Annotated in this window: 47 protein-coding genes, 6 tRNA genes and 1 pseudogene (2 of these 54 cut by a window edge); 30 read left to right on the forward strand and 24 right to left on the reverse strand. The window is 72.8% G+C overall.

Features of this window, described 5'->3' with window-relative positions; translation table 11 throughout:
• A protein-coding gene (locus tag OG900_22900; GenBank protein ID WUH92676.1) for a penicillin-binding protein crosses the window boundary here: on the reverse strand, window positions 1-661 show its beginning. The gene continues 1649 nt to the left of window position 1, outside the view; the window shows 661 of its 2310 coding nt (coding positions 1-661); it begins with the start codon at window positions 659-661; its stop codon lies beyond the left edge, outside the window.
• A gap of 384 nt (window positions 662-1045) precedes the next feature.
• Between OG900_22900 and OG900_22905 the strand changes: the two genes are divergently transcribed.
• Entirely contained in the window at window positions 1046-1378 is a 333-nt protein-coding gene (locus tag OG900_22905) for a WhiB family transcriptional regulator (GenBank protein WUH92677.1), read from the forward strand.
• Here OG900_22905 and OG900_22910 read toward each other — a convergent pair.
• Complete coding sequence (locus tag OG900_22910; GenBank protein WUH92678.1) at window positions 1360-2691, reverse strand: ArsA family ATPase; 1332 nt, start codon at window positions 2689-2691, stop codon at window positions 1360-1362. The genes OG900_22905 and OG900_22910 overlap by 19 nt on opposite strands.
• A 1-nt stretch (window position 2692) precedes the next feature.
• Window positions 2693-3826: an AAA family ATPase gene (locus tag OG900_22915; GenBank protein ID WUH92679.1), complete on the reverse strand. Its 1134-nt coding sequence runs from the start codon at window positions 3824-3826 to the stop codon at window positions 2693-2695.
• Between the two features lie 67 nt (window positions 3827-3893).
• On the opposite strand from OG900_22915, the gene OG900_22920 reads away from it, so the two are divergent.
• The 5 genes from OG900_22920 (at window position 3894) to OG900_22940 (ending at window position 8177) form a co-directional block, all read left to right on the forward strand.
• The gene (locus tag OG900_22920; protein WUH92680.1) at window positions 3894-4055 is read left to right on the forward strand and encodes a DUF4177 domain-containing protein; all 162 of its coding nucleotides are present in this window, start codon (window positions 3894-3896) and stop codon (window positions 4053-4055) included.
• Window positions 4052-4519: a RidA family protein gene (locus OG900_22925; GenBank protein WUH92681.1), complete on the forward strand. Its 468-nt coding sequence runs from the start codon at window positions 4052-4054 to the stop codon at window positions 4517-4519. The genes OG900_22920 and OG900_22925 overlap by 4 nt, the downstream gene beginning before the upstream one ends.
• Window positions 4520-5251: 732 nt before the next feature.
• Window positions 5252-6130, forward strand: a complete 879-nt coding sequence (locus tag OG900_22930) for an NUDIX domain-containing protein (protein ID WUH92682.1) — start codon at window positions 5252-5254, stop codon at window positions 6128-6130.
• On the forward strand, window positions 6127-6960 hold the full coding sequence (locus OG900_22935) for an MBL fold metallo-hydrolase (protein ID WUH92683.1): 834 nt from the start codon (window positions 6127-6129) through the stop codon (window positions 6958-6960). Before OG900_22930 ends, OG900_22935 begins: the two co-directional genes overlap by 4 nt.
• Window positions 6957-8177 carry a cytochrome P450 gene (locus OG900_22940; GenBank protein ID WUH92684.1) on the forward strand — a complete coding sequence of 407 codons (1221 nt, stop codon included), beginning with the start codon at window positions 6957-6959 and terminating at the stop codon, window positions 8175-8177. The genes OG900_22935 and OG900_22940 overlap by 4 nt, the downstream gene beginning before the upstream one ends.
• A gap of 115 nt (window positions 8178-8292) precedes the next feature.
• Here the strand turns inward: OG900_22940 and OG900_22945 are convergent, their stop codons facing one another.
• On the reverse strand, window positions 8293-9087 hold the full coding sequence (locus tag OG900_22945) for a diacylglycerol kinase family protein (protein WUH95881.1): 795 nt from the start codon (window positions 9085-9087) through the stop codon (window positions 8293-8295).
• 194 nt (window positions 9088-9281) lie between these two features.
• Between OG900_22945 and OG900_22950 the strand changes: the two genes are divergently transcribed.
• Entirely contained in the window at window positions 9282-10565 is a 1284-nt protein-coding gene (locus OG900_22950) for an adenylosuccinate synthase (protein WUH92685.1), read from the forward strand.
• 105 nt (window positions 10566-10670) lie between these two features.
• Here OG900_22950 and OG900_22955 read toward each other — a convergent pair whose 3' ends face one another.
• Complete coding sequence (locus OG900_22955) at window positions 10671-12464, reverse strand: serine/threonine protein kinase (protein ID WUH92686.1); 1794 nt, start codon at window positions 12462-12464, stop codon at window positions 10671-10673.
• A 285-nt stretch (window positions 12465-12749) separates the two neighbouring features.
• Between OG900_22955 and OG900_22960 the strand changes: the two genes are divergently transcribed.
• Both OG900_22960 and OG900_22965 read left to right on the forward strand, forming a co-directional pair.
• Entirely contained in the window at window positions 12750-13442 is a 693-nt protein-coding gene (locus OG900_22960) for a GntR family transcriptional regulator (GenBank protein WUH92687.1), read from the forward strand.
• 53 nt (window positions 13443-13495) lie between these two features.
• On the forward strand, window positions 13496-14149 hold the full coding sequence (locus tag OG900_22965) for a hypothetical protein (protein WUH92688.1): 654 nt from the start codon (window positions 13496-13498) through the stop codon (window positions 14147-14149).
• Between the two features lie 36 nt (window positions 14150-14185).
• On the opposite strand, the gene OG900_22970 is transcribed toward OG900_22965, so the two are convergent.
• Both OG900_22970 and OG900_22975 read right to left on the reverse strand, forming a co-directional pair.
• The gene (locus tag OG900_22970; GenBank protein WUH92689.1) at window positions 14186-14602 is read right to left on the reverse strand and encodes a hypothetical protein; all 417 of its coding nucleotides are present in this window, start codon (window positions 14600-14602) and stop codon (window positions 14186-14188) included.
• A gap of 22 nt (window positions 14603-14624) precedes the next feature.
• A complete protein-coding gene (locus OG900_22975) occupies window positions 14625-15383 on the reverse strand; it encodes an SLATT domain-containing protein (protein WUH92690.1) in 759 nt (252 codons plus the stop codon).
• A gap of 207 nt (window positions 15384-15590) precedes the next feature.
• Between OG900_22975 and purD the strand changes: the two genes are divergently transcribed.
• The 4 genes from purD to OG900_22995 all read left to right on the forward strand — a co-directional run bounded on the left by purD (window position 15591) and on the right by OG900_22995 (window position 22428).
• On the forward strand, window positions 15591-16853 hold the full coding sequence (gene purD / locus OG900_22980; GenBank protein ID WUH92691.1) for a phosphoribosylamine--glycine ligase: 1263 nt from the start codon (window positions 15591-15593) through the stop codon (window positions 16851-16853).
• Window positions 16854-17591: 738 nt separating this feature from the next.
• Window positions 17592-19349, forward strand: a complete 1758-nt coding sequence (locus OG900_22985) for a hypothetical protein (GenBank protein WUH92692.1) — start codon at window positions 17592-17594, stop codon at window positions 19347-19349.
• Between the two features lie 521 nt (window positions 19350-19870).
• Window positions 19871-21358 (forward strand): phosphoribosylamine--glycine ligase, encoded by a 1488-nt coding sequence (locus OG900_22990; protein WUH92693.1) that lies wholly within the window; start codon window positions 19871-19873, stop codon window positions 21356-21358.
• Window positions 21359-21525: 167 nt separating this feature from the next.
• A complete protein-coding gene (locus OG900_22995; GenBank protein WUH92694.1) occupies window positions 21526-22428 on the forward strand; it encodes a phosphoribosylaminoimidazolesuccinocarboxamide synthase in 903 nt (300 codons plus the stop codon).
• Window positions 22429-22494: 66 nt separating this feature from the next.
• Here OG900_22995 and OG900_23000 read toward each other — a convergent pair.
• The 4 genes from OG900_23000 to OG900_23015 all read right to left on the reverse strand — a co-directional run bounded on the left by OG900_23000 (window position 22495) and on the right by OG900_23015 (window position 23433).
• Window positions 22495-22570: transfer RNA gene (locus OG900_23000), tRNA-Gly, on the reverse strand.
• 128 nt (window positions 22571-22698) lie between these two features.
• A tRNA-Gly gene (locus tag OG900_23005) sits at window positions 22699-22774 on the reverse strand.
• A 91-nt stretch (window positions 22775-22865) separates the two neighbouring features.
• Window positions 22866-22937: transfer RNA gene (locus OG900_23010), tRNA-Gly, on the reverse strand.
• A gap of 178 nt (window positions 22938-23115) precedes the next feature.
• Complete coding sequence (locus OG900_23015; GenBank protein ID WUH92695.1) at window positions 23116-23433, reverse strand: Lsr2 family protein; 318 nt, start codon at window positions 23431-23433, stop codon at window positions 23116-23118.
• 439 nt (window positions 23434-23872) lie between these two features.
• Here OG900_23015 and purS point away from each other — a divergent pair, with 439 nt between their 5' ends.
• The 3 genes from purS to purL are packed head-to-tail and all read left to right on the forward strand — an operon-like array spanning window position 23873 to window position 27041.
• Window positions 23873-24118 carry a phosphoribosylformylglycinamidine synthase subunit PurS gene (purS, locus tag OG900_23020; protein WUH92696.1) on the forward strand — a complete coding sequence of 82 codons (246 nt, stop codon included), beginning with the start codon at window positions 23873-23875 and terminating at the stop codon, window positions 24116-24118.
• Window positions 24115-24795, forward strand: a complete 681-nt coding sequence (gene purQ, locus OG900_23025) for a phosphoribosylformylglycinamidine synthase subunit PurQ (GenBank protein WUH92697.1) — start codon at window positions 24115-24117, stop codon at window positions 24793-24795. Before purS ends, purQ begins: the two co-directional genes overlap by 4 nt.
• The gene (purL, locus tag OG900_23030; protein WUH92698.1) at window positions 24792-27041 is read left to right on the forward strand and encodes a phosphoribosylformylglycinamidine synthase subunit PurL; all 2250 of its coding nucleotides are present in this window, start codon (window positions 24792-24794) and stop codon (window positions 27039-27041) included. The genes purQ and purL overlap by 4 nt, the downstream gene beginning before the upstream one ends.
• A gap of 100 nt (window positions 27042-27141) precedes the next feature.
• Here purL and OG900_23035 read toward each other — a convergent pair whose 3' ends face one another.
• Complete coding sequence (locus OG900_23035) at window positions 27142-27951, reverse strand: phosphotransferase (GenBank protein ID WUH92699.1); 810 nt, start codon at window positions 27949-27951, stop codon at window positions 27142-27144.
• Window positions 27952-27994: 43 nt separating this feature from the next.
• Here OG900_23035 and OG900_23040 point away from each other — a divergent pair, with 43 nt between their 5' ends.
• Both OG900_23040 and OG900_23045 read left to right on the forward strand, forming a co-directional pair.
• The gene (locus OG900_23040) at window positions 27995-28213 is read left to right on the forward strand and encodes a hypothetical protein (protein WUH92700.1); all 219 of its coding nucleotides are present in this window, start codon (window positions 27995-27997) and stop codon (window positions 28211-28213) included.
• A gap of 216 nt (window positions 28214-28429) precedes the next feature.
• On the forward strand, window positions 28430-28861 hold the full coding sequence (locus tag OG900_23045) for a GNAT family N-acetyltransferase (GenBank protein WUH92701.1): 432 nt from the start codon (window positions 28430-28432) through the stop codon (window positions 28859-28861).
• 13 nt (window positions 28862-28874) lie between these two features.
• On the opposite strand, the gene OG900_23050 is transcribed toward OG900_23045, so the two are convergent.
• Entirely contained in the window at window positions 28875-29378 is a 504-nt protein-coding gene (locus OG900_23050) for a hypothetical protein (protein ID WUH92702.1), read from the reverse strand.
• Window positions 29379-29532: 154 nt separating this feature from the next.
• Complete coding sequence (locus OG900_23055) at window positions 29533-30786, reverse strand: MFS transporter (GenBank protein ID WUH92703.1); 1254 nt, start codon at window positions 30784-30786, stop codon at window positions 29533-29535.
• A 98-nt stretch (window positions 30787-30884) separates the two neighbouring features.
• Between OG900_23055 and OG900_23060 the strand changes: the two genes are divergently transcribed.
• From OG900_23060 to OG900_23075, 4 genes and pseudogenes are all read left to right on the forward strand, one after another.
• The gene (locus OG900_23060; GenBank protein ID WUH92704.1) at window positions 30885-31391 is read left to right on the forward strand and encodes a DinB family protein; all 507 of its coding nucleotides are present in this window, start codon (window positions 30885-30887) and stop codon (window positions 31389-31391) included.
• Between the two features lie 254 nt (window positions 31392-31645).
• A complete protein-coding gene (locus OG900_23065; GenBank protein ID WUH95882.1) occupies window positions 31646-32215 on the forward strand; it encodes a Uma2 family endonuclease in 570 nt (189 codons plus the stop codon).
• Between the two features lie 82 nt (window positions 32216-32297).
• Window positions 32298-32774 (forward strand): annotated as a pseudogene (locus OG900_23070) (GNAT family N-acetyltransferase).
• Window positions 32775-32929: 155 nt separating this feature from the next.
• Complete coding sequence (locus OG900_23075; GenBank protein WUH92705.1) at window positions 32930-33676, forward strand: D-Ala-D-Ala carboxypeptidase family metallohydrolase; 747 nt, start codon at window positions 32930-32932, stop codon at window positions 33674-33676.
• 50 nt (window positions 33677-33726) lie between these two features.
• Here OG900_23075 and OG900_23080 read toward each other — a convergent pair whose 3' ends face one another.
• A complete protein-coding gene (locus OG900_23080; GenBank protein WUH92706.1) occupies window positions 33727-34581 on the reverse strand; it encodes a DUF3592 domain-containing protein in 855 nt (284 codons plus the stop codon).
• Between the two features lie 122 nt (window positions 34582-34703).
• Here OG900_23080 and OG900_23085 point away from each other — a divergent pair, with 122 nt between their 5' ends.
• The 5 genes from OG900_23085 to purM all read left to right on the forward strand — a co-directional run bounded on the left by OG900_23085 (window position 34704) and on the right by purM (window position 40325).
• Window positions 34704-35981, forward strand: a complete 1278-nt coding sequence (locus OG900_23085) for an MFS transporter (GenBank protein WUH92707.1) — start codon at window positions 34704-34706, stop codon at window positions 35979-35981.
• A gap of 166 nt (window positions 35982-36147) precedes the next feature.
• A complete protein-coding gene (locus OG900_23090) occupies window positions 36148-36351 on the forward strand; it encodes a DUF4177 domain-containing protein (protein WUH92708.1) in 204 nt (67 codons plus the stop codon).
• 24 nt (window positions 36352-36375) lie between these two features.
• A complete protein-coding gene (locus OG900_23095) occupies window positions 36376-37182 on the forward strand; it encodes a maleylpyruvate isomerase family mycothiol-dependent enzyme (GenBank protein ID WUH92709.1) in 807 nt (268 codons plus the stop codon).
• Window positions 37183-37682: 500 nt separating this feature from the next.
• A complete protein-coding gene (gene purF, locus OG900_23100) occupies window positions 37683-39200 on the forward strand; it encodes an amidophosphoribosyltransferase (GenBank protein ID WUH92710.1) in 1518 nt (505 codons plus the stop codon).
• Between the two features lie 48 nt (window positions 39201-39248).
• On the forward strand, window positions 39249-40325 hold the full coding sequence (gene purM, locus OG900_23105; GenBank protein ID WUH92711.1) for a phosphoribosylformylglycinamidine cyclo-ligase: 1077 nt from the start codon (window positions 39249-39251) through the stop codon (window positions 40323-40325).
• Window positions 40326-40468: 143 nt separating this feature from the next.
• Here purM and OG900_23110 read toward each other — a convergent pair whose 3' ends face one another.
• The gene (locus OG900_23110) at window positions 40469-40738 is read right to left on the reverse strand and encodes a DUF3073 domain-containing protein (protein WUH92712.1); all 270 of its coding nucleotides are present in this window, start codon (window positions 40736-40738) and stop codon (window positions 40469-40471) included.
• A gap of 257 nt (window positions 40739-40995) precedes the next feature.
• Window positions 40996-42114 (reverse strand): NAD(P)-binding domain-containing protein, encoded by a 1119-nt coding sequence (locus OG900_23115; protein WUH92713.1) that lies wholly within the window; start codon window positions 42112-42114, stop codon window positions 40996-40998.
• A 185-nt stretch (window positions 42115-42299) separates the two neighbouring features.
• Here OG900_23115 and OG900_23120 point away from each other — a divergent pair, with 185 nt between their 5' ends.
• Complete coding sequence (locus OG900_23120; protein ID WUH92714.1) at window positions 42300-43148, forward strand: hypothetical protein; 849 nt, start codon at window positions 42300-42302, stop codon at window positions 43146-43148.
• A gap of 418 nt (window positions 43149-43566) precedes the next feature.
• Entirely contained in the window at window positions 43567-43773 is a 207-nt protein-coding gene (bldC, locus tag OG900_23125) for a developmental transcriptional regulator BldC (GenBank protein WUH92715.1), read from the forward strand.
• A gap of 743 nt (window positions 43774-44516) precedes the next feature.
• Here bldC and OG900_23130 read toward each other — a convergent pair.
• The 6 genes from OG900_23130 to OG900_23155 form a co-directional block, all read right to left on the reverse strand.
• Window positions 44517-44591 (reverse strand) — tRNA-Asp (locus OG900_23130).
• Between the two features lie 82 nt (window positions 44592-44673).
• Complete coding sequence (hrpA, locus tag OG900_23135; protein WUH92716.1) at window positions 44674-48630, reverse strand: ATP-dependent RNA helicase HrpA; 3957 nt, start codon at window positions 48628-48630, stop codon at window positions 44674-44676.
• A gap of 490 nt (window positions 48631-49120) precedes the next feature.
• Window positions 49121-49194 (reverse strand) — tRNA-Phe (locus OG900_23140).
• A 4-nt stretch (window positions 49195-49198) separates the two neighbouring features.
• Window positions 49199-49273 (reverse strand) — tRNA-Asp (locus tag OG900_23145).
• A gap of 258 nt (window positions 49274-49531) precedes the next feature.
• Window positions 49532-50407 (reverse strand): LLM class flavin-dependent oxidoreductase, encoded by an 876-nt coding sequence (locus tag OG900_23150; GenBank protein WUH92717.1) that lies wholly within the window; start codon window positions 50405-50407, stop codon window positions 49532-49534.
• 119 nt (window positions 50408-50526) lie between these two features.
• The gene (locus OG900_23155; GenBank protein ID WUH92718.1) at window positions 50527-52188 is read right to left on the reverse strand and encodes a penicillin-binding transpeptidase domain-containing protein; all 1662 of its coding nucleotides are present in this window, start codon (window positions 52186-52188) and stop codon (window positions 50527-50529) included.
• Window positions 52189-52375: 187 nt separating this feature from the next.
• Here OG900_23155 and OG900_23160 point away from each other — a divergent pair, with 187 nt between their 5' ends.
• Window positions 52376-56254, forward strand: a complete 3879-nt coding sequence (locus OG900_23160) for a hypothetical protein (GenBank protein WUH92719.1) — start codon at window positions 52376-52378, stop codon at window positions 56252-56254.
• 37 nt (window positions 56255-56291) lie between these two features.
• On the opposite strand, the gene OG900_23165 is transcribed toward OG900_23160, so the two are convergent.
• Window positions 56292-57380: the 3' portion of a beta-galactosidase gene (locus OG900_23165; GenBank protein ID WUH92720.1), read on the reverse strand. Its footprint extends 933 nt past the window's final position; 1089 of the gene's 2022 nt are visible here — the last part of the coding sequence; the start codon falls outside the window, past its right edge; it ends in the stop codon at window positions 56292-56294.

The raw sequence follows: 57380 nt of genomic DNA on the forward strand, positions 1-57380 counted from the left end.
TCTTCGCGGTGGTGCTGAAGTAGCGCTGGGCGGCGGCCTCGATGCCGTAGGCCTGCTCGCCGAAGAAGGTGATGTTGAGGTAGTTCTCCAGGATCTTCTTCTTGCCGAGCTCCTTCTCGACCTGGATCGCGTACTTCATCTCCTTGATCTTGCGCCCGATGGTCTGCTGGGTGGCCTGGGCGACCTTGGTGGGGTCGTCGCCGGCCTCCTCGACGAAGACGTTCTTCACGTACTGCTGGGTCAGCGTCGAGGCGCCCTGGGTGCCGCCGTCGGAGGCGTTGTTGCCGAGCGCGCGCAGGATGCCCTTGACGTCGAGGGCGCCGTGCTCGTAATAGCGCGAGTCCTCGATGTCGACTATGGCCTGGAGGATGTTCGCGCTCATGGCGGTGATCGGGACGACTGTGCGGTCGCGCGAGTAGACGGTGGCGATCAGGCCGCCCCTGGAGTCCAGGATCTTGGACGCCTGGCTCAGGGGCGGGGCCTTCAACTCTCCCGGCAGGTCGTCGAAACCCGCCGCCGTACCCTTCGCGGACAGGCCGAGTGCGCCGGCGGCCGGCAGGGCTATTCCCGCCAGGACCGCGCCGGCCAGAACACTGACGCCGAGGAACTTGGCGGCCTGCTGGGCCGTCGTGAGCCCCCCGCCGGAACGCTTGTGAGCCATGGGGGCAGCCTACGTGGCGATTCCCCGGACGTACGCCCAGGTGTTCGCCTAGTGTGTAACAGACAGGATGCGAACGTCGGCGCATCACTGTCTCCCGTCGTCACTCTTGTGAGTGATGAGAGGTGCCCGAATTTCGGTATATGCCGGAGGACTTGGTTCTTTCGGCGGGCGATACGTGACTGTATCGCCCCATAGTTCCGATATGAACAGCAGTCACTCCGTTGGGTGATCTGCTGGGCACGCATAGTCCATTCGGGCCATGCAAGATTGGGCCTGAAAGGGCTGTTGCGTCGCGCCTACCTTCCGTAACGTCCCAACTGGCACCGGTGAATATGACGGTTGCCGCCGTGGGGGAGCCTCGATTCGGGAGAGGACGGCGCCAGCATGAGCAGCTGGGTAACCGACTGGAGCACGCAGGCCGCATGCAAGACGACGGATCCGGACGAACTCTTCGTCCAGGGTGCGGCGCAGAACCGGGCGAAGGCGGTGTGCACCGGGTGCCCGGTCCGCACCGAATGCCTGGCTGACGCCCTCGACCACCGGGTCGAGTTCGGGGTGTGGGGGGGCATGACCGAGCGGGAGCGCCGGGCGCTGCTGCGGCGCCGCCCGATGGTGACCTCCTGGCGCAGGCTGCTGGAGACCGCCCGCACCGAGTACGAGCGCAGCACCGGTCTGCTGCCGCTCGATGACGAGGACGACTACGCCGCCGCGGGCTGACCCGTCGCGAGTTCCTGACCGATCGCCCGCAAGCCCTCCAGGTCGTGCACGTCGCCCGGCAGGGCGGTGACATCCACCATGGGCACCTCCGGGTGCACGGACACGAAGCGGCCGCGGGTGCGTCGTTCACGCGCGACCACCTGCATGCGTTCCGCATGGAGGCGCAGCAGTCCGGCGGCGAGCCGCTCCGTACCTCCGGTGCCAGTGCCGTCGTCTTCGTCGGTGCTGTCCGGTCGGTGCTGCCGGGAGTCAGCATTCCCGGGACCGTGATCCACAATGCGGCCGCCGGCAATATTTTCTGCGGGGGCGCCGTCCGGGTGCTGCGCGGCGCCCTCGGGGCCCTCCGCGGCGCTGTCGGCCGCCCTGTCGGCCGCGTAGTCCTCCAGCGCCTCGGCCGCCGCGAGCGCGCGCTCCGCGGTCAGCTGGTCGGCCCCGCTGCCATGCACCCGGTTCAGTACGAGCCCGGCCAGCGGCATGTCCTCGTCGGCCAGCCGCTCCACGAAATACGCCGCCTCGCGCAGCGCGTCCCGCTCCGGCGCCGCGACCACCAGGAAGGCGGTGCCCGGCGCCTGGAGCAGCCGGTAGGTGGCGTCGGCGCGGGTGCGGAAGCCGCCGAACATCGTGTCCATCGCCGCCACGAAGGTCTGCACGTCACGCAGCAGGCCGGCGCCCATCACCTTGCTCAAGGTGCCGGTCATCATCGACATCCCGATGTTCAGGAACTTCACCCCGGCCCGGCCGCCGACCTTGGCCGGAGCCATCAGCAGTTTGATGAAGCGGCCGTCGAGGAAGGACCCGAGGCGCTTGGGCGCGTCGAGGAAGTCCAGCGCGCTGCGGCTCGGCGGGGTGTCGACGATGATCAGGTCCCAGGCGTCCTGGGCGCGCAGCTGGCCCAGCTTCTCCATCGCCATGTACTCCTGGGTGCCGGCGAAACCGGCTGACAGCGATTGGTAGAAAGGGTTTTCCAGGATCGCCCTGGCCCTTTCCGGGTCGGAGTGCTGGACGACGACCTCGTCGAACGTCCGTTTCATGTCGAGCATCATCGCGTGCAGCGAGCCGCCCGCCGACCGATCGATTCCAGCCACTTCGCGCGGCGTGTTGTCCAACTCGGTCAGCCCCATGGACTGGGCGAGCCTGCGGGCCGGGTCGATGGTCAGCACCACCGCCGTACGCCCGCGCTCCGCGGCCCGTACACCGAGGGCCGCGGCCGTCGTGGTCTTGCCGACGCCGCCGGAGCCGCAGCAGACGATGATCCGGGTCTTCGGGTCGTCCAGCAGCGGGTCGATCTCCAATACGGGGCTCTTCAGGCTCATCTCACGCGTCCTCGTCGTCGGCTGCGCTGTCCGTGGCGTCGTCGTCCGCTTCGTCGTCGGCTTCGTCGTCGGCTTCGTCGTCGTCCTTCCCGCGGGCGGACGGGTCCGCGAACCCGGGCACGGCCTGCTTGCGCAGGCTGTCGGACAGCCGGTAAAGGCCGCCGAGGTCGACGCCGTCGCTGAGCAGGTCCAGCTCGCGCACCGGCAGGCCGAGCGCGGCGATCTCGGCGCGCTGCTCGCGCTCCAGGACCACCCGCTGGGCGTGCTCGTGGGCCTGCGTGAGCAGCGGGTCGACCAGCCGCTCCGCGACACCGCCGCGCCGGGCGCCGCCGAGGCCCGCCTGCGACAGCGCCTTGGCCACCGCCGTACGCCGCTTGCCGACGGCCACCGCGCTGCGGTCCGCGGCGGCCTTGGCCAGGTCGCCGTCGCCCAGCAGCACCGGGCGGACCATGTTGACGATCACCGCGCCCACCGGCAGGCCCGCGGCCCGCAGCTCGGCGACACCGTCCATCGTCTCCTGGACCGGCATCTCCTCCAGCAGCGTCACCAGGTGGATCGCGGTCTGCGGGGACTTGAGGACCCGCATCACCGACTGCGCCTGCTTGTGTATCGGGCCCATCTTGGCCAGCCCGGCGACCTCGTCGTTGACGTTGAGGAAGCGGGTGATGCGGCCGGTGGGCGGGGCGTCGAGCACGACGGCGTCGTAGACCGGCCAGCCCGCCTTGTCCTTGCGGCGGACCGCCTCGCACACCTTGCCGGTGAGCAGCACGTCGCGGATGCCCGGTGCGACGGTGGTGGCGAAGTCGATGGCGCCGAGCTTCTTCAGGGCGCGGCCTGCCCGGCCCAGCTTGTAGAACAGGTCGAGGTAGTCCAGCATCGCCAGCTCGGCGTCGATGGCGAGCGCGTGGACCTCGCCGCCGCCCGATGCGGAAGCGATCCTGCGCTCCTCGTACGGCAGTGCCTCGGTCTCGAACAGCTGGGCGATGCCCTGCCGCTCCTCGACCTCGACCAGCAGTACGCGCCGGCCCTCTGCCGCGAGGGCGAGCGCCAGCGAGGCGGCGACAGTGGTCTTACCCGTGCCGCCCTTGCCGGTCACGATGTGGAGCCTGACGGCGGATGACTGTTGAGCGCTCACCTGGCGAGCCTAACCACTGGCGGGGCGGGCCACGCCCTGGGTCCCGGCGAGGCGATAAAGTCGCGGCATGGCGAAGAAGTGGGAATACGCGACCGTGCCGCTGCTCGTGCACGCGACGAAGCAGATCCTCGACACCTGGGGCGAGGACGGCTGGGAGCTGGTCCAGGTGGTGCCCGGCCCCAACAACCCCGAGCAGCTGGTGGCTTACCTCAAGCGGGAGAAGGCGTGAGCGGGTCGGTCGCCACCCGGCTCGCCGAGCTGGGCCTGACGCTTCCGGACGTCGTCCCGCCGCTGGCGGCCTACCAGCCGGCCGTTCGGTCGGGTCCGTACGTCTACACCTCGGGCCAGCTCCCGATGGTCGACGGCAAGCTCGCCACGACCGGCAAGGTGGGCGCGTCGGTGACGCCGGACGAGGCCAAGGCGCTGGCGCGGGTCTGCGCGCTCAACGCGCTGGCCGCGGTCAAGTCGGTCGCCGGCGACCTCGACCGCATTGCGCGGGTGGTCAAGGTCGTGGGCTTCGTCGCCTCCGACCCCTCCTTCACGGGGCAGCCCGCCGTCGTCAACGGCGCGAGCGAGCTTCTCGGGGAGGTGCTCGGGGACAAGGGCGTTCACGCGCGCAGCGCTGTGGGCGTCGCGGTTCTGCCGCTCGACGCTCCCGTCGAGGTCGAGATCCAGGTCGAGCTGCTCCCCTAGCCGGGGCGGCCCCCGCCGGGGGGCGGTTCCCCTTCGGCAGGGGGCGCCCTTCAGGGGCGCGGGGAACGGCGCGACCAGCCGTCGACTGGCTGCACGTCGTCACCGGCCGTGGGGGGCTGTTCGGTCCTCCCCCAGAGCTTTGCCTGGGGGTACCCCCATCTCGCTTCGCTCGGGACCACCGGCCGGTGGCGGGCTGGTCGCGCCCACGCGGCGCCGGCCGCAGATCAGACGCAGCCCCGCGCCCCTGTCAGGCACCCTTTTCCGCAGAACGGTGAGCGTTTTTAGGGGCGCGGGGGACGGCGCGGCCAGCCGTCGACGAGGTGTACGTCGTCACCGGCCGTGGGGGGCTGTTCGGTCCTCCCCCAGAGCTTTGCCTGGGGGTACCCCCATCTCGCTTCGCTCGGGACCACCGGCCGGTGGCGGGCTGGTCGCGCCCACGCGGCGCCGGCCGCAGATCAGACGCAGCCCCGCGCCCCTGTCAGGCACCCCCTGCCGAAGGGGGCACCCCACACCCACCGCGGCCCGCGGAATGGCACCCCCGCCAAAGGGGAACCCCAAAGCCCCCGCGCCCCGCGGAACGGCGCCCCCTGCCGCAAGGGGCACCCCCTCAGCCCCCGCAGCCAGCGGATTGGCACTCCCCGCCCGAGGGGAGCCGCACACCCCCGTGCCCGGGGGCGTCCGGGCTGGGGTGCGGGGCTCGAAGCGGGGCTTCGGGGCACGTAGGCTCCGGGCATGGGGAAGATGAGCGGGGCCGCCGTGCCCGGGGGGTGGCCGGAGCGGATCCGGGCGCTGGCCCGGGGGGAGCTGGAGCCGGTGGTGCCGCGGCGGGCGGCGACGGTGATGCTGCTGCGGGACACCGGCGAAGACGGTGTCCCGGCGGTGCACATGCTGCGGCGCCGCGCGTCGATGGCTTTCGCCGCGGGGGCTTACGCCTTTCCGGGTGGCGGGGTCGACCCGCGTGACGAGCGGCCGGTCCGGTGGGCCGGGCCCGCGCTGGACGAATGGGCGGGGCTGCTGGGCGTCGGCCCGGCCGCCGCCCAGGCGGTGGTGTGCGCGGCGGTGCGGGAGACCTTCGAGGAGTCCGGGGTGCTGCTGGCCGGGCCGGACGGCGGCACCGTCGTGGCCGACACGACCGGCGAGGGCTGGGAGGCCGACCGCGCGGCCCTGGTCGGGCACGAGCTGGCCTTCGCCGACTTCCTCGACCGCCGCGGCCTGGTGCTGCGCACCGACCTGCTGCGGCCGTACGCCCGCTGGATCACCCCGGAGTTCGAGGAGCGCCGCTACGACACGTGGTTCTTCCTCGCCGCGCTGCCCGCGGGCCAGCTCACCCGGGACGTGTCGGGGGAGGCGGACCGCACCGCGTGGCTGCGGCCGGCCGACGCCGTCGCCGGCTACGAGCGCGGCGACCTGGTGATGCTGCCGCCGACCATCACCATGCTGCGCGACCTCCTGCCGTACGGCTCCGCCGCCGCGGCGCTGGCCGCCGCTGCCGGGCGCGATCTGACCCCGGTCATCGCCACGGCCACCGTGGACGCCGCGGGCGCCGTCGTCCTGACCTGGCCGGGCCATGACGAATTCACCCGCAGTGCTCCCGGGGGCGGGGCGCGATGACCGCGGAGACCGCTCCCGGGCGGCCGCGGGCCGGCGTCGGCGGGTGGGCGACCGCCCGCGCGCTGTGCGTGCTCGCGCCGAACGCCTCCCCGATGACCCTGGACGGCACCAACACCTGGATCGTCGCGGAACCCGACTCGCCGCTGGCCGTCGTCATCGACCCGGGGCCGCTCGACGAGGGCCATCTGGCCCGGGTCGTGGAGGCCGCCGAGCAGGCGGGCAAGCGGGTCGCGCTGACCCTGCTCACCCACGGCCACCCGGACCACGCCGAGGGCGCGGCCCGCTTCGCCGAGCTGACCCGTACGGCGGTCCGCGCCCTGGACCCGGCGCTGCGGCTGGGCGAGGAGGGGCTGGCCGCGGGCGACACGGTGACCACCGGCGGCCTCGACCTGCGGGTCGTCGCCACCCCCGGGCACACCGCGGACTCGCTGTCCTTCCTGCTGCCCGCCGACGGGGCGGTGCTGACCGGCGACACCGTGCTGGGCCGCGGCACCACCATGGTCGCGCACCCCGACGGCCGGCTCGGCGACTACCTGGACTCGCTGCGGCGGCTCCGGGCGCTCACCGTGGACGGCGGTGTGGACACCGTCCTGCCGGGCCACGGCCCGGTGCTCGGCGACGCCAGGGGCGCCGTCGAGTTCTATCTCGCCCACCGTGCCCACCGGCTCGCCCAGGTCGAGACCGCCGTCGAGTCCGGGCTGCGCACCCCGGCCGAGGTGGTCGCCCGCGTCTATGCCGACGTCGACCGGACACTGTGGCCCGCGGCGGAGCTCTCCGTCCGCGCCCAACTCGACTACCTGCGCGAACACGGACTCATCGAGCTGCCATGACTCTTCCTTCCGCTGTTTTCACTCCCCACTCCCGCGCCTTCGCCGCCGACCCCTACCCGGCGTACGAGGAGCTGCGCGCGGCCGGCCGCGCGCTCTACTACGAGCCGACCCGGCAGTGGCTGATCCCGCACTACGACGACGTCAACGCGCTGCTGCGGGACCGCCGTCTGGGCCGCACCTACCTGCACCGCTTCACCCACGAGGAATTCGGCCGCACCCCGCCGCCCGCCGACCTCGAACCCTTCACCGTGCTGAACAACAACGGCCTGCTCGACCTGGAGGCCCCGGCGCACTCCCGTATCCGCCGGCTGGTCGCCAAGGCCTTCACCCCGCGCACGGTGGAGGAACTGGCGCCGACCGTCGAGCGGCTGGCCGCCGAGCTGATCACCGCCTTCCACGCCGACGGCGGCGGCGACCTGCACGCCCGGGTGGCCGAGCCGCTGCCGGTGGCGGTCATCGCCGAGATGCTGGGCATACCTGCCGGCGACCGCGACCAGCTGCGGCCCTGGTCGGCGGCGATGACCGGGATGTACGAGCTGAACCCGGGCGAGGGCGCCGCCCGCGCCGCCGTGACGGCCAGCGAGGAATTCTCCGGCTATCTGCGGAAGCTGATCGCCGCGCGGCGCACCGACCCCGGCGAGGACCTGATCAGCGCGCTGATCGCGGTCCAGGACGACGGCGACGTGCTGAGCGAGCAGGAGATGGTGTCGACCTGCGTGCTGCTGCTGAACGCCGGCCACGAGGCGACCGTCAACACCACCACCCTGGGCTGGCTCGCCCTCTTCCGGAATCCCGACCAGCTGCGCGTCCTCCAGGACGAGCCGGCCAGGCTGCGGGACGGGGTGGAGGAGATGATGCGCTACGACACCCCCTTGCAGCTCTTCGAGCGCTGGGTCCTCGACGACATCGAGGTCGGCGGCACGGTGATCCCGCGCGGCTCCGAGGTCGCCCTGCTCTTCGGCTCGGCCAACCGCGACCCGGCACGCTTCGCCGAGCCCGACCGCTTCGACGTCACCCGCCCGGCCGTCGGCAACCGGCATGTCAGCCTCGGCGCGGGCATCCACTACTGCCTGGGCGCCCCGCTGGCCCGCGTCGAACTCGGCGCCTCCTTCGGCACCTTTCTGCGGCAGGCCCCCGGGATGAAGCTGCTGTCGGAGCCGCGCTGGCGGCCGAACTACGTCATCCGCGGGGTGGAGGAGCTGCTGGTCGGCTGGTGAGGCCCCCGGCCCCGACCCGGGCCCCCGACCCGGGCCTCCGGCCCCCGACCCGGGCCCCCGACCCCGCCTCCGGTCCCGACTCCGGCCTCCGAGCCCCCGGCCCCCGGGTGCCGCGTCAGTGGCGCGGCACCGTCAGCCGCCAGGCGGCCGGCTCGACCGTCCACGTCCTGGTCCGCACCGGACCGGTGATGGCCCAGTCGGCGCGGTAGCGGAAGTCCCGCCCGGAGACGGTGATCGTGCGCGCCCTGGCCCGTACGTGCGAGGTGCCTTCCGTATGCCGTACGTAGACCTCGGCGAAGCCGGCCGGGGCCGGGCGGACCGAGACCTCCTGCACCGGCTGGTCGAGGTCGGCGAGCAGCACGCCGTCCGCCTCCACCCGCAGCCGCTGCCGGGGCGGGTGGTGGTGGCTGCCCGCCGGGATCGGCGCGGTCAGGGTGCGGACCAGGGAGCGGGCGGTCTTCTCCACCGGTGTCCACCAGTGCGCCGCGGTCTGCGAGATGGGGCTGCCGCACGGGATGCTCAGCGCGCCGAGCACGATGCCGCCGCTCTCGTCCACCAGCAGGTCCAGCTCGCGGTGCACACCGTCGAGCACCGCGCGGGCCGCCGCGGGCACATCGCCCGGCACCCCCAGCGCGCGGGCCAGCGTGGAGCGCGCCCCGATCGGCACCAGCGAGACCGGCGCGTCGTGCAGGGTCCGGTCGCGGTAGAGCGAGCGGACCGTACGCAGCAGGGCCTGGTCGTCGCCGAGCACCACGGGGTGGCGGCGGCCGCGGTGGGCCAGGGCGCGCTCGGCCTCCTCGGCGGACTCGGGGAAGACGATCTTCACCGAGGGAGCCCCCGCGCACAGGACATCCCTCGCGATTCGCACGGACTCGCCGTCGGTCGCACGCGCTGCCGGATCGATGACCAGCAGCAGGGGCCACCTCCGGACGGAGTCCGGCGGAGGATGCCCAGGAGGGTGAGCCGACACCTTGGTCCTTCCTCAGGTAAAATCTCGGTGCAAGAGCCCCTTGCGCCTTTGCGTCAGGGGCTTCGTCTATTCCGGGGCAGGTTCGACGGCTCTCTGCACGTTGGACATGCCCCGCCCGGAAGGGGTGTACGCCTGTGCCCGCACTTGTGCTGCTCGGTGCTCAGTGGGGTGACGAGGGCAAGGGGAAGGCCACCGACCTGCTCGGCGGCTCCGTCGACTATGTGGTCCGCTACCAGGGCGGCAACAACGCCGGCCACACGGTGGTCGTCGGCGACCAGAAATACGCATTGCACCTCCTCCCCTCCGGCATCCTGTCACCTGGATGCACTCCGGTGATCGGCAACGGTGTCGTGGTCGACCCGGCGGTCCTGCTCTCCGAGCTGAGCGGACTCGACGAGCGCGGCGTGGACACGTCCAAACTGCTGATCAGCGGTAACGCCCATCTGATCACGCCGTATCACCAGACCATCGACAAGGTGACGGAGCGCTTCCTGGGCAACCGCAAGATCGGCACCACCGGGCGCGGGATCGGCCCGGCCTACGCCGACAAGATCAACCGGGTCGGCATCAGGGTCCAGGACCTCTTCGACGAATCGATCCTCCACCAGAAGGTCGACGCGGCGCTCCAGGACAAGAACCAGGTCCTGGTGAAGATCTTCAACCGGCGGGCGATCAGCACCGCCCAGGTCGTCGAGGAATACCTCGGCTATGCCGAGCGGCTCCGCGGCTATGTCACCGACACCGCGCTGGTGCTCAACCAGGCGCTGGACGAGGGCAAGGTCGTGCTCATGGAGGGCGGGCAGGGCACGCTCCTCGACGTCGACCACGGCACCTATCCCTTCGTCACCTCGTCCAACCCGACCTCCGGCGGGGCCTGCACCGGCAGCGGAATCGGCCCCACGAAGATCACCCGGGTGATCGGCATCCTCAAGGCGTACACAACGCGTGTGGGCTCGGGACCGTTCCCCACCGAGCTGTTCGACGAGGACGGCGAGCGACTGCGCACCGTCGGCCACGAATTCGGCGTCACCACCGGGCGCAACCGGCGCTGCGGCTGGTTCGACGCGGTCATCGCCCGCTACGCGACCCGCGTCAACGGCCTGACCGACTTCTTCCTCACCAAGCTGGACATCCTCACCGGCTGGGAGCGTATCCCGGTGTGCGTCGCCTACGAGGTCGACGGCCGCCGGGTGGAGGAGCTGCCGTACAGCCAGAGCGACTTCCACCATGCCAAGCCGATCTACGAGTACCTGCCCGGCTGGTCGGAGGACATCACCCAGGCGAAGAGCTTCGCCGACCTGCCGGCGAACGCGCAGGCCTACGTCAAGGCGCTGGAGGAGATGTCGGGAGCGCCGATCTCCGCGATCGGGGTCGGCCCCGGCCGTACCGAGACGATCGAGATCAACTCGTTCGTCTGACCCCGCGTCCGGCCTTTCGCCCGGCCTTGCGCCGCCGGACCGTCGCCGCCCATTGCCACGCACCCCGTATGCCGTGGCAATGGGCGGCGGGTACGTCGACCGCTCTCAGCCGACCTTCTCGTACGTCAGCGGCGTCTTCTCGCCGGCGACCCCGTCGCGCCGCAGGTGCATGTCATCGAGCAGGGTCAGTGTGGTCGTCGTGGTGCCCGGCTGGCACGAGGCGGCGGGCTTGCCGCTGACCACCTGCGACGGGCTCAGCTCGGCCGGCGGTCCGGTCTTCGTGACCGACATCGACCACTCGCAGCTGTAGATCGAGGCCGTGCCGTCCGTACGCGAGCCGCTCAGCTCCACCGAGCCGTCCTCGTGCACGGTCAGCGTGCGGATGTCGTGGATGCCCGGCGGGATGTCCGTCATCGACTCCCAGACACCCACGACGCCGTTCGGCGGGGCGACCGGCACCACCGGCGCGGTCGGTGTCGCGCTCGCCGACTCGGTCGGCGTGGCGGTCTTCGTCGGTGTCGCGCTCTGCGTGGTGGCCGACGGGGTGGGGCTTGCCGACGTGGCAGTGGGCGACGGCGTGGTGGACGGCGACGGCGTCGTGCTCGTGGTGGCGGCCGTGGGCGTGGGGGACGGCGGCGCCGCGCTGGTCCGGCTGCCGCCATCGGTCTCGCGGACCAGGACATATGCGGTGCCGGCGCCGGCGACCACCGCCAGCAGGGTCAGTACGGCGACGAGCACGCCGCGCCTGCCGCGCCGGGGAGCGGGTGCCTGCGGCGGCCCGCCGGGTCCTGGCGCAGCCGGCGGACCGTCGGCGCCCGGGACCGATTCCGACACCATGGTCGGCGCGGCCGCACCCGCCTGCGCGACGGCGCCGTCTCCACCCGCCGGGGCTGCCGCGGCCGCTCCGCCGGTCCTGGCCGCGGCGCCGACGGCGACATCGGTCCTGACCTCCGTCTCGACCTCGGCCTCCGCCTCCAGTTCGAGCAGCTGCACCGCGTGCCGCCCCAGTTGGGCGACGATCGCGCCGGGCAGCCACGGTTCGACCCGGCCCGCCGGGGTGTCCTTCGGCGGCTCGTCCGCCGTGTCCTTGATGAGGCCCAGCACCTGGGTCAGCGAGGGGCGCCGCTCGGGCTCCTTGACCAGGCAGGCCGTCACCAGGGCGCGCAGGCCCTCGGGCACCGCGTCCAGGTCCGGCGGCTCCTGCACTATGCGGAACATCTGGGCGTGCACGCCGCTGCTGGCCGCGCCGAAGGGCTGCAGCCCGGTGGCGGCGTAGGCGAGGATCGAGCCGAGGCAGAAGACGTCGCAGGCCGGGGTCACCCGGTCGCCGCGCACCTGCTCGGGCGACATGAAGGCGGGCGAGCCGACCATCGCCCCCGTGTGGGTGAGCGTCGCCGAACCGTCGGCGACCGTCTCCAGGGCGCGGGCGATACCGAAGTCGATCACCCGGGGCCCGTCGATCGTGATCATCACATTCGACGGTTTGAGGTCCCGGTGCACCAGACCCGCGGCATGGATGTCCGCCAGCGCGTGCGCCAGTCCGGCGGCCAGCACCGTCACCGAGCGCTCGGGCAGCGGACCGTAGTCCTTGATCACCTGCTGGAGGGAGGGGCCCGCGACATAGCCGGTCGCCACCCACGGGATCTCCGCCTCGGTGTCGGCGTCGAGCACCGGAGCGGTCCACGCGCCACCGACCCGCCGGGCCGCCCGCACCTCACGGCGGAAGCGGGTGCGGAATTCCTCCTGCGCGGCAAGCTCGGCACGTACCAGTTTCACCGCGACCGTGCGGCCGCGTTCCGAGCGGGCCAGGAAGACCCGGCCCATTCCGCCGGTGCCCAGCCTGCCGAGCAGCCGGTAGGCGCCGATCCGCTGCGGATCATCCGTTCTGAGCTGCTCCATGCCTGTCTCCCCCCGCCGCTTCACCCGGCCCCCGAACCCCAGAACGAAGAATATGCGTAGGCACGCCACCGGCCACCACGTGGTTCCCAGGCGGTGCGGCACCGTTACGCACGGTCCTTGTGCCGTCCGCGGCGGGCAGAACCAGGCCCTCTCCTCCGCCCATGCCCGGCGCGGGAGGGCGGTCGGCCCGCGCAGCCGGCGCCGCGGGCCGACCCCGCGCCGTATCGTGTGCGGCGGGTGCGCGGCGGGAAGCCACCCGCGGACGCGACGCGACAGGGAGACGGCATGCCGGAGGCGGGCGGTCCTGCCATGCCGGTACGGCGCAGCAGCCTGCGCCAGCAGATCGCCGACGCCCTGCGCGACGAGGTCCTGACCGGCAGGCTCCAGGCCGGGCGGCATTTCACCGTCAAGGAGATCGCCGAGCTCTACGGCGTCTCCGCCACCCCGGTCCGCGAGGCCCTGGTCGACCTGGCCGCCCAAGGACTGCTCGACGTCGAACAGCACCGCGGCTTCCAGGTGCGGCAGCTGACCGCGGCCGACTTCCGCTCGCTCAGCGAAGCGCGGCTCTTCATCGTCGAGGCGGCCTTCCGGCTGATGGGCGAGCGCGGCATGGGCGACCTGCCCCCCGCCGCCGTGGCCTCCGTACGCCGCCGCGCCGAGGCCGCCGCCGGCGCCGCACACGCCGGCAGCCTCGACGTCCTGGTCGGCTGCGACCTGCGCTTCTGGCGGGAGCTGACCGGCATCGGCGGCAATCCGCACATCTGCGCGTTCCTCGACCGCATCCGCACCCAGACCTGGCTCTACGCGGTGCCGCACCTGCGCGCCTTGCGCGACCCCGCCGGGGTCTGCTGGGCAGGACACGTGGACCTGGTCGACGCGGTCGCCGCCCGCGACACCGCGGCCGCCCACGCCCTCATCACCGAAGCCGACGTCCATACCCGCGCCTTGATCGAGAAGCTGGCCCCCGCACGCTCCTGACGCGACAGCCGCGGCCGATTTACCCTGGACGCCCCCGACCGGATGGAGTGTTCGTGGCCTGCGACCTGTGGCTGGTGCCGCTGGTGGATGTGCTCTGCCACAGCCCGGAAAACCCGTTCTCCGAGGAACTCGCCCGCTACGACAAGGCCCTGGGCGACGCCGGGCAGCCGCCCGTACCGATCCACGCGTATATGCCCGGCCTGTCGGGCGACGTCGGACCCGTCGCCTGCTTCGACTACGACGCCCTGCACTTCCTGCGCCGCGCCTACCTGCTCAGCCTCCAGGGACTGGAGGTCTCCCCGGTCGACGCGCTCGGCGGCGACTACGAGCAGCTGCTGGAGATGTTCGAGACCACCGCGCAGCGCTCGCACCTGGTGTGGCACTACGACCACGCCGGCGCCTATGTGCCGCTGGACTTCCCCGAGCCCGTCGTCAACGACGAACTGCTCGAAGGCGGCGGACCGCTCGGCTCCAGCCACGGGCTGCTGCGCGAGCTGGAATTCGTCGCCCCGGTGATCGGCATCGACCCCGCCAACCCGCCGCTGCCCCCGGCGCCGCCCGACCGCCACACCACCCTCGAAGAGCCCGCACTCCACCCGCCCACCGGCCTCGACGGCCCCTTCGCCCGCGAACACCACGTCTGGCTCGGCCTGCACGCGGCCGCGACCCGGTCGCTGGGCCAGGGCTCGATGATCGTCTTCAGCTGACACCCGGGCCGGCCGGCCCCGGTCGGCCCGGCTCCGTCAGTGCAGGCAGAATTCGTTGCCCTCCGGGTCCCGCATCACATACGTGTCCGGTCCGCGGTCGCGGTGCGTCTCGACCAGGCGGGCGCCCAGCGCCGTCAGCCGCTCGACCTCGGCCGGCTTGTCCTCGGGCTCGACATGGATGTCGACGTGCACCCGGTTCTTGGCGGTCTTGCCCTCCGGCACCCGCTGGAAGAAGTAGCGCGGCTCGGTGCCCGCCGGGTCGCTGATCGCCGCGACATCGCGGAAGGCCGAGTGCCCGTCGACCACGATCCGCTCCTCCGCCGTCAGCCGGCCCGCCGCCACCAGCTGGTCCACCAGCGTCGAGTGGTCCTCCACCACGGCCCCGGTGACCTGCGCCCAGAAGGCGGCCTGGGCATGCGGATCGGCACAGTCGAACGTCACTTGTGTCCTCATGACCGGCCATCATGCCAAGCCCTCACCCCCCTTGCCGCGGGTTCTCCGGCGGGCGCTGGCGTGGCATGCTCGGGCGCGTGCCGGGGTGGGGCAGGCGCGGCGCGAGATGGGCGTCCGGGCGGGTCTGCGACCAGGAGGGCGACTGGGTGCGCAGCGGGGTGCCCGCGGCCGTGCGGGACCCGAAATCCAGCATCCAGTCCGCGGTTTCCATCCGCACCAGGTCGGCGACGTCGTCGCAGAAGCGCCGCAGGATCGCAAGGCAGCGCTCCGCCGCCTCCGCGGCGGTCCCCTCGGTCGGGCCGAGGACCTCGCGCACGCTCTCCGACGCCCAGTCGAAACGCAGCTGCTCAAGGCGCCGCTCCACGCCCTGCGCCGTGCCGACGTCCCGCATCCAGCCCGCGGTGAGGCCCAGGACGCGGTCCATCGCCACGCACACCGTGGCCAGCAGCAGCGCCAGATAGCCCCACGCCACCGTGGAGCCCCCCGTGCCGGTCAGCTCGACCAGCGGCAGCGCCGCGCCCACCGCGGCGAAGACGGCCGCGCCGCCCCGCAGCGCCCGCGCCCCGCGGCGCTTCCACACCCGCTCGCGCAGATACCAGTCCGCCGTACGCAGCGCCCCGGACTCCGCCCAGCGGTAGAGCTCCTCCAGACGCTCCGCGGGCTCGCCCCAGTCGCCCAGCGGGAAGGGCAGCGCCCGCAGGTCCTCGTGCTGGTGGTGCAGCGCCCGCCGCTCAGGCTCCTCCCGAGGGGCTTCCTCGGGAAACATGTCCGGCTGGCTCACTGCACGCTCCCTCGATGGCTTCCTGCGCCCCCCGGCCTTTCCCGGCCGTGACGAAGGTCTCTTCTTAGCGCCGAACGGCTGAGCGTGGGGTGGGTAAGGCGGCATATCCGCCCGTACGGGCCGCGTGATCAGGTATAGGCCGTGGAATGCGGTCACCCGAAAGAGTGAGGGCGGCCGGTGGCCGTACGGGCCACTACCCTGGTGCGCGTGAAGGTCCTTGTCATCGGCGGCGGCGCCCGCGAGCACGCCCTGTGCCGTTCCCTGTCCCTCGACCCCGACGTGACGTCACTGCACTGCGCTCCCGGCAACGCCGGAATCGCCGAAGTGGCCGAGCTGCACCCGGTCGACGCGCTCGACGGCGCCGCGGTCGCCGAACTCGCCGCCTCGATCGGGGCGGACTTCGTCATCGTCGGCCCCGAGGCGCCGCTGGTCGCCGGAGTCGCCGACGCCGTCCGCGCGCGCGGCATCGACTGCTTCGGGCCCAGCAGGGAAGCGGCCGAGCTGGAAGGCTCCAAGGCCTTCGCCAAGGACGTCATGGCCGTGGCCGGCGTGCCGACCGCCCGCTCCTACGTCTGCACCGACGCCGACGAGATCGAGCGGGCCCTCGACGCCTTCGGCGCGCCCTACGTCGTCAAGGACGACGGGCTCGCGGCGGGCAAGGGCGTCGTCGTCACCAGCGACATCGCCGACGCGCGGGCGCACGCGCTCGCCTGCGTCGCCGCGCCCGGCAGGGTCGTCATCGAGGAATACCTCGACGGCCCCGAGGTGTCGCTCTTCGCCGTCACCGACGGCGAGACCGTCGTACCGCTGCAGCCCGCACAGGACTTCAAGCGCGCGCTCGACGGCGACGAGGGCCCCAACACCGGCGGCATGGGCGCGTATTCGCCGCTGCCGTGGGCCGACCCGAAACTCGTCGACGAGGTCGAGCGGACCGTGCTCCAGCCGACCGTCGACGAACTGCGCCGCCGCGGCACACCCTTCGCGGGCCTGCTCTACGCCGGGCTCGCCATCACCTCACGCGGGGTGCGGGTCATCGAATTCAACGCGCGCTTCGGCGACCCCGAGACCCAGGTCGTCCTGGCCCGCCTCAGGACACCGCTCGCCGGCCTGCTGCGGGCCGCCGCCACCGGCCAGCTCGCCGGCTACCCCGCGCTGCGGTGGAGCGAGGGCGCCGCCGTGACGGTGGTCATCGCCTCCTACAACTACCCCGACACCCCCCGCACCGGCGACCCCATCACCGGCCTCGACACCATCGCGGAGAACGCCGACCACGCGTACGTCCTCCACGCCGGCACCCGCCGCTCCGACGACGGCCTCATCGTCAGCGCGGGCGGCCGCGTCCTCTCGGTGACCGCCACCGGCCCCGACCTCGCGGTGGCCCGCGAGCGGGCTTACCGGGCGGTCGACTGCGTCGGGCTGGACGGCGGGCACCACCGCGGCGACATCGCTGCCGCGGCGTCGGGGGTGTAATCCGCGGCACGCGCGCGGGCGGGCGGTTTCGGTGGCGCCGCCACCGGGGCGGGTTGCGCGCGAGCGCGCTTGCCGGGCGGTCGACTGCGTCGGGCTCGGTGGCGGCTGTCGCCGCGGTGACATTGCTATGACGGCGTCCGGGGCGGTCCGCCGTGCGGGCGGGCGCTGTCGGGCCGTCGACTGCGTCGGGCTGCTTTCGGTGGCCGCCACTGGTGCGGGTTTCGCTGTTGGCCGCGGGCAGGCCCCGTCAGGCGGTCGGCTGCGGTCATCGCCGCCCGGCGTGCGGCGGGTACGCCGCCCTGCGGTGGGTGGGTGCTTTGGGTGGCCTTCACCGGGGCGGGTTTCGCGGTCCGCCGCGAGTGGGCCCTGTCGGGCGGTCGGCGGTGGCGGCCGTCGGTGCGGCGGCGCGCGATTGGCTTTGCCCGGGGCCGGGCACCTTCGTGCCCGGGGCCGGGCACCTTCGTGCCCGGGGGTGGCTCCCGCGTCCATGAGGGTGTTCTCCTGGGCGCGGTGCTCGGGCTTGTGCTGGGGGGAAGTTCAAGGGGAAGCCACTCCAAGGAGTGATGGGTCGGCCTTAAGGATGACTGGTTCGCGGGGGCGAACTAGGGTGCCGCGGAGGCGCACTGCGGGACATTGCGGCAATCAGCCGTACGGCCATTGCGATGTCGGTGGGCGGTGCGACAGTGGGGGGAGGCCGTCACCGGGGCGGTCGCCACAGCGCAGGGGGTGAGCCGCCCGATGGCTGGAGAAGCAGGCGAGGCAGTGGCGCGGACCCGCGCGCTGGCGGTGCTGCGGATTCGCGGGGCCGCGCTCGGAGTCGTGCTGGTGCCGGCCGCCGTCGCGGTGGTGCTGCAAGTGGCCGGGGCGACCGGGCGGATCGGCGGCGGGGCCTGGGACGGCGTGCGGTGGGGGCTGACGGGCGTCGCGCTCGTCGTGCTCGCCGTCGCGGCCGCGGTCGCCGCGGTGATCGTGAAGGCGCGGCCGGCGGTCAGCCCCGCGGTGCCGGTCTCGGAGGGCGCGGCCCCCGATCTGCACCGGATGGTGCGGGAGCTGGCCGAGAAAATGCGGGTCCCGCTCCCCTCGGGGATAGAGCTGACGCCCGACTGCGACAGCTGGCTCGAGGACCGCAGGCCCGCCCCGGGCGGGACGGAGCGCAGGCCCGCGCCCGTGCTGGTGATCGGCTCGCCCTTCCTGTGGTGGATGCGGGTCGCCGAGCTGCGGGCGCTGCTGGCCCCGGTCGTCGCCGGCACCGGCGCCGCCGCCGACCCTGAGATATACGCGGCCCGGCGCTTCGTCCGCGGGCTCGACGCGGCCGTCGGTGTGGCCACCCACGGCAGGCAGCGGCGTTCGGTGCTGCTGCGGCCTGCGTACGGCTTCCTCGCGTGGGCCGCCCGGCTCATGCTGCGCGGGTGCAGCGCGCATGTCGCCGAGATGGAGCGGGGCGTGGCCGCGTCCGCGTCCGAGCGGGCGCAGGCCGTCGACTACGGGCTGCGGATCGTCGCCCAGGAGCAGGTCGGGCTCGCCTACGCGGGATGGGACCGGCTGCTGACCCGGGTCGCGCTGCCCGCCTGGCGGATGGGCCGCTGGCCGTCCCGGCTGGACGCCGGCGTGGTCGCCGCCCTGACCGAGCTGTCGCGCCGCGACCGGCTCGCCGACGGCTTCGAGACCAGGCTCGGCGAGCGGCCGGCCTGCGACCTGCTCGAAGAGCCGGGCATCGTCGACGAGGCCGTGTCGCTGCTCGCGGCCCGCCTCTTCCACGGCGGCCCGCGCCGGACCGGGCCTGACTGGGCGCCGGTCAGTTGGGCGCGCTATCCCGAGGAAGTCGTGGACCGCATCTGGCGGGCGGAGGCCACCCGGCTGATACGGGTGCTCGACGAGGTCCGGCCGGGCGCCCGCTCCCGGCCCGCCGCGGTGGTGGACGACGGCGGGTCGCCGCTGCCCGACGCCGAGGCCGCGCCCGCGGTGGGCGCGCGAGGGCGCGGGCTGCTGCTCGGCGGGCGTACGGTCCGCCGCACGGCGGCCGAGCGGGGCGGGGTCCCGGTGCTGCGGGACGAGCCGGGGCGGGCCACGCTGGCCCGGGTCATCGACCGGCTCGCGGCCGGGGGCAGCGAGGAATTGGCGGCGCGGATCGGGGCGCTGGTCGCCCAGGACGAGGCGCCGCCCTCCGGCCCGGGATCCGGCGCGGACCCCGCCCCGGGCGGCGGGTCGGCCGCGGACATACCGACGCCGGTCTATCAGCTGCTGCCGCCCCGGACGGGGCGCGAGCTGCTCGCCGACCATGTCACCGCGATGGTGTGCTGTGCCGCCGTCGACACGGCCGGCGCCGGCGCCGGGCTCGACTGGCTCGACGGCCCCGCTCTCGTCGTAGACGGCGCTCGCCGCAGTGACCTGGGCTGGCCCGTCCTCCGTCTCGTCGAGAACGGGGACGCGGCGCCCTTGCGGGCGTGGCTCTCGGCGATCGGCGTCCGGGCCGAGGTCTCAGTCCGGTTGGCCTAGCCCCTACGGGCGCGCCACTCCCTGAGGGGTGCTGCTACGGACTCCACGGTGCCGCTGCGTTGTGGTTGAGCGCTCCGTTCTCCCCCCAGAGCTTCGCCTGGGGGTGCCCCCACGCGCCCGTGAGTGGGTGGCCCCTGCCGTGGGCGTTCGCGCTTGCGGTGCGCTGTGGCTGGGCGCGCGGCTCCCCGCGCCCCTGGGGTGGTGGCTGTCCGTTGCTGCACGGCGCTGCGTTGTGGTTGAGCGCTCCGTTCTCCCCCCAGAGCTTCGCCTGGGGGCCCCCACGCGCCCGTGAGTGGGTGCCCCTTGCGGTGGGCTTTCGCACGTGCGGTGCGTTGTGGCCGGGCGATCCGGCGGGAGGGCGCCCGGGTGGCTGGAAAAGGAGCCCCGCGGTAGCGGATCGGTGCATATTTTCACCACGAACCGTGACAGCCGGGCCGCATTCTGTGATGTGCTTGGTTCGTACCGCACCATTGCCCCGTCGTGCGCGGCGGGTGGGGCGGTGGGGACGGAGGGGATGGGTAATGGCGGCGGATCAGATCAGGCGGTGGGAGTCCGGGGCGCTGGCGCACGGGGTGTCGGATCCGTTCGGGCAGGGGCCGTTGCCGTGGCTGCGGGGGGAGCCGGAGTATCTGGGGGACGACGGGCAGGTCGTGCCCTGGTACGTGGACCTGGCCGCGAGCAGCGGGGAGACGCCTCGGCGGTCGCATCTGCCGGGGCCGCGGACCGCGGACGACGTGCGGCGGCAGATCAAGGGGTTCGCGTCGGCGGGGGCGGTGTCGCCGGGGGAGGCGATCGACTTCCGGATCACCGTGGACCCGCCGCAGGAGTTCACCGTCGACGTCTACCGCATCGGGCACTACGGGGGTGACGGCGCTTCGCAGGTCAGTGCGAGCCCCCGGCTGTCGGGGATCGCCCAGTCGGCGCCGCTGGCCGCGGGAAAGACGATTTCCTGCCACCACTGGTGGCAGTCCTGGCGGTTGCAGATCCCGCCGCACTGGCGCACCGGCGCCTACGTCGCGGTGCTGACCACCGTCGACGGCTACCGCAGCCACGTGCCGTTCACCGTGCGGGACCCGGCGGCCCGCGCCGACCTGCTCCTGCTGCTGCCCGACGTGACCTGGCAGGCGTACAACCTGTATCCCGAGGACGGCAGGACCGGCGCCAGCCTCTATCACGCGTGGGACGGGGCGGGCCGGCTGCTCGGGGAGGAGGAGGCGGCCGGGACGGTGTCCTTCGACCGGCCCTACGCCGGTGCGGGCCTGCCGCTGCACATCGGTCACGCCTACGACTTCGTGCGGTTCGCCGAGCGCTACGGCTACGACCTGGCCTATGCCGACGCCCGCGACCTGCACGCCGGCCGGGTCGACCCGTCGCTCTACTGCGGCATGGTCTTCCCCGGCCACGACGAGTACTGGTCGGCGCCGATGCGCAGGGCCGTCGAGTCCGCCCGCGACATGGGCACGTCGCTGGTCTTCCTGTCCGCCAACACCATGTACTGGCAGGTCGAGTTGGCGGCCTCGCCGGCCGGAGACCCCGACCGGCTGCTGAGCTGCCGCAAGCCGCGCGGCGGCACGCGGGGCCGCGGCAGCCTGTGGCGCGACCTCGGCGAGCCCGAGCAGCTGGTGCTGGGCGTGCAGTACGCGGGCCGGGTCCCGCAGCCGGCACCGCTGGTGGTGCGCAATGCCGGCCACTGGCTGTGGGAGGCGACGGGCGCGGGCGAGGGCGACATGGTGGAGGGCCTGGTGGCGGGGGAGGCGGACCGTTACTTCCCGCGTACGGCGCTGCCCGAGTCCACCGAGCGCATCCTGCTCGCGCACTCGCCTTACGAGGCGGCGGACGGCCGCCGCTGCCACCAGGAGACGTCGCTCTACCGCTCGCCCAGCGGCGCGTACGTCTTCGCGTCCGGCACCTTCGCCTGGTCGCCCGCGCTCGACCGGCCCGGCCATGTGGACCAGCGCATCCAGCGCGCGACGGCCAACCTGCTGGACCGTATCTGCAAGCACGGCTGACCGGGCCCGGCCGCAACAGGGCCGGCCCGGCCGCAACAGGGCCGGGACGGGCGGAGAAGGGTCGGGACGGGCGGAGAAGGGCCGGGACCCGCCGCGCCCCGCGCGCACCGCATCCTCCCCGGTGAGCGAGAATCAGGGGCTGAACCACCGATTGGGGAGGACGACCGATGCCCGGATTCGTCGACAAACCGGAGCCGGTGCAGGTGCCCGGACTGGACCATCTGCACACCGGGAAGGTGCGCGAGCTGTACCGCAACGCCGCCGGCGACCTGGTGATGGTGGCCAGCGACCGCACCTCGGCGTACGACTGGGTGCTGCCTACCGACATTCCCGACAAGGGCCGGGTGCTCACCCAGCTGTCGCTGTGGTGGTTCGAGCAGCTCGCCGGCCTGGTGCCGAACCATGTCATCTCGACCGAGGTGCCCGAGGGCGCCCCCGCGGACTGGGCGGGCCGGACGATGGTGTGCAGGTCGCTGCGGATGGTGCCGGTGGAGTGTGTGGCCCGCGGCTATCTGACCGGCTCGGGCCTGCTCGAATACGACGAATACCGCACCGTGTGCGGCCTCGCGCTGCCCGAGGGCCTGGTCGACGGCTCGGAGCTGCCGGCGCCGATCTTCACCCCGGCGACGAAGGCCGCGGTCGGCGAGCACGACGAGAACGTGCCGTACGAGGAGGTGGCCCGCCAGGTCGGCGCCGAGACGGCCACGATGCTGCGGCAGGTGACGCTGGCGGTCTACGGCAGGGCGCGCGACATCGCCAGGGAGCGCGGGCTGATCCTGGCGGACACGAAGTTCGAGTTCGGGCACGACGAGCAGGGCGCGCTGGTCATCGCCGACGAGGTGCTGACGCCCGACTCGTCCCGCTACTGGCCGGCCGACCTGTGGGAGCCGGGGCACGCGCAGCCGTCCTTCGACAAGCAGTTCATTCGCGACTGGCTGACCTCGGACGCCTCCGGCTGGGACCGCTCGGGCGACACCCCGCCGCCGGAGCTGCCCGCCGAGGTCGTCGAGCAGTCCAGGGCGCGCTATGTCGAGGCGTACGAGCGGCTGACCGGCACCTCCTGGTCGTAGCCCCACCGCCGCCGGCCGCGGAAACACGAAGGCCCCGGTTCGGGTGAACCGGGGCCTTCGCCTGACTGGAGCGGACGACGAGATTCGAACTCGCGACCCTCACCTTGGCAAGGTGATGCTCTACCAACTGAGCCACGTCCGCAGGTCGTGCACATACTGTACCCGATCGGCTCAGCGGCCAGGAAACGGGTATCCCGAGCCGGGCCGCGGGCTTCCCCGAACGCGTACGGCGAAGGCCCCGGTTCGGGTGAACCGGGGCCTTCGTCTGACTGGAGCGGACGACGAGATTCGAACTCGCGACCCTCACCTTGGCAAGGTGATGCTCTACCAACTGAGCCACGTCCGCAGGTCGTACAGATCACTCTACCCGATGCGCCGCATGTCAATGACCGATGGATGACGATCACAGACCGCAGCGCTTTCGCGTACGCGATCGGAGCGGGCGACAGGAATTGCACACTGCGCCTCCCCCCTGGAAGGGGGGCGCTCTACTACTGAGCTACACCCGCATGATGTCCGCTGACCTGGCCTTTCGGTCCTGCCCTCGGCGTGCTCCACACACTAGCGGACAGGTGGGGGTGGCTGTCCAGTCGACTCCCGCCGGCCGTGTCGCGCCCTGCGGGCCGGACGCGGCGGGGCGCGGCCGGCCCGGCGGGGAGCCGGCCGCACACCCCAACTGCCCTGCGCTCAGCCCGCCTTGTTGAACGCCTCGTAGACCTTCTTGGGAATACGGCCGCGAGCCGGCACCTCGAATCCGTTGGACTGGGCCCAGGCCCGCACGGTCGCCGGGGTGGGTGCGATCGGGGTGCGCTTGTAGGCGCGGCCGGAAAGAGTGCGGCGGCGGCCGGCTTCGACGTAGGGCGCCAGCTCGTGACGCAGTTTGTCCGCGTTCTCGGACGAGAGGTCGATCTCGTACCACTGCCCGTCGACGCCGAATGCGATCGTTTCCGCGGCCTCGCCGCCGTCGAGATCATCGGCGAGGGTGACCAGTACGCGTTGCGCCATGGGAATCGGTCCTTTCGTGCGCCGTCGGTTTGCCCGTGCGACAACCGGCCGGTGTCGCCGGGGCCGTCACCGGGCCGTGCCGCCGGGCAGGTGCGGCCCGGTGCGGTACGGGTCCGGCCCGGCTGGGGTGTCGCGGGCGCGCCGACGCGCAGGTGTCGACAAATGTGCATTCAGGGCGGTGCTTGTGCGGTGTCACGGAGGTGTCACGGAATGGGATGGCAGATGTTACTGATAATTCCCGGCCGTGCGTCATCCCAAGCCTGTACGCCATCGGGACCCTATGATTTTCCGCCGGGTTTCCCCAGGCATTTTGACAGCCGATACATAAACGTGATGCATGATCTGACGCTGATCGGACGGGAAGACCATATCTACTCGCGTAGAATTTCACACCGGGTACGCTGGAGGGACCTCACGCACCACACCACCGGGAGTGCCAGTGGCACGCGTCGTAGTCGACGTCATGCTCAAGCCGGAGATCCTCGACCCCCAGGGCCAGGCGGTACAGCGCGCGCTGCCGCGCCTCGGCTTCGGCGGGATCTCCGACGTCCGCCAGGGAAAGCGCTTTGAACTCGAGGTCGAGGGGCCGGTCGACGACGCCGCCCTCGCCCGCATTCGGGAGATGGCGGAAACCTTTCTCGCCAACACAGTGATCGAAGACTTCGACGTAAAGGTCGAGTCGTGACTGCCCGCATTGGCGTCGTCACATTTCCCGGCACGCTGGACGACCGCGACACGCAGCGGGCGATCGGCATCGCCGGGGCCGAAGCCGTACCGCTGTGGCACCGCGACAAGGACCTCAAGCAGGTCGACGCGGTCGTTCTGCCGGGCGGCTTCTCCTACGGCGACTATCTGCGGGCCGGCGCGATCTCGCGCTTCTCCCCGGTGATGGGCACGCTTATCGAGCAGGCGCGCGCGGGAATGCCGGTGCTCGGCATCTGCAACGGATTCCAGGTGCTGTGCGAAGCGCATCTGCTGCCCGGCGCGATGCTCAGGAACACCGGGCTCCACTTCGTGTGCCGCGACCAGAAGCTGCGGGTCGAGACCGCGGACACCGCCTGGACCTCGGATTACGCGCCCGGCCAGCAGATTTCCATCCCGCTGAAGAACATCGACGGCCGCTACACCGCCGACGAGCGCACCCTGGACGAGCTGGAGGCCGAGGGCCGCGTCGCCTTCCGCTACAGCGACGTGAACCCCAACGGGTCGCTGCGCGACATCGCCGGCATCACCAACGCGGCGGGCAACATCGTCGGCCTCATGCCGCACCCCGAGCACGCCGTGGAGTCGCTCATCGGCACCGGCGGCACCGACGGCCTGGCGTTCTTCACCTCGGTCATCAAGAAGTTGGTCAACGCATGAGCCTGGACACGGTCAAGCACTCCGCCGAGACGCCCGACGCGGCGCAGCCCTGGAAGGAACTCGGCCTCAAGGAGGACGAGTACGCGCGGATCAGGGAGATCCTGGGCCGCCGCCCCACCGGCGCCGAGCTGGCGATGTACTCGGTCATGTGGTCCGAGCACTGCTCGTACAAGTCGAGCAAGGTGCACCTCAAGCAGTTCGGCGACAAGGCACCGCAGACCGACGCCCTGCTGGTCGGCATCGGTGAGAACGCCGGTGTGGTGGACGTCGGACAGGGCTACGCGGTCACCTTCAAGATCGAGTCGCACAACCACCCCTCGTACATCGAGCCCTACCAGGGCGCGGCCACCGGCGTCGGCGGCATCGTGCGCGACATCCTGGCGATGGGCGCGCGGCCGGTCGCGGTCATGGACCCGCTGCGCTTCGGCGCCGCCGACCACCCCGACACCAAGCGCGTGCTGCCCGGCGTCGTGGCCGGCGTCGGCGGCTACGGCAACTGCCTGGGCCTGCCCAACATCGGCGGCGAGGTTGTCTTCGACCCCTGCTACCAGGGAAACCCGCTGGTCAACGCGCTGTGCGTGGGCGTCATGAAGCACGAGGACATCCACCTCGCCAAGGCGTCCGGCGCCGGCAACAAGGTGATCCTCTACGGCGCCAGGACCGGCGGCGACGGCATCGGCGGCGTCTCGGTGCTGGCCAGCGAGACCTTCGACTCGACCGGCCCCTCCCGGCGGCCCGCCGTCCAGGTCGGCGACCCCTTCCAGGAGAAGCTGCTCATCGAGTGCACCCTGGAGATCTTCCGCGAGCAGCTCGTCGCGGGCATCCAGGACCTCGGCGGGGCCGGACTGTCCTGCGCCACCTCCGAGCTGGCCTCGGCCGGCTCCGGCGGCATGCGCGTCGAGCTGGACACCGTGCCGCTGCGCGACGCGACGCTCTCGCCCGAGGAGATCCTCATGAGCGAGTCGCAGGAGCGGATGTGCGCGATCGTCGAGCCCGACAAGGTCGAGCGCTTCCTGGCGATCTGCGAGAAGTGGGACGTCATCGCCACCGTCATCGGTGAGGTCACCGAGGGCACCCGGCTGGAGATCTACTGGCACGGCGAGCAGATCGTCGATGTGCCGCCGCGGTCCGTCGCCCACGAGGGCCCCACCTACCACCGCCCCTACGCCCGCCCCGACTGGCAGGACGCGCTCCAGGCCGACGACGCCGGAAAGCTGGCGCGGCCGGTGACCGGCGAGGAGCTGCGCGAGCAGGTGCTCGCGCTGGTCGGCTCGCCCAACCAGGCGTCCAAGGCGTGGGTCACCGACCAGTACGACCGCTTCGTGCAGGGCAACACGGTGCTGGCGCAGCCCGAGGACTCCGGTGTCGTACGCATCGACGCCGACACCGACCTGGGCGTCGCCATCGCCACCGACGGCAACGGGCGCTACGCCAAGCTCGACCCCTACGCGGGCGCGCAGCTCGCGCTGGCCGAGGCGTACCGCAATGTCGCCGCGACCGGCGCCAAGCCGCTGGCGGTCTCGGACTGCCTGAACTTCGGGTCGCCCGAGGACCCGGCGGTGATGTGGCAGTTCGCCGAGGCCACCCGCGGCCTGGCCGACGGCTGCCTCGCCCTCGGCACACCCGTGACCGGCGGCAATGTCTCGCTCTACAACCAGACCGGCGACGCCGCCATCCACCCGACCCCGGTGGTCGCCGTGCTCGGCGTGATCGACGACGTCAACCGGCGGACTCCGATGGCCTTCGCCGAGCAGGGCCAGCTCATCCTGCTGCTCGGTGAGACCCGCGAGGAATTCGGCGGCTCGGCCTGGTCGCAGGTCGTCCACGACCACCTCGGCGGGCTGCCGCCCGCGGTGGACCTGGAGCGCGAGAAGCTGCTCGCCGAGATCCTCATCTCCGGCTCGCGCGACGGCATGATCGACGCCGCGCACGACCTGTCCGACGGCGGCCTGATCCAGGCGGTGACCGAGTCCTGCCTGCGCGGCGGCAACGGTGCCCGGCTGGTCGTCCCCGACGGCCTCGACGCCTTCACCTTCCTCTTCTCCGAGTCCGCGGGCCGCGCCGTCGTCGCCGTCCCCCGCTCGGAAGAGCTGCGCTTCACCGACATGTGCGGTGCGCGCGGACTGCCGGTCACCCGGATCGGCGTGATCGACGGTGACGCGGTGGAGGTCCAGGGCGAGTTCGCGATCCCGCTGGCCGAGCTGGGCGCGGTCCACGAGGCGACGATCCCGGGGCTGCTGGCCTGATCTCCCGCGGTACGCGGCGGCGCCCGGTTCGACGGGCGCCGCCGCGTACTGGTCTGCGGGCGGGGTGCGCCCGGTGCGGTCGCCCCGCCGCGTAAGCGTTTCAGTCGCGGAGTGCCGCCGTGTACGCCCCCCGGTGCGTGGCCAGCCAGGCCTGCATGCGGTCCCAGCGCGCCCAGCCGCCGTACTCGGCGAAGGCCTCGACATACGCCCGGTCGCCGTTCGCGATCCGGCGCTCGACGAAGGTGCGGCCCGCCGCCGTGGCCTGCTCGATCACCGCGGGCAGCGCGGCGCGCTCGGCCGGCCTCAGCCCGTACGCCTCGGCCAGCAGCCGCAGTCGCGCGCACTGGTCGAGCCCGGCCGGATACTGGCGGGCGGCCGAGACCGGGTCGAGCATCGGCACCCAGTAGCGGGCCGCCATCGCCACGTCCCACAGCGGCCGTCCGGGCGCGGCCAGGTCGAAGTCGATCAGCGCGACCGCCTCGCCGCCGCGGAAGACGACGTTCTCCGGGCACACATCGTTGTGGCACAGCGCGGGACCGCCCTCGGGGTCGGCCAGCGCCCGGTCCCAGTCCGCACCAGGGTCGAAGCCGACGCCCGCGCCCGCGTCGTGCAGCCGCCGCAGCAGCCGGCCCACCGAGCGCAGGGCGTCGTCCGCCATCACCCACCCGGGGAAGGGCGGCAGCGCCACGTCCCCGTCGACGTACGTCAGTTGCTCCCGCCCGCCGTCCCCGTCGAGACCGACCGCGCCGGGCGCCCCGTCGAAGCCGCGCGCCCGCAGCCCGGACAGATACGCGTGCACGCCCGCCGCGTTGCGCGACGCGGGCCGGTCCACGACCCCGTCCCGCCGGAAGACCCCGCCCGCGTTGGCCATCCCCCCGGCGAGCCGCTCACCGTCCGGTGTCGCTGTCATCTCCCTCAACCACTGTCGCGAGAAGGTCGATGACTACTCTGCCATGGGCATCCCGCATGACGTGCTCATCGACCCTCGCGACGGCACCGGCATCGTCCACTCCCTCCCCGGCTACCCGCAGCGCACGCCGTCCGTCTTCGGCGACACCGTCAGCGTCGGCCCGTGGAAGCTCGACACCAGCGTCCTGCAGACCTACGCGCCGCCCTGCACGGCGACAGGCGGTGTGGCAACGGAGCGCCGGGCGGAAGCTGAGGGGGCCTGAGGGCTGTCCCGTAATCCGCGGTGGACCAGCGCGCGGCGTCAGACGCGGTACATCGCAAGGCGAAGGGTCGCCCTCGTACCGGGTCGTGTTCGGGCGAGCCCGACAACGCGGCGAGGTGCCGTAGCTGTCGTCGCGCGCCCGCCGGGGATTAACGGGACAGCCCTCAGGGCCGATAACCGGTGGCCAGGGTGGTTGGGGGGCTGGTTGGGTGCGGGCATGACGCTGGGAATGCCGGACGGCTACGAGATATCCACCGATCCCGCGCGGCTCGATGCCGCGCTGATCCACGAGTGGCTGACGCTGGACGCGTACTGGGCCCTCGGGGTGACGCGGGAGAAGCAGGACGCCGCCGTCGCGGGGTCGCTCAACTTCGGGGTCTACGACAGCGCGTCCGGCGCGCAGCTCGCCTACGCGCGGGTCATCACCGACCGCGCCACCTTCGCGTGGCTCTGCGACGTCTACGTCGCTCCCGCCGCCCGCGGGAAGGGGATCGGGACCGGGCTGGTCGCCGCCGTGCGCGAGCACCTCGCACCGTACGGGCTGCGCCGCGTCATGCTGGCCACGGCCGACGCGCACGCGGTCTACGCGAAGGTCGGCTTCGAGCCGCTCGCCGAGCTGGGGAAGTGGATGGTGCTCGGCAGGCAGTGAAGCCGGCCCGGCGCTACGTGGCGCTGAGGATGCGCCAGGCGACGACCCCGCGGTTCGCGGCCGCGCCGCCCACGAAGGCGCTGATCGCCCCGGTGAAGGGGAATCCCGCGGCCTTGCCGCCGCAACCGACCCTCTGGCGCGGCGCGTCGGCGGTCATCCGCACGACGATCTCACCGTTGCCCGAGCACGCGATCTGGAGGAGCTGCCGTCCCGGCTTCGTGTCGTCGACACCCGACGCGGGCTCCGAGGCCCAGAAGTGGCCGGAAGTGGCCGCGGCATCGGTGAAGCCCGCGGGGATCCACTCGTCGACCAGCGCCAGGGCGGGCTGCACCGCCTCGTCCATGTCGCGCTCGGCGGGCGCCGTGCTGCGCTGAACTGTGGGCTTCCTGCTCGGTGGAGGCGAGGGCGATGTGCTCGACGGGCCGGAGCACGCGAGCAACGCGAGCAGCGGTACGGCGGCGAGCGGCAGCGCCGCGCAGCGCCGGGCTGCACCGCTGCGGTGATGTGCGGATGTCATGGTGATCCCCCCTGCGGCGAGGCTAGCCGAGCCCGGCCGCCTTTCCTGTGGAAGCCGCAGGACTTGAGGAAGACGTGAGCCCGGGAGGGGGCGTCCACGCCGCGCTCATCGCCCCGCGCATAGCGGGCCGCCGGCCCGCGGAGGCGGACGGCGGTCAGGCGTAGGCCTCGTGTGCCGGCACGTCCCGCATCGAGCGGATCGGTGAGGCCAGCAGGATCAGGCCGGGCAGCAGGGTCGCACCCGCGAGGATCAGCAGTGTCGGGCGCAGGCCGAGCCAGGTGGCCAGGCCGCCCGCGGCGAGGGGGCCGAGGAAGCGCAGCCCCTGGGCGAGGAAGCGGTTGGTCGCCGTCATCCGGCCGAGCATGTCCGGCGGGCAGACCAGTTGGCGTACCGACGTCGTCGCGGTCAGGGCGACCATGCCCGTCGCGGTCAGCGAGGTGAAGGCCAGCGCCACGATCCACTGCCCGGCGTGGCCGCGGGCGACCAGCGGGGTGACCGTCTCCAGCGGCGCCGACAGGAAGGTGCCCAGCACCATGGCCCCGCTCATCCCGACCCGGTCGATGACCCGCCGCGCGGCGATGCTGCCGAGGACGCCGCCGATCAGGCTCAGCCCGTAGACCAGCCCGGCGACGCGGACGCTCCAGTGCAGCACGGTGATGACGTACAGCAGCCAGAAGGCGTTGACGCCGGCGAGCAGGAAGGTCGTGACGGCGTCGGCGAGGGCCAGCGCGCGCAGCAGCGGGTGGCGCAGCACCAGCCGCAGCCCCGCGCGGATCTCCGTACGCAGCCGCGCCCCGGCCGCCCGCGGCTCCGGCTTCGGCTCCCGGAAGCGCATCAGCGCCAGCGTCCCGGCGCTGAGCACGTACGACCCGGCGTCGATCCCGACCGCCCGCGCCGCCCCGAGCACCCCGACCAGGAAGCCGCCCGCGCTCGGCCCGGCCATCTCGGCGATCCCGCGCGCGGTGTTCATCCTGCCGGTGGCCTCGACCAGCCGTTCCCGCCCCACCAGCAGCAGCGGCAGCGACGCGGCGGCGGCGTCGAAGACCACGGTCAGCGAGCCGACGACGACGGCGACGGCGTAGAGCTGCGCGAGGGTGACGTGCCCGACGGCGGGCGCGAGCGGTATCGACCCCATCGCGACCGCGCACCCGACCGCGCACCCGATCATCAGCGGCCGCCGCCGCACCCGGTCCACCACCGCCCCGGCCGGCAGGGACACGACCAGCACCGGCAGCGCCCCCGCCGCACCGAGCGCGGCCACCTCGAAGGCCGACGCGTGCAGCGTGACGATCGCGACCAGCGGCAGCGCGAGCCAACTCACCTGCGACCCGAGCTGGTCGACCGTCTGCCCGCTCCACAGCAGCACGAAGTCCCGCTGCTTCCACAGATTCCCGCCCGGGGTCGGCATCCGGCCGAGTTTACGGACGGACCGCGGTCCGCACCCACCGCTTTTCGGGATTCCGGGGCCTCGCGCGGTGACGGCGACGGCAGGACGACAATGAGGCGGTGACCGCTGAACGGCCCTGGCCCCCCTCCATCGCAGGCGAGCGCGAGACGCTGCGCGGCTTCCTCGACCACCACCGGGCGACGCTCGCCGTGAAGTGCGAAGGCCTGACGGACGAGGACTTGAGGCGGCAGTCCGTACCGCCGTCGACGCTCAGCCTGCTCGGCCTCGTACGGCACATGGCCGAGGTCGAACGCGCCTGGTTCCGCCGGGTCGTCGGCGGCGAGGACATCCCGCTCGTCTGGTCGGACGCGATGGACTTCCAAGTCGCCTACGACGCGGCCGACTCCACCCGCGCGGAGGCCTTCCCCGCCTGGCAGGCCGAGGTCGAGCACGCCCGCCGCATCGAGGCGGCGGCCCGCGACCTGGACGTGGTCGTCCACAACTCCCGCGGCGAGGAGGACCTCTCGCTGCGGACGGTCATGCTCCACGTCATCCTCGAATACGGCCGCCACAACGGCCATGCCGACCTCCTCCGCGAGGCGATCGACGGCACGGTCGGCGAGTAGCCGCGCCAGGCACGGCGCCATCTCCCGGGCGACCGCCCGCATCCCACCGGCCCCGCCGCCCCGCCGGGACCCGGCAGCGGCGGCTACGCTCGGTTTCCGGACGCAGAAGCGTGTCCAACCGTCGAGTGTGATCATCCGGTCACGGTCGGTTCCATGATCCGACAGGGCGAGGAACCGAGCGTGAAGATCCGGACACAGGGAGGTACAGGGTGACCGCTGTGGACGACCGGCCGCAGGCACAGGATCACGCGCAGATGCTGCCGGAGACCTTCGAAGAGCTCGCGTTCGTCGCAGAGCGCGAGGACGAGGGGCTCCGCCTGGAATTTCTCGGCGGCAAGTTGGGGGTCAAGGCTGCGCCGGACGGGCTTCACAGCGAGATCATCCTGTGGCTTCAACGGATCTGCATGCAGCAGAGCCCCGACCTCGGCCTGCACTCGGACCGCGGGCTCGTGGTCGAGACGTACCGGAAGGGTCGTGCGCGTCCGGACGGGACGTTGGCGCCGATCGGCCACTTCGTCGGCGCCGGCGAGTGGGCCGAGCCGGACGGTGTGCTCATGACCGTCGAAGTCACGTCGTTCGACAGTGACACGACGCAGCGGGACCGCGTCGACAAGCCGCGCGCCTACGCCGAGGCCGGCATCCCCGTGTTCCTGCTCATCGACCGTGACGCCGGCGAGATCACCGTCCACAGCGAGCCCGGCAACGGCGCCTACCAGATGAGGGTCACCGTCCCCTTCGGGAAGGCCGTCTCCCTCCCCGCCCCCGTCGGCATCGAGCTGGACACCGCCCAACTCCTCACCTGGGCCACGGCCCAGAAGGACTGACGCCCGCGCCAAGACGCTTGAGCGCCGGGACGCCCGCGTCAAATGGCTCGCGCGCACCGCGCGGCCTTCCTATATTCCGGGCATGCCCGAGATCCAGTTGCTCCGTCCAGGCCACGCCCCGGCGCTGCTCGCCTTCGAGCGGGAGAACCGGGCCTACTTCGCCGCGTCCATCCCCGACCGGGGGGACGACTACTTCGCCCGGTTCGACGAGCGGATGCGGGCGCTGCTCGCCGAACAGGACGACGGGGTCTGCTACTTCCATGTCGTCGTCGGCGACGCGGGCGAGGTGCTGGGGCGGGTCAACCTCATGGACGTGGAGGAGGGGTCCGCCGAGCTGGGGTACCGGATCGCCGAGCGGGCGGCCGGGGCGGGGCTGGCCACCTGGGCGGTAAGGGAGTTGTGCGGGATCGCCGCCAACAGCTACGGGCTGAGCGGGCTGCGTGCGGGGACCACCCTCGACAACGCGGCGTCGCGGGCGGTGCTGGCGCGTACGGGGTTCCGCGTCGTCGGGGAGCGGGAGTTCTCCGGTCGGCCCGGACTGATGTTCACCCGCGGCCTCGCGGAATTCACCGGGCGGCCGGGTGCGGCGGACGCCGGTTGGCGACGGTCACCCGCGCCCCTTGAGTACCTCCCGTCCCGACGGCATGCTGGGTCCGCCGCGCCGCGGCAGGCACGGACCATGCCGGAGACATCCGGTGACCGAAAGGGACAACGATGACTTCCTCATCCCCGTTCAACCGCCGTACCCTGCTGCGCGGATCGCTGGCCGCAGCCGCCGGCGTCGCCCTGGGGCCGGTGCTGCTCTCCCGCTCGGCCTACGCCTACTCCTGGTCGCGCACCCTCTCGCAGGGCATGACCGGCGCCGACGTCACCGAACTCCAGATCCGCGTCGCCGGCTGGCCCACCAGCAGCCCCGGCCACACGCGGGTGGCCCTCGACGGGGACTTCGGCCCCGGCACCGCCGCCGCGGTACGCCTCTTCCAGTCGGCTTACGGCCTGTCGTCGGACGGCGTCGTCGGCCCCGCCACGCAGGCGCAGCTCAACGCCCTCCAGCAGTCGGACGGTTCGACCGCGCACTTCGACTTCAGCGAGTTCACCGACCGCGTGAGCGGCACCTTCAACGGCGGCAAGGTCAGCGCGGCCGCCGCCAAGGAGAACGCCCGCCGCGCGATGTACAAGCTCGAAGCCCTCCGCAAGAAGCTGGGCAATGTCCCCATCACCGTCAACTCCGGCTTCCGCAGCATCGCGCACAATGCCGACGTCGGCGGCGCGAGCGACAGCATGCACCTCTACGGCACGGCCGCCGACCTCGACGTGCCGGGCGTCGCGAACAAGACCGTCTACCAGAAGGCCGAGACCTGCGGCTTCTCCGGCCTGGAGACCTACAACGAGGACCACCAGCACGTCGACAGCCGGGCGGACCTGGGCCGCGCCTGGTGGTGGGAGAACGGCACCGTCTGACGCCGAGGGCTTCCCCCGGCGCACTGGGGTGGGCCGCGGCCCCCGCCGGCTCACCCCAGCAGCGTGACCCCCGCCACCATCGCCGCGGCCCCCGCCGCCGCCAGGGCGCTCAGGACGGCCAAGCCGCATCCGTAGCCCCGCCGGTCGCGGGCGATGTCGAAGGCGAAGACGGACGGGTCGGCGGGGGAGTAATGGACGGGGACGTCGGCACCGATCGTGTGGGGGGTGGGGCGGCCGGCGGAGCGCGGGCTCACCGCGGTGACGACGCGGCCGTCGGCCGTGGTGAAGGTCATGACGGGGATGTACCGCGTGTGGGTGTGGCCGTCGTCGTCGCGGTGGGTGGAGTGGAGGGAGGCCACCACCCGGGCGCGGGCCTCCTCCGCGGTGGACAGCAGGGCCTTGCGGCGGCGGGCCTGGCGGCTGCCGGCGGCGATGGCCCAGGTCATCAGGGCGGTGACGAGGGCGCCGACGCCGAGGGGCACCCAGCCGGCGTCGGTCCTGGCCAGGCGGACGACCAGGCCGCCCCACGCGAGGCAGGCGGCCGCGACCGGGCGGGCCAGTTCGCCCTGGCGTCCGGTGCCGTTCACGACGCGGAATCTGTACGGTTCGCCGGCCGGGAAGCGTACGGTGACCGGGCGGCCGGTCCAGGCCGCGTCGAGCGTGCCGTTGCGGTTGCCGGTGGTCGGCAGGAGCAGTGCCTCGCCGGTGGACGGGTTCTGGAAGGCGATCACCGCCGGGACGCCGCTGGAGATGTCGGAGCCCGACTCGCGGGGTGCCTCCACCCGCTCCACCCGCGCCGCCACCCGGACCGTGCGGGACGACCGCGGGCGGGCGTAGCGCCACGCGCCGAGCGCCGCGGCCAGGGCCCATGCCACGGCCCACACCGTGACCACTGTGTCGAACACCGTCCGACCACCCCCTCTTTCCAGCCGGGACGGCTGCCCGCCGAGGATGGTTGCACGCGGCCGGAACCCGCGGCCCGAACAGACATGGACGGCTCCGCATCGCCGGTGCGAGCATCGGGACGGTGGCCACAGACGACACCGCACCGATCCGCCGTCAGAGGGACTTCCTGCTCCTGTGGGGCGGGCAGACCGTCAGCGAGGTCGGGTCGCAGATATCCGTGCTGGCGCTGCCCCTGGTGGCCGTCGTGGTGCTGAAGGCCAGTGCCTTCCAGGTGGGACTGCTGTCCGCGGCGGCGACCTGCGCGTATCTGCTGGTGGCGCTGCCCGCGGGGGCCGTGGTGGACCGGGTCGCGAAGCGGCGGCTGATGATCGGGTGCGATCTCGGGCTGCTCCTTGTCGTCGGCTCGGTGCCGGTCGCACACGCGGCGGGGGTGCTGAGCCTGGGGCAGCTCTACGGGGTCGCGCTGGCGTCCGGCGTGCTGTCCGTCTTCTTCTCGGTCGCCTACCAGGCCTATCTGCCGACGCTGCTGGACCGCAAGCAGCTCATGGACGGCAACGGCAAGCTCGCCGCCTCGCAGTCGGCCGCGCAGATCGCCGGGCCGGGAGCGGGGGCGGGGCTGGTCACCGCGGTCGGGGCCGCGGCGGCGATGACCGCGGACGCGCTGTCCTTCGCCTTCTCGGCCGCCGCGCTCACCGCGATCCGCGCCCGGGAGCCGCGCAAGGCCGAGCCCGGCCCCAGGACCAGCCTGCGGGCGCAGATCGGCGCGGGCCTGGCACACGTCGTCAGGGACCCGATCCTGCGCAACGGGGTGGCCTTCAACGGCACCGCCAACTTCTTCGTGATCATGGTGGAGACCCTCGGCCCGGTCTTCCTCGTCCGCACCCTGCACCTGCGTCCCGGCCTTGTCGGGCTGCTGCTCGCGCTGGGCGCGGCCGGCGGGGTCGCGGGCGGGGTGGCGGCCAAGTCGCTGGCCCGGCGGGTGGGTTCGGCGCGGATCAGCTGGGTCGCGATGACCGTGCTGTCGCTCCCCGGGCTGCTGATCCCGCTGGCCGGGCACGGCTGGGCGGTGCTGCTCTTCGGGGCGGGCTGGATCTCCTGGACCTTCGCCTCCACCGTCACCGGCATCTCGCTGGTCAGCTACCGGCAGGCGACCTGCCCGCCCGAGCTGCTCGGCCGGGTCGGCGCGGCGGCCCGCTGGATCACCTGGGGCACCCTGCCGCTCGGCGGGATCACCGGCGGGGCGCTCGCGTCCGCGCTCGGCGTCCGCACCACCTTGTGGATCGCGGTGGTCGGCGGCTGCTGCGCGGGCCTGTGGCTGTTCTTCTCGCCGCTGCGCCGCATGCGGGACATCCCGCTCGGGCGGCCCGCGGGACCGGCGTTGGCCGCGGGGGCGGCCTGACGGCCCGCGGGTGTCCGTGGTTGGCTGTCCGGACGCACGACCGTCCGCGGACCGTCCACGCAAGGCCCGCGGACACCGAGGGCGGAGGACCGCCGGCCGCGGACAGTCCGCGGACACGGAGGGCCGGAGCCCGCAGACGCACACCGGACCCGAGCGAGGACAGCACATGTACGAGTACAAGGTCGTCTCCTTCCGTGAATCGCTGATCGGCGACGCGCTCGACGGCGACAAGCTGGAGAAGACCCTCAACAAGCACGCCGCCGACGGCTGGGCCCTGAAGTCCATCACCGCGGCCGACGTGAAGGGCCGTATAGGCCCCGGTGCCGTCGAGGGCCTGCTCCTCACCTTCGAGCGCCCCCGCCAGGGCTGACGGGACAGCCCTTAGGCTCGCGGTATGCCTCCTGCCAGCCGCCGCCGCGCGCGGACGTACGACCCCGACCGGACCTGGGACGCGCTCGTCGCGCAGGCGGGTCATGTACGGGACGCCGTACGGGGGTTGCCGGCGGAGGCGTACGGCGGGCCCAGCGGGCTGCCCGGCTGGGACGTACGGCTGCTGGTCGCGCACATCGTGCGGCAGGTGGACGCGCTCGGGGTGCTGCTGGCCGAGCCGGAGCCGGCGCCCGGGGGGAAGCCGACCGGCCTTGACGAATGGACGCAGTCGACCGGGCCGATCGCCGACCGGCTGGACGCCTCCACGCGGGTGACAGAGCAGGCGATGGAGGACCCGGTGGCCGCGATCGAGGCCGCGGCGGACGGGCTCGCCGGGCTGCGGGGCGAGGCGCTGCGGCCCGGGAGGCTGCTCCCCGAGCCCTTCGGCGGGATGCGGGCGCTGGACTTCACGGTGACCCGGCTGGTGGAGCTGGTCGTGCACAGCGACGACCTGGCCCGCGCGACGGGCCGCGAGGCGGTGCTCGACCGGCAGGCGGTGGCCGCGGTGGTGCGGGTGCTGGCGGACGCGCTCGCCGCGAAGGCGCCGGGCAACGCGGTGGAGGTACGGGTGCCGCCCTACGCGGCGGTGCAGTGCGTGGAGGGCCCGCGGCACACCCGCGGCACCCCGCCGAACGTGGTGGAGACCGACCCGCTGACCTGGATCCGGCTCGCCACCGGGCGCACGGGCTGGGCCGAGGCGCTGGACGCGGCCGCCGTCGCGGCCAGCGGGGAGCGCGCGGACCTGGGTCCGTACCTGCCGGTCATGCGCTGACACCCGGGGCACACGGCGACATGATCGTCATTCATTCCCCGACCGCTGTGCCCGCATATGCCCCGCAATAGACATGGCGTATTTGCGCCGGTAATGCCCATCGGTATATGCGGTGCCCGCCGGCTTTTCTAGGATTCCCGCAACGGGACCAGCTGGAATGCCGAATTCCGGCTCATGATTCCGTTCAGGAAACGCGCCCGCCGGAACCCCCGTACCGGCGGGCGTTTCCCTGCCCCCGCGGCTCCCGGCGTGCTCCCCGCAGCGACGGTTTCCGGCCATCCGCCGGCACGCCGGCGCATGGCCGGGCGTGGCCGCCCTAAGCTGCGGACGCAACAGTCGGCCGGGCGCAATCCCCTTACCGGCCGACCAGCCCGCTCTCTGGGGGGCACGTCACACCCCCGTGTCCCCCATGGAGCTACGCGCATAGAAACGCTGATCGGGCACGTCCGGGGCACGTCCCTCGTTCGGCCGACGGGCGATCCTGCCCTAGACTCGGTGATGTGCCTCGTGGTGACGGACGACTCAGCCACGACCTACTCCCCGGCGAGAAAGGCCCCCAGGACGCGTGTGGCGTCTTCGGTGTCTGGGCCCCCGGCGAAGAGGTCGCCAAGCTCACCTATTTCGGGCTGTACGCCCTGCAGCACCGCGGACAGGAGTCCGCGGGCATCGCAGTGAGCAACGGCTCCCAGATTCTGGTCTTCAAGGACATGGGCCTGGTTTCCCAGGTCTTCGACGAGACCTCCCTCGGCTCGCTGATCGGCCATATCGCCGTCGGCCACGCCCGCTACTCGACCACCGGCGCCTCGGTGTGGGAGAACGCGCAGCCGACCTTCCGCGCGACCGCCCACGGCTCCATCGCCCTGGGTCACAACGGCAACCTGGTCAACACGGCCGAGCTGGCCGAGATGGTCGCCGACATGCCGCGGACCCCCGGCCGTACCACCAGGGTCGCCGCGACCAACGACACCGACCTGATCACCGCGCTGCTCGCCGGGCAGACCGACGCCGAGGGCAACCCGCTGTCGGTCGAGCAGGCCGCGCACCAGGTGCTGCCGAAGATCAAGGGCGCCTTCAGCCTCGTCTACATGGACGAGCACACCCTCTACGCGGCCCGCGACCCGCAGGGCATCCGCCCGCTGGTGCTCGGCCGCCTGGAGCGCGGCTGGGTCGTCGCCTCCGAGAGCGCCGCCCTCGACATCTGCGGCGCCAGCTTCGTCCGGGAGATCGAGCCCGGCGAGCTGATCGCGATCGACGAGCAGGGGCTGCGCACGTCCCGCTTCGCCGAGGCACGCCCCAAGGGCTGCGTGTTCGAATACGTCTACCTGGCGCGTCCCGACACCGACATCGCGGGCCGCAACGTCTACCTCTCCCGGGTCGAGATGGGCCGCCGCCTCGCCAAGGAGGCGCCGGTCGAGGCCGACCTGGTGATACCCACCCCGGAGTCCGGCACCCCGGCCGCGGTGGGATACGCCGAGGCCAGCGGCATTCCGTACGGCTCAGGACTGGTCAAGAACAGCTATGTCGGCCGGACCTTCATCCAGCCGTCGCAGACCATCAGGCAGCTCGGCATCAGGCTCAAGCTCAACCCGCTCAAGGAAGTCATCCGCGGCAAGCGGCTGGTCGTCGTCGACGACTCGATCGTCCGCGGCAACACGCAGCGCGCCCTGGTGCGGATGCTGCGCGAGGCGGGCGCCGCCGAGGTGCACGTACGGATCTCCTCGCCGCCGGTGAAGTGGCCCTGCTTCTTCGGCATCGACTTCGCCACCCGCGCCGAGCTGATCGCCAACGGCATGACCGTCGAGGAGATCGGCACCTCGCTGGGCGCCGACTCGCTCGCGTACATCTCGCTCGACGCCATGGTCGAGGCGACCACGATCGCCAAGCCCAACCTGTGCCGCGCCTGCTTCGACGGCGAGTACCCCATGGACCTGCCCGACCCCGAGCTGCTGGGCAAGCAGCTGCTCGAAGTCGAGCTGGCGGGCGGCGCCGACGCCGCCGACGCCCTGCGCAGGCCGTGACCCTCCGCCGCCCCGCATTCCGACACGCCCGACACGAAAGTGCCAGCAATGCCTGAGACAACCGGAAGAACCGGCGCCAGCTACGCCGCCGCGGGCGTCGACATCGAGGCCGGCGACCGTGCCGTGACCCTGATGAAGGAGTGGGTGCGCAAGGCCACCCGCCCCGAGGTGGTCGGCGGGATCGGCGGCTTCGCGGGCCTCTTCGACGCCTCCGCGCTCAAGCGCTACGAGCGGCCGCTGCTGGCCTCCGCGACCGACGGCGTCGGCACCAAGGTGGACATCGCCCGCCGCATGGGCGTCTACGACACCATCGGGCACGACCTGGTGGGCATGGTCGTGGACGACCTGGTGGTCTGCGGGGCCGAGCCGCTGTTCATGACCGACTACATCTGCGTCGGCAAGGTCTACCCCGAACGGGTCGCCGCCATCGTCAAGGGCATCGCCGAGGGCTGCGTGCTGGCCGGCTGCGCCCTGGTCGGCGGGGAGACCGCCGAGCACCCCGGGCTGCTGGGCCCCGACGACTTCGACGTCGCCGGCGCGGGCACCGGCGTGGTCGAGGCCGACCGGCTGCTGGGCGCCGACCGCATCCGTACGGGTGACGCGGTCATCGCGATCGAGTCCTCCGGGCTTCACTCCAACGGGTACAGCCTGGTCCGCCATGTGCTCTTCGACCGGGCCGGCTGGGAGCTGGACCGGGAGGTCCCGGAGCTGGGCAGGACGCTCGGCGAGGAACTGCTCGAGCCGACCAGGATCTACTCGCTGGACTGCCTGGCCCTGACCCGCACCGCCGAGGTGCACGCCTTCTCGCACATCACCGGCGGCGGCCTGGCCAACAACCTGGCCCGGGTCGTCCCGGACGGCCTGCGCGCCACCGTGGACCGTACGACCTGGGCGCCGGCCCCGATCTTCGGCCTGGTCGGCGCGGCCGGACAGGTCGAGCGCGCCGAGCTGGAGAAGACGCTGAACATGGGCGTCGGCATGATCGCGGTGGTGCCGCAGGAGTCGGTCGAGGTGGCGCTGGCCACGCTGGCCGACCGCGGCACCGAGGCCTGGGTCGCGGGCGAGGTCACGGCACGCGAGAGCGGCGCAGCCGCCGTGGAGCTGGTCGGTGACTACGCCGGCTGACCCGGCGGGCCTGCGGATGCCCGAGCGTACGGACGGCCAGGTGGCCGGAACCGTGCGCTCGACCGCCCGCGCCGGGGCACGACTAAACCCGGTCCGGGGCTGGCGCCCCCGGCCGGGTCAGCGTGTGTGGTGTCCTCGCTGCGTCAAGCGCGACGACGCTGTGACGAGGGCGAGGAGTCGGACGACTGGTCGTCCTCGTCTTCGTCGTCGTCGTTGTACCGATCCGCGTACTGGGCGTACGGGTCGTCGTCGTCCAACTCGTCGTCATCGTCCTCGACAGGCTCCGGATTAACCGGCCTCGACGGCGATGCGCCCAGCTCGTCGGCCAGACGTGAGAGATCCGTACCGCCGCTGTTGTACTTCAGCTGGCGGGCGACCTTCGTCTGCTTGGCCTTGGCCCGGCCGCGCCCCATGGCTCGACCCCCTTAACGGCGGGGCTCAACGGCCCCGAGTCTTGACACGCGTTCATGATGCGGAGCGGTCTCTCCGGAGAGAGACCGGTCCGTAGGGCCTCAACGGTACCTGCTTCCGACGCCGCACGGTACGTCGCCCGCACGACGCGCGTCGGATCAGGGGCCGTTCACGACCCTGTCCTGCCTGGTCAGGCCCGATTTTACCTTCTTCTAGCGCGAACTTGCTATCGGGCCGTGCGTTCGGTCACGTGCGTCACTCAAGGACGCAGCCATTCCGCCGCCGGGGTGCGTTCGGCCATCCGGTGCTCGGCGAGCCGGTCGGCGGCGACCGCGGGCGGTACACCGTCGATCTTCGCGCGATCGAAAATGGCCAGTGTCGTGTCGTAGATCTTCGTCGCCTTCGCCTTGGCGCGGTCGAAATCGAAACCGTGCAGTTCGTCCGCGACCTGGATCACCCCGCCGGCGTTCACGACGTAGTCGGGCGCGTAGAGGATGCCGCGGTCGGCGAGGTCCTTCTCGACGCCCGGGTGGGCGAGCTGGTTGTTGGCCGCGCCGCACACCACGGTCGCGGTCAGCGCCGCCACCGTCGGGTCGTCCAGGGCGTGGCCGAGCGCGCACGGGGCGTAGAGGTCCAGCGGGGTGCGCACCAGCACCTCCACGTCGCTGACCGCGGCGACCTCCGGGTGCCGGGCGAGGATCGCGTCCACCGCGTCGGCCCGCACGTCCGTGACCACGACCTCGGCCCCGTCGTCGAGCAGGTGCTCCACCAGGTGCCTGCCGACCTTGCCGACGCCGGCGACGCCGACCCGGCGGCCGCGCAGCGACGGCTCGCCCCACTGGACGCGGGCGGCGGCGCGCATGCCCTGGAAGACGCCGAAGGCGGTGAGCACGGAGGAGTCGCCCGCGCCGCCGTTCTCCGGCGAGCGGCCGGTGGTCCAGCGGTTCTCGCGGGCGACGACGTCCATGTCGGCGACATAGGTGCCGACGTCGCACGCGGTCACGTAGCGGCCGCCGAGCGAGGCGACGAAGCGGCCGTAGGCCAGCAGCAGCCGCTCGGTCTTGTCCGCGTCCGGGTCGCCGATGATCACGGCCTTGCCGCCGCCGTGGTCGAGGCCGGCCAGCGCGTTCTTGTACGACATGCCGCGGGCGAGGTTGAGCGCGTCCTCGACGGCCTCGTCGTCCGAGGCGTACGGGAAGAAACGGGTACCGCCCAGGGCGGGGCCCAGGGCGGTGGAGTGGAGCGCGATCACGGCCTTCAGGCCCGAGTCGCGGTCCTGGCAGAGAACGACCTGCTCGTGTCCGCCCTGCTCCGATCGGAACAGCGTGGCGACGACACTTTCGGTCTGTCGTACGTCGGTCACGGTGGTGACTCCCATAGTCCAGTGGTCCCAGTGCTTTCTGGATTGTCGCGCCCCCCGTGCGGGTGGCGGAGGGGTTGATGGCCACAGCGTAGGCCCTGTACGGCCGCACGGGGGGCAGCCCGGGTGGCCGGGATCACGTCCGGGCGGGGCCGCCGCGTGGGACGATCAGCGGGACGGCACCGTGGCGCGAGGGAGCGGGTGTGGGCGGTTCACCGGTAGTGGTCCCCTACGCGGCGTATTTGCGGGTCTACGAGCCGCTGGCGGCCTTTCCCGAGCCCGAACGCAGCCACTGGTACCGCTACGCGGCCGCGGGCCCCGGGAGGACCGCACAGGACGAACTGCGGCAGTCGCTGGCCGGCCTGGTCCCGGTGCCGCCGATCGCCGTCCCGGTGCACGAGAGCGCCGACGCCTTCGTCGCCGTCGTCGGCGGTGTGACCCACGTCTGCCCCTGGCGCACCCGGCTGCGCGGCTGGCTGGCCCTGGAGCAGGCCGGCGAGCTGCTGCCGGAGTCGGTGCTCGACGCGATGCTGCCGCCGGTCGTACGCCGCCAGGCCGCCGCCGACCACGACGCCTGGCGCGAGCGCAATCCCGACGCGCGGCCTTGGATCCGCACCGCCACCTGGCATGTCCCGGTGCGCTGGTTCGTGCTGGTCGGCGACGACGAGCGGGAGTACGAGCCGGCGGGCGCCGGGGAGTCCAAGGAGCCGCTGCTGCGCTACCGCACGCCCATGGTGCAGGCCAGGCGCCGGGTGGCGCGCGGCCTGCGGGTGCTCAAGGACTCGCTGGACGAGGGCGGCCCGCTGGTCGACGGGCTGGTCGACGTCGGCCGCTGGCTGGAGGAATTCCACCCGCGCTCGCTGGTGGAGCTGGACTACGGCGGCCTGGTCCATGTGATGGGCCCGGACCTGCTGGCTGAGGACCGCTCGGCGGCCGACGTCGCCGAGGGCCTCACCGCGCTGCGGGCCGGCGACTCGGGCGCGGCGGGGGTGGCGTACGAACGCCTGACCGATCGCTGGCGGGCGGTACGGGAGCGCCAGTTCTCCAGCTGAGCCTCCGCCCCCTGCGGCGGGCTTTTTCGGATCTTTGGCCCAAGGGTGACGGAGAGCACGTACTCGGAGTCTTGCCTGCATCACCATGTGTCATGCCAAAATGGGACAACGGGTCCGCCTCGGACACGTTTCGAAGGTGGGGATGTTGCAGATGATCGTACTGTGACTGATCGTCACGCTCGGGTGACTGTCCGTTATGAGACGGTCCATCGGCTTCCGTCGAGCTTGAACACCTGAGAGGGCAAATCCATCGGTTTGGCCGACGCGGCTGGACGGATGGTGTAGTTGTAGTGCCGAGGACAAGCCGTTCGTCCTATTACCGACTCGGCCCGCGTCTGCCATTTCGGGCAACGTGGGTCAAGGTGCAGAATTTAGAGGAAAGAACCGCGTTGGTTCGGTTCTCTCAAGGAGGCCGCTCATGACCGCTCGCACCCCTGATGCCGAGCCGTTGCTCACCCCTGCCGAGGTCGCGACCATGTTCCGCGTCGACCCCAAGACGGTCACGCGCTGGGCCAAGGCAGGCAAGCTCACGTCCATCCGCACGCTGGGCGGCCACCGCCGCTACCGCGAAGCGGAGGTCCGCGCGCTGCTCGCGGGTATTCCGCAGCAGCGCAGCGAGGCCTGACAGCTCTTCCGGGTGCCGTCCCCCTTGTCGGCGCCCCGCCGCACGGCTCACCTGCCCCCATCAGGGACAGCCCGAGGCTTTTCGCACCACCCGGGTCCGCAGGGCCCACCGGATCCGTCGGATCCACCGGTTTCACCCGCAGTACCCCGCACCACCTCGTACGACCTGTACCACCCCCGTACCACCTGTACGACCCGGATCCCGCCGGATCCGCCCGTAACACCACAGCAGCATCGCAGCGTCACAGGATCGCATCGGACTCCGCCGGGTCCGATGCGGTCCTTTTTCGTGCCTTGGGTGTACGTCCCGGACGGGGTGCCATTGCACATATTAAATCGACAGCCCTCCGGAGGGCGTCGGGTTCCGCGTTTCCGAATCGACTTTACGTGACTCCCGTCACATGCGCGGGACTTGTGGATCTTGACTGCGGTGCGGTAGTGAACTCCCGCGTCAGGAAGGGGTCTGAGGGGAGCCGTGGGCATCTCCGCGGCCGGCGCCGCGGGCCCGGCGTACGCGGGCGCGGACCGGGTGGGGACGCGCGTGCGGGGGCCTGCTGCCTGGGCCCGGACGTGCGAACGGCCCGTGTCCGGTGGGGAACGGGCCGGGGGGTGGGGGTGGTGCGGTCCTGACGGGATCTGCCGTGTCTTTTTGCGGCTGGCGCCGCGGGCGCGGCCTCCAGGGCCCGGACGTGCGAACGGCCCGTGTCCGGAGGGGATCACGGGCCGAGCGGGGTGGAACTGAGGCGGTCCTGACGGGATTTGAACCCGCGGCCTCCACCTTGACAGGGTGGCGAGCACTCCAAACTGCTCCACAGGACCTTGCTGCGAGACAGACTGTACAGCAGGTCAGGGGGTGCGGTCGAACTCGATCGCGAGGAGGGGCGGGGGGCGGGGGAGGCGGTCAGGCCCAGGCCTCGTCCAGGGCCTTGAAGACGCGTTTGTCGGAGACCGGGTAGGCCGTGCCCAGTGCGTGGGCGAAGTAGCTGACCCGCAGCTCCTCGATCATCCAGCGGATCTCGCGCACCGCGGCGGGCACGGGCCGGCCGGGGGGCAGGGAGGCCAGCAGCTGGGCGTACTCCGCCTGGATCTCGCGGATCTTCTCCATCCGCGTGGCGTCCCGCTGCGCCCCCGTCGGCATCTGCTGGAGGCGGCGGTCGGCGGCGACCAGGTAGCGCATCAGGTCGGGCAGGCGCTTGAGGCCCGCCTCCGTCACGAAACCCGGGTGGACGAGGGCGGCCAGCTGCTCCTTGACGTCCTGCAGGTTCGCCACGAGCACCAGCGACTTCGTGTCCTTCAGGCGCCGCTCGCAGGAGTGCCAGGCTGCGAGCACCTGCTGGACCCGCTGGACGCTGCGGCCGGTCAGCTCGACCAGATCGGCCCGCACCGCGTCGTAGAGCTTGCGGTAGGCCTCCTCGTCCCACGCGGGGCCGCCGTGCGCGGCGATCAGGCGGTCGGCCGCGGCGGTGGCGCAGTCCTCGAACAGCGCCTGCACGCTGCCGTGCGGATTGCGCGACAGGGCCAGCTTCTGCTGGTTGGACATCTGGTCGGCGACGAATTTGGCCGGGTTCACCGGCACGTTCAGCAGGATCAGCCGGCGGGTGCCGCGCCACATCGCCTCGGCCTGCTCGGCCTCGGTGTCGAAGAGCCGCACCGCCACCGACGCGCCCTCGTCGACCAGCGCCGGGTACGCCTTGACCGGCTGCCCGGACCGCCGGGCCTCGAAGGTCCGCGGCAGCGCGCCGATCGTCCAGTCCTTCAGGCCCGTGCGCTGCTCGACGCTCGCCAGCGCGGGGTCCGAGACGCGCTCGAAGGCCTTCGTGATGGCCTCCCGCGTCTTCGGCTTGAGCCGCAGCTTCAGCGCGTCGAGGTCCTTGTCCTCGGCGATGGTCCTCCGCCGCTCGTCGGTCACCCGGAAGGTGACCTTGAGGTGGTCGGGCACCTTGGCCAGGTCGAAGTCCTCCGCGGTGACCGGCACCCCGACCATCCGCTGCAACTCCCGTGCCAGCACCAGCGGCAGGGGGTCGGGGCCGGCCACGGCCCGGTCCAGGAAGGCCTTCGCGTAATTCGGCGCGGGCACGTAGTGCCGCCGGATCGGCTTCGGCAGCGAGCGGATCAGCTCGGTGACGACCTGCTCGCGCAGGCCCGGGATCTGCCAGTCGAAGCCGTCGGGCACCGCCTGGTTGAGCACCTGGAGCGGGACGTGCACGGTCACGCCGTCCGCGTCGGCGCCCGGCTCGAACTGGTACGTGACGCGGAATTTCAGCGCGCCCTGTCGCCAGGAGTCGGGGTAGTCGGCCTTGGTGACCGCCTCCGCGCCCTCGTTGATCAGCATGGAGTGCTCGAAGCTGAGCAACTCGGGGTCCTCGCGCCGCCGCTGCTTCCACCACGAGTCGAAGTGCGCGCCGGAGACGATCTCCTCCGGCAGTTTGCGGTCGTAGAAGTCGTAGAGCGTCTCGTCGTCGACCAGGATGTCCCGCCGCCTGGCGCGGTGCTCCAACTCCTCGACCTCGCCGAGCAGTTTGCGGTTGTCGTGGAAGAACTGGTGGTGGGTGCGCCAGTCGCCCTCGACCAGGGCATTGCGGATGAACAGCTCGCGGGAGACCTCGGGGTCGATCCGCCCGTAGTTGACCTTGCGCTGGGCGATCAGCGGGACACCGTAGAGGGTCACCTTCTCGTACGCCATCACCGCCGCCTGGTCCTTCTCCCAGTGCGGCTCGCTGTAGGTGCGCTTGACCAGGTGCTGGGCCAGCGGCTCGACCCACTCCGGCTCGATCTTCGCGTTGACCCGCGCCCACAGCCGGGAGGTCTCCACCAGCTCGGCCGACATGATCCAGCGCGGCGGCTTCTTGAACAGCGCGGAGCCCGGGAAGATCGCGAATTTGGCGCTGCGGGCGCCCAGATACTCGTTCTTGTCGGTGTCCTTCAGGCCCAGGTGCGACAGCAGGCCCGCGAGCAGCGACTGGTGGACCCGTACCGGATCGGCCGCGTCGTCCTCGGACTTCGGCTCGTTCACGGTGATGCCCAGCGACTTCGCGACCGACCGCAACTGGCTGTAGATGTCCTGCCACTCGCGGATGCGCAGGTAGTTCAGGAACTCGGACCGGCACATCCGGCGGAAGGCCGAGGACGACAGGTCCTTCTGGCGGCCCCTGACGTACGTCCACAGGTGCAGGAAGGCCAGGAAGTCGCTGCTCTCGTCCCGGAAGCGGGCGTGCTGCTGGTCGGCCTGCTGCTGCTTGTCCGAGGGCCGCTCGCGCGGGTCCTGGATGGACAGCGCCGCCGCGATGACCATCACCTCGCGCACGCAGCCGTTGCGCTCCGCCTCCAGCACCATGCGGGCCAGCCGCGGGTCGACCGGGAGCTGCGCGAGCTTGCGGCCGGTCTGCGTCAGCCGCTTGCGCGGGTCCTTCTCCTTCGGGTCCAGTGCGCCCAGCTCCTCCAGGAGCTGGACACCGTCCTTGATGTTGCGGCTGTCCGGCGGGTCGATGAAGGGGAAGCGCGCGATGTCCCCGAGCCCGGCCGCGGTCATCTGCAGGATCACCGACGCCAGGTTCGTCCGCAGGATCTCCGGGTCGGTGAACTCCGGCCGGGACAGGAAGTCGTCCTCGTCGTAGAGCCGGATGCAGATGCCGTCCGACGTACGCCCGCAGCGCCCCTTGCGCTGGTTCGCACTGGCCTGGCTGACCGGCTCGATCGGCAGCCGCTGCACCTTCGTCCGGTGGCTGTAGCGGGAGATGCGGGCGGTGCCCGGGTCGATGACGTACCGGATGCCCGGGACGGTGAGCGAGGTCTCCGCCACGTTGGTGGCCAGCACGATCCGGCGGCCCGCGTGCTGCTGGAAGACCCGGTGCTGCTCGGCCGACGACAACCGGGCGTAGAGCGGCAGCACTTCGGTGTGCCTGAGGTTCTTCTTCACCAGCGCGTCCGCGGTGTCCCGGATCTCCCGCTCGCCGGACAGGAACACCAGGATGTCGCCGGGACCCGCCGCCTGCAGCTCGTCCACCGCGTCGCAGATCGCGGTGATCTGGTCCCGGTCGCCGGAGAGGTCGGATTCGGCCTCGCCGCCCTCCTCCAGCAGCGGCCGGTAGCGGACCTCGACCGGATACGTGCGCCCGCTGACCTCCACGATCGGCGCGTCACCGAAATGCCGCGAGAAGCGCTCAGGGTCGATCGTCGCCGAGGTGATGATCACCTTCAGGTCCGGGCGGCGGGGCAGCAGCTGCGCCAGGTAGCCCAGGATGAAGTCGATGTTCAGGCTGCGCTCGTGCGCCTCGTCGATGATGATCGTGTCGTACGCGAGCAGCTCGCGGTCCGTCTGGATCTCCGCGAGCATGATGCCGTCGGTCATCAGCTTGACCAGCGTCGAGTCCCCGACCTGGTCGGTGAACCGCACCTTCCAGCCGACCGCCTCGCCCAGCGGCGTCCGCAGCTCCTCCGCGACGCGCTCCGCGACCGTACGGGCCGCGATGCGGCGCGGCTGGGTGTGCCCGATCAGGCCGCGCACCCCGCGGCCCAGCTCCAGGCAGATCTTCGGGATCTGCGTCGTCTTGCCCGAGCCGGTCTCGCCGGCGACGATCACGACCTGGTGGTCGCGGATCGCCGCCAGGATGTCGTCCTTCTTCCGGCTGACCGGCAGCGCCTCCGGATACGTGATCCGCGGCACGGCCGCGCCGCGGGCCGCTATGCGCTGCTCGCCCTTGCCGATCTCGGCGTCGATCTCCGCGAGCACCGCCGCGCGGGCCTCCGGCTTCCTGATGCGCCGGGCACCGTCGAGCCGCCGCCCCAGCCGCTGCTCGTCGCGCAGGGTGAGGGCGGGGAGGCGTTGGGCCAGTTCAGCGGTGGTCGCGTAAGTAGACATACGCGACCCATGCTCGCACCTGCCGCCCGCGCCCGGCGACCCCATTTCCCGGGGGCGCCCCCCCGGACCTCCCTCGCCCCGCGCGCCTCCCCCGCGCGCGGGGGTCCGCTCCTCCCCCTGGGCCGGGGGTGGCTCTCCGCCGGCTGCGGTGGCTGGGTGATGCCCCTTCGGGAAGGGGGTGCCTGACAGGGGCGCGGGGAACTGCGCGCTCAGCCCCCACCGGCCGGTGGTCCGTCTTCGACAGGAAGAGCCCCTTCGGGTCGGTGACGACCCGCGCGCCGGTGGGGGTTGGCCGCTCCGTTCTCCCCCAGAGCTTCGCGTGGGGGTACCCCCACGCGCCCCTGGGGTGGTGGCGGTCGTCGGCACGTGACGGTGGGTGGGGGGCTGGGCGCGCCCGCGCGGCGCCAGCCGCAGCCTCGGGGACCTGAGGGGCGCCGCCCGCCGGAAACGGCGTAGGCCCCGTCCGGGGGACGGGGCCTACGCCGTGCGGTGGCTGGGGCCGGGGTCGAACCGGCGACCTACCGCTTTTCAGGCGGTCGCTCGTACCAACTGAGCTACCCAGCCGCAGCGGTCCTGACGGGATTTGAACCCGCGGCCTCCACCTTGACAGGGTGGCGAGCACTCCAAACTGCTCCACAGGACCTTGCTGTACTGCGTGTACTGCTTTGTGCGGGATAAGTCTGACACATGCTGCGCCATGCTCTCGCACTGGTTTTTGCGACGCTCCCGGTGACTCGCCCTCCGTGACCGGTTGAGCACTGCCTGACAGGCCGTTGTCGCTGGATCAGCGTATCAGACCCCGAGACCCCTCCCCGGCGCGTGTCGTCGCACCGGTGACCCGGAGGGTCGCGGCCCGGCGCCGCCCCGGAGGAGGCGCCGCCGGCACAGGCGCCTGCGTCCGTCAGCCGGCGCGCAGCGCGTCCAGTACGGCTCCGAGCTGCGCCGTCGGCTCAGGGCCGAAGATGCGCAGGACCACCGTGTCCGCGCCCGCCGCTGCCAGGGCCTGGACGCGGGCGGCGGCGGTCGCGGGCGGGCCGGAGACGGTGAAGACGTCCTCCGGGGCGCGGCCGAGCCAGGCGCCCTGGTCCTCGGCCAGGGGGGCGAGGGTCGTCGCGACCTGGGCGGCGTCGTCGCTCACGCAGCTGTAGGCGTAGACGGTCAGGGTGTGGTCGGGGACCGGGCCGGCCTTGCGGATCAGGGTCAGGGCCCTCTCCAGGTCGTCCGGGCCGTTGCCCTCGGCGAGCAGGGTGCCGTCGGCGACGCGGCCGGACAGCTCCAGGGAGCGGGGACGGACCACGCCCGCGACCACGGGCGGCGGCTCGGTGGCGGGGTGGACCAACCGGACATCCTCCAGGTGCACTTCGCGGCCGTCCACGTCGACCTTCTCGCCGCGCAGCAGCGCGCGGACCGAGGTGACGGTCTCTTCGAGCAGTGCGAGCGGCGAGCGGGCGGCGACGCCGACGGAGGCCATCCACTCGGGCACCCCGTGCCCGATCCCGGCGACCAGCCGACCGGGGAACACCCGGGCCAGCGTGGCCAGTTCCATCGCCAGCAGGGCCGGGCTGCGCAGGGGCGCGGGCGCGATCCCGATGCCCACCCGTATCCGCTGCGTCGCCCCCAGCGCCACGGCGGCCGCCGAGATCCCGCCGTTCCACCCGAGGTCCTCGACCACCCACAGGTCGTCGACGCCGAGCGCCTCGACCTCCCGCGCGAAGGCCGGCAGCCCCTCGGGCGCCCAGTCGCGGTCGTACATCACGCCGATCCGTACGTTCGTCATGCCCGGAACCTACGTGCCGTCCGCCGGGTGATCAACGCTCAGGGACCGGCCGCTCCAGGGCCGGGAGGGGCGGGCCCGGGGCGGCCCCCCGCGCCGCCCCGGGCCGTACGCCTCCCGCCTCAGCCCGCGCGCAGCACCGCCGCCACGATCGGACCCGCCGACGTGTTGCCGTGGCCCGCGTCGTGGACGACGGCGGCCGCCGCGACGTGGCCCGCGTAGGCGGTGAACCAGCCGTTGGTGGTGTCCTGGCCCGACACCTCGGCGGAGCCGGTCTTCGCGCCCGAGTCCGGGCCGAAGCCGCGCATCACCGCGCTCGCCGTGCCGGTGGTGATGGCGCTGCGCATCATCTGGCGCAGGGCGGCGGAGGTCCCGCTGGAGAGGCCGGACGCCTTGGCGATCGGCTCCTGGACCAGGCTCCTGTCCACGATCAGCGGCTGGTGGAAGTCGCCGCTCGCGGCGGTCGCGGCGACGGAGGCCATGACGAGCGGGCTCATCTGCAACTCCCCCTGGCCGATCATCTCCGACGTCAGCTCGTCGGGAACGCTGGTGTCCGGCATGCTCGGCTGGCCCTCGGCGGTCGGCGTGCCGACGTTCCACTCCTGGGTGAGGCCGAACTTCGCTGCGGTGTCCCGCAGCCCGTGGGGGCCGAGCGCGTCGGCGTGGTGGATGAAGCCGGTGTTGCAGGATTGCGCGAAGTCCCATCCGAGGGTGGCGTCCGCCTTGTGCAGGGTGGGCGTGTCGTTGTGGTACGTCCGGCCGTTGGCGATGTTGTCCTGGCTCAGGCAGCGCGCGGGGGAGGACGGCGTCATGCCGGAGTTCAGCAGCGCGGCCGCGGTGACGATCTTGAAGGTCGAGCCGGGCGCGGAGGCCTCCATCAGCGCGGTGTCCTCGCCGTCCGCCGGGCTGTAGGCGATGGCGAGGATCGCGCCGCTGCGGGTGTCGAGCGCGGTGACGCCCGCGCCGCTCTTCCCGGCCACGGCCTTCTCCGCCGCCGCCTGGAGCGTGGCGTCCAGCGTCGTCCTCAGCCGCACGCCGCTGCCTTTGCGCAGGACGTGCAGCGGCTGCCCGGTCGACCCGTCGGCCTTGCGGATCCACGTCCCGACCGAGGGTGTGCCGCCGCTGAGCTGCTTGCCGTAGCGCTCTCCCAGGTCGGCGATGATGCGGGTCAGCGACGGGTAGGCCGCCCCGGTCAGCACGGTGTTCCCGCGGTCGGTGACCTCCAGGTCGGGCGCGTCCTCGGTGCTGGTCAGGAGGGTGTCGCCGTCGGAGAGCCCCGGGTAGAGCACGGACGGCGACCAGGCGACCGCGGGGTCGCCCGCGGCATTGCGGGCGACGGTGAGGGAGGAGCCGTACGTCCAGGTGGACGTCAGCGCCTGGTAGGTGATGTGCGCGGCGACCGTGAAGTGCTCGCCGCCCGACGTCGCGGCGCCCGGCGTGATCCGCACCGAGTCGATGTGCGCGCCGGTGGCGTAACTCGCCAGCGCGCCGGACGCGGTGGCCGGCGAGTCGGTCAGCGCGCCGGCCGCCGCGCTGTCCCCCGACGACCACGCGGCCAGGAAATCGGACGCGGCGGCGCTGATCTCCTTGCGGGTCAGGGGCTTGGCGGCGTCCGGGACGCCGCGCCCGGCCGCGGCAGCCTGGGTGCCCGTCCCGGGCGTGCTGCCGCCCTCCCCGCTGTCGAGGGCTGTGTAGATGTTGTACGCGCCGACAGCGGCGACGGCCACCATCGCGGTGAACACCCCGCCGACAATGCCGATCTTGACTCTCCTGGCGACGGGCATGGCCCAACTCCCCCCTGATGTGCTGACTTCGCCAGTCCAGCAGCGCCGGAATTGAATGACCGCCCCTTCCGTCAGGCGGATCTACGGTGATCCGGCTGGCAGAGAGCGACTTGCCGCACGCAACCGCCGGCCGTAGCGTGCGGGGCGGTGGCCGTCGGGGGGCGGGTTGGAAAGGGCGGGGGAGCACATGGCGGGGCGTCCGGAGGGTCTGCTGGACCCCGAGACCGGGCCGGTCCAGCAACTGGCGTACGAGTTGCGGAAGTTGCGGGTGGAGGCGGGCAGCCCCACCTACCGGGAGATGGCCCGGCTCACCGGTGCGGGCGCGAGCACGCTGTCGCAGGCGGCGGGCGGCATACGGCTGCCGTCACTGCCGACGCTGCGGGCGTACGTACAGGCCTGCGGCGGGGACGCCGAGCAGGTCGAGCGGTGGGAGCTGCGCTGGCGCGAGGTCGCGGGCGGAGAGGTGATCGGGGCGTGGCCGCCGGACCCCGAGGCGGACTCCGCCGCGCCTTACCGCGGCCTGCGGCGGTTCGAGGCGCAGGACAGGGAACTCTTCTTCGGGCGCGACGAACTGGTCGCCCGGCTGGTGGAAAAGCTGGGCGAGGAGCGGCTCGTCGCGGTGGTGGGTGCTTCGGGCAGCGGTAAGTCCTCGCTGCTGCGGGCCGGGCTGATACCGGCACTGCGGTCCGGAGCGGGCGCCGGGGCGCGTCCCGCCGCCATCCGCATCCTCACGCCGGGCCCGCGCCCGGCGGCGCGGGCCGGCACCCGGGCCGCGCTGCTGGCGCCCGAGCGGGAGGAGGACGGCGACGCGGTCGTCATCGTCGACCAGTTCGAGGAGGTGTTCACCCTCACCGCCGACGCGGAGGAACGCGCCGCGTTCCTCGACCTGCTGCTCGCCGCGGCACGGCCCGGCGGGCGGCTGCGGGTGGTGATCGCGGTGCGGGCCGACTTCTTCGGCCGCTGCGCCGAACACCCGGGCCTTGCCGAGGCCTTGCGGGACGCGGCGCTGCTGGTCGCACCGATGGGCCCCGCGGCGCTGCGCGAGGCCATCGTGAAGCCGGCCGCGGCCGGCGGGCTGATCGTGGAGCGGTCGCTGACGGCGCGGATCGTGCGCGAGGCCGAGAAGGAGCCGGGCAGCCTGCCGCTGGTCTCCCACGCGCTCCTGGAGACCTGGCGCCGCCGCCGCGGCCGGGCGCTGACCGAGGAGATGTACGAGGCCGCGGGCGGCATCCACGGGGCGATCGCCGCCACCGCGGAGAGCCTCTACGGCCGCCTCTCCCCCTCCCAGGCCGCCACCGCCCGCCGCATCTTCCTCCGCCTGGTCACCCCGGGCGACGGCGCCCAGGACACTCGCCGCCCCACCGACCGCGCCGAGCTCGAACCGGCCTCGGGCGCCGGGGCCGCACCCGCGGCCGGCGGCGACCCCGGCGGGCCCGGGTCGGGCGAGACCGCCGTCGTCCTGGAGTTGCTCGTGCAAGCGCGGCTGTTGACCGCCGACGGGGACACCGTCGACCTCGCGCACGAAGCCGTGATCTCCGCCTGGCCGCGTTACCGGGCGTGGGTCGAGGAGGACCGGGAGCGGTTGCGGGTGCATCGGCGGCTCACCGAGGCTGCCCGGGGGTGGCGGGCGCTCGAACGGGATCCCGGGGCCCTCTACCGGGGGAGCCGGCTCGCCGCCGCTCAGGACGCCTTCGGGCCCGAAGGGCGGGAGGGCCCGGACGGGCGGGACGGGCTCACCGCGCTGGAGGCGGCCTTCCTCGACGCCAGCGTCGCGGCGCGCGAGCAGGAGATCCGCCTCGCGGCCCGCGCCAGCCGGAGTCTGCGGGCGCTCACCGTGACCCTGTCGGTGCTGCTCGTGCTCGCGGTCACCGCCGGGATGGTCGCGTGGCGGCAGAGCCGGGTCAGTGACGCCGCGCGGCGGGAGGCGGTCGCCGCGCAGCGGGTGACGCTGTCACGGCAACTCGCCGCCCAGGCCGCGTCGGTGATGAGTACGGACACCGAACTGGGCATGCTGCTCGCGGTGCAGGCCTACCGCGTCAGCCCGACCGCCGAGGCGACCGCCGGCCTCTACCGTGCCGCCGACGCGCCGCTGCGGCAGCGGCTCAGCGGGGACGCCGGGTCGGTCCGGAGCCTGGCCTTCAGCCATGACGGCCGCTCCCTGGCCTGGAGCGGGGACGAGGGCACGGCCTTCAGCGCCGACCTCGCCACCGGCCGGACCAGGGACGTCCTGACGGACCGCGACATGCCCGCGGGCATGGGCACGCCGACGACGGTCGCGATGGCCTTCAGCCGCGACGACCGCACCCTCGTCAGCAGTTACGCCAACGCGCGGGTCGTCACGACGGATCTCGCGAGCGGCCGTACGCGTACGGCCGTCCCGGGCTTCCCGCAGGACAGCAGGTCGTTCGGCGACGGCACCCGGCTGGACGCCGACGGGGGCACGATGATCTCCTACGCTCCCGACGAGCGGGACGGCATCGAGTCCTGGGACACCGGCACCGGCCACTCCCGTACGGCCGTCCCCGGCTGGCGCGACCTGGACGCCGTCAGCCCGGACGGCCACATCGTGGCCGCCTCCGGCACCCGCGGCATCGGCCTGTTCGACACCGCCACGGGGCGGCGGCTCGCGACGACGACGCTGCCCTGGGGGTCGCTGGCCTTCAGCGGGGACGGCCGCACCGTGGCCATCGGCACCACCGACGGCGGCGTCTGGATCTGGCACTGGGCCGGCGGCGGGCCCCCGACGGCCCTCGTCGCCGCCACCAGCACCCCGGACGCCGCGGGTGCCGTCGCGAGGACCGTCGCGATGAGCCCGGACGGCAGGCTCGTGGCCACCGGCTCGGACGACGGGACCGTGCAGCTGCTGGACGCCGCCACCGGCCGCGGCCAGACGGTCTTCAACGACTACAGCGGCGCCATCAGCGCGCTGGCCTTCAGCGACGACGGCGGCACGCTGGCGGCCGGGGCCGCGGACGGCACGGTCCGGCTCTTCACCACCGAGGGCATGGCCGCCACCGTCCTGGAGGGCGCGGGCCCCCGGAAGGGGCGGGCGGCCGGCGCGGTCTTCGCCCAGCAGGGCCGCGTCCTGGCCACCGGGCAGGGCGACGGCACCGTGGACCTGTGGGCGACCGATCCGTGGCGGCGGGCGGCGACCCTCGGCAAGCCGGGCGGCAGGGCCCCGGTACACCGGGTGGGGGCCGGCGCGGACGGCCGCAGCATCGTGGCGATGGGGGAGCACGGCGCGACGCTCTGGGACGCCGCCACCCGCGGCAGCCGCGTCATCGACGGCACAGCGGACGCGACGGCGATCAGCGCGGACGGGCGCACCGTGGTCACCTCCGTCGTCGAGCAGAACCGGCCGGCCGGCGATCTCTCCAGTTCGGTGCGGGTGTGGGACACGGCCTCCCGCGATTCCCACCCCGCGAAGTGGAAGGCCGCGGGCAGTGTCGCGTTCACCGACTACGTGCTCAGCCCGGACGGCCGGACCCTGGCGGAACGCGAGGACGCGAAGGTCCTGGTGGTGGACACGGCCACGGGCCGCACCCTGCGGAGCTTCGCCATGCCCGGCAAGACGAAGGAGCGCTGGCTTCCGCATGACGCCGCCCCCGAGTCGGTGGCCTTCAGCCCCGACGGGCGGCTCGTCGCCGCGGGCGGTGACGACGGGACCACCTCGCTGTGGGACGTACGCTCCGGCCGCCAGTCCGCGGTCCTGACCGCGAGCACGTCGCAGGCGACGGCCGTCGCCTTCAGCGGCGACGGCCGCACGCTGGCGGTCGGTGACGCCAGCGGGACCGTCCGCCTGTGGGACGTCGCCACCGGACAGGTCCGTACGACGCTGAACACCGGCTCCGGCGTGGTGGTCTCCGTGGCGCTCAGCCCCGACGGCACGCGGCTGGCGACCGTCTCCTCCGACGGCACCGTCCTCGCCTGGACCGTGGCGCTGCCCGGTCCGGCCGCGGCGATCAGCGCTGTCTGCAAGGCGGTCGACCGCGACCCGACGCGGCAGGAGACCGCGCGCTACCTCCCGCAGCAGACCCTCCCCGCGGCTTGCCCGGCGCGGGGCTGACCGAGCCCTGGACTCAGCTTCGGACTCAGCCTCGGACTCAGTCTTGGCGGAGGATCGCCGCGCCGCCCGGCGGGAGGGTGAGGCCTGCGGCGGGCAGGGGGCGGGCGGTCAGGAGGTCGTAGCCGTCGGCCCGGACGGTGGCGGGGGCGGCGGTGTGGTTGAGGACGAAGAGCCAGCTCCGCCCGCCGGACGGGGAGTGGCGGCGGATCGCCTCGACGCCCGGGGGCAGCGGGATCTCGGGCCGGACGCCCGCTTCGGCCAGCAGGCGCCCGACCAGGGTGTCGTACGCGGCCGCGTCCAGCCGGGTGGAGGCATACCAGGCGGTGCCGCTGCCGTAGGGGTGGCGGGTCAGGGCGGGCAGGCCGGCGAGCATGCCCTCGGTGTAGGCCGCGACCGCCTCGGCCGGGGCGGTCAGCCGCAGCGACTCGCTCCACGCCGTGGACGTCGAACCGTCGGACAGCCGGAGGGCCGCGCCGGCGGCGAGGGGGCGGAATTCCTCGACCCGCACGCCGAGGGCCTCGCGCAGCGGCTCCGCGGGGTAGCCGCCGAGGCGGGCGTGGTGGCGCTCGTCGACGACGCCGGCGAAGTGCTGGACCAGCAGGGTGCCGCCGGCGTGGACCCAGGCGCGCAGCGACTCGGCGGCCGCGTCGGACAGCAGGGGGAGGGCGGGGGCGACGATCAGCCGGTAGCGGGACAGGCCGGGGTCCGCGGGGTGGGCGAAGTCGGTGGTGATGCCGGCGTCCCACAAGGCCCGGTGCGCGCGCCGCAGTTCGCCGTGGTAGTCGAGGGACGCCGACGGCAGGCCCTGGCCGTCCAGCGCCCACCAGCAGTCGGAGTCGTGCAGCACGGCTGCCCGCGCCCGTACGACGGAGCCGGCGACCTCGCCGATCCGGTCCAGCACCGCGCCGGTGTCGGCGACTTCGCGGAAGACCCGGGAGTCGGGGCCCGCGTGCGGGACCATCGCCGAGTGCCACAGCTCGGCGCCGGCCTTCGACTGGCGCCACTGGAAGAAGAGCGCGCCGTCCGAGCCGTGGGCGATGTGCGCCAGCGAGTGGCGCAGGATGTCGCCCGGCTCCTTGGGCAGCGTGCGGTCGGCGGTGTAAACGGTGTTGGCGCCCTGCTCGAT

Source organism: Streptomyces sp. NBC_00433 (assembly GCA_036015235.1).
In the GTDB taxonomy this organism is placed as follows: domain Bacteria; phylum Actinomycetota; class Actinomycetes; order Streptomycetales; family Streptomycetaceae; genus Actinacidiphila.

What these genes read in the sequence shown, in the direction of transcription:
- OG900_23095 (WUH92709.1), top strand. Translation starts at nt 36,376, where the DNA reads ATGCCTCCTGCCAGCCGCCGCCGCGCGCGGACGTACGACCCCGACCGG.
- OG900_23035 (WUH92699.1), bottom strand. Translation starts at nt 27,951, where the DNA reads ATGACAGCGACACCGGACGGTGAGCGGCTCGCCGGGGGGATGGCCAAC.
- OG900_23110 (WUH92712.1), bottom strand. Translation starts at nt 40,738, where the DNA reads ATGGGGCGCGGCCGGGCCAAGGCCAAGCAGACGAAGGTCGCCCGCCAG.
- OG900_23045 (WUH92701.1), top strand. Translation starts at nt 28,430, where the DNA reads ATGACGCTGGGAATGCCGGACGGCTACGAGATATCCACCGATCCCGCG.
- OG900_22930 (WUH92682.1), top strand. Translation starts at nt 5,252, where the DNA reads ATGGGGAAGATGAGCGGGGCCGCCGTGCCCGGGGGGTGGCCGGAGCGG.
- OG900_23015 (WUH92695.1), bottom strand. Translation starts at nt 23,433, where the DNA reads ATGGCGCAACGCGTACTGGTCACCCTCGCCGATGATCTCGACGGCGGC.
- OG900_22960 (WUH92687.1), top strand. Translation starts at nt 12,750, where the DNA reads ATGCCGGAGGCGGGCGGTCCTGCCATGCCGGTACGGCGCAGCAGCCTG.
- purM (WUH92711.1), top strand. Translation starts at nt 39,249, where the DNA reads ATGCCTGAGACAACCGGAAGAACCGGCGCCAGCTACGCCGCCGCGGGC.
- OG900_22985 (WUH92692.1), top strand. Translation starts at nt 17,592, where the DNA reads ATGGCTGGAGAAGCAGGCGAGGCAGTGGCGCGGACCCGCGCGCTGGCG.
- OG900_23065 (WUH95882.1), top strand. Translation starts at nt 31,646, where the DNA reads ATGCTGCCGGAGACCTTCGAAGAGCTCGCGTTCGTCGCAGAGCGCGAG.
- OG900_22955 (WUH92686.1), bottom strand. Translation starts at nt 12,464, where the DNA reads ATGGAGCAGCTCAGAACGGATGATCCGCAGCGGATCGGCGCCTACCGG.
- OG900_23160 (WUH92719.1), top strand. Translation starts at nt 52,376, where the DNA reads ATGGCGGGGCGTCCGGAGGGTCTGCTGGACCCCGAGACCGGGCCGGTC.
- OG900_23055 (WUH92703.1), bottom strand. Translation starts at nt 30,786, where the DNA reads ATGCCGACCCCGGGCGGGAATCTGTGGAAGCAGCGGGACTTCGTGCTG.
- OG900_22995 (WUH92694.1), top strand. Translation starts at nt 21,526, where the DNA reads ATGCCCGGATTCGTCGACAAACCGGAGCCGGTGCAGGTGCCCGGACTG.
- OG900_23040 (WUH92700.1), top strand. Translation starts at nt 27,995, where the DNA reads ATGGGCATCCCGCATGACGTGCTCATCGACCCTCGCGACGGCACCGGC.
- OG900_22990 (WUH92693.1), top strand. Translation starts at nt 19,871, where the DNA reads ATGGCGGCGGATCAGATCAGGCGGTGGGAGTCCGGGGCGCTGGCGCAC.
- OG900_23155 (WUH92718.1), bottom strand. Translation starts at nt 52,188, where the DNA reads ATGCCCGTCGCCAGGAGAGTCAAGATCGGCATTGTCGGCGGGGTGTTC.
- OG900_23075 (WUH92705.1), top strand. Translation starts at nt 32,930, where the DNA reads ATGACTTCCTCATCCCCGTTCAACCGCCGTACCCTGCTGCGCGGATCG.
- OG900_23050 (WUH92702.1), bottom strand. Translation starts at nt 29,378, where the DNA reads ATGACATCCGCACATCACCGCAGCGGTGCAGCCCGGCGCTGCGCGGCG.
- OG900_23090 (WUH92708.1), top strand. Translation starts at nt 36,148, where the DNA reads ATGTACGAGTACAAGGTCGTCTCCTTCCGTGAATCGCTGATCGGCGAC.
- purL (WUH92698.1), top strand. Translation starts at nt 24,792, where the DNA reads ATGAGCCTGGACACGGTCAAGCACTCCGCCGAGACGCCCGACGCGGCG.
- OG900_22935 (WUH92683.1), top strand. Translation starts at nt 6,127, where the DNA reads ATGACCGCGGAGACCGCTCCCGGGCGGCCGCGGGCCGGCGTCGGCGGG.
- OG900_22920 (WUH92680.1), top strand. Translation starts at nt 3,894, where the DNA reads ATGGCGAAGAAGTGGGAATACGCGACCGTGCCGCTGCTCGTGCACGCG.
- hrpA (WUH92716.1), bottom strand. Translation starts at nt 48,630, where the DNA reads ATGTCTACTTACGCGACCACCGCTGAACTGGCCCAACGCCTCCCCGCC.
- OG900_22940 (WUH92684.1), top strand. Translation starts at nt 6,957, where the DNA reads ATGACTCTTCCTTCCGCTGTTTTCACTCCCCACTCCCGCGCCTTCGCC.
- OG900_22970 (WUH92689.1), bottom strand. Translation starts at nt 14,602, where the DNA reads ATGAGGACACAAGTGACGTTCGACTGTGCCGATCCGCATGCCCAGGCC.
- OG900_22910 (WUH92678.1), bottom strand. Translation starts at nt 2,691, where the DNA reads ATGAGCCTGAAGAGCCCCGTATTGGAGATCGACCCGCTGCTGGACGAC.
- OG900_23115 (WUH92713.1), bottom strand. Translation starts at nt 42,114, where the DNA reads ATGGGAGTCACCACCGTGACCGACGTACGACAGACCGAAAGTGTCGTC.
- bldC (WUH92715.1), top strand. Translation starts at nt 43,567, where the DNA reads ATGACCGCTCGCACCCCTGATGCCGAGCCGTTGCTCACCCCTGCCGAG.
- OG900_23150 (WUH92717.1), bottom strand. Translation starts at nt 50,407, where the DNA reads ATGACGAACGTACGGATCGGCGTGATGTACGACCGCGACTGGGCGCCC.
- OG900_22905 (WUH92677.1), top strand. Translation starts at nt 1,046, where the DNA reads ATGAGCAGCTGGGTAACCGACTGGAGCACGCAGGCCGCATGCAAGACG.